This is a genomic window from Alphaproteobacteria bacterium SS10, from assembly GCA_019192455.1.
In the GTDB taxonomy this organism is placed as follows: Bacteria; Pseudomonadota; Alphaproteobacteria; order TMED2; family TMED2; genus TMED2.
Window position 1 is genome coordinate 1 of the sequence record JAHCML010000004.1, and the last position, 56,457, is coordinate 56,457.

The window sequence follows — 56,457 nt, forward strand, 5'->3', positions numbered from 1 at the left end:
GATTTCGTGGTAATCGGGATGGATCTCAGCTTTCATGGCTCGTCATCACTCGGTTTTGCGCGGCTGTCGCTGGTTTAAACAGCGCCCACCGGCAGGTTTTTAAACATTCAAAAACTTAGCGAAGCAGCGTGATACCGAAGCGTTTGCCAGAAAGCAAGTTTTGTCCGCATCAGCGTTGGTCGAATTTTAGCTCAATCCGGCGGTTACGGAGGCGCGCTTCCGCTGTCTCACCGGTTTCAATCGGCTGGTACTCACCAAAACCCGTCGCGGCCAGGCGCCGCTCTGCGATCCCCTGATCGGCCAGGAACTTCAGGACAGAGATAGCGCGGGCCGACGATAACTCCCAGTTTGAGGGAAACTCAGGCGTGCTAATCGGCACATCATCGGTATGGCCATCAATTCGTAAAATCCAGTTCAGGTCCTCGGGAAATTCAGAGGCCAAATCCTGCAAGGTTACCGCCAACTGGGCCAGTTGCTCCTGACCCGCCGGCTCAAGCACATCACTGCCGGACGCAAAGAGAACTTCGGACTGGAAGACAAAGCGGTCACCGACAATCCGGACATCATCCCGCTCGCCCAGAATCTCTCTAAGGCGGCCAAAGAACTCTGATCGGTAACGGGCCAATTCCTGAACCCGATTGGCGAGCGCCTGGTTCAGCCGCTCACCGAGATTGACGATCTGTGCTTCCTTCTCGGCGATGTCCGCTTCCTGCACCTCTAGCAAGGCATTCAGCCTTGCCAGCTCATCACTAAGCGCGGCCAGCTGGGCATTCAGCGCCTGGATTTGCTGGCGGGAGGCTCTGGTCTCCGCTTCCTGATCACGCAGTGCCTGGAGGGTAAGGTCGACCGTTTCTTCGGTCTCGGCGGTGTTGGCCTGGCTGGTCGCCAAGGCGGCTTCGATTGAGATCAGGCGGTCTTCAAGATTGTCGCGTTCCTCCGTCCGCTCGGCGAGGGCGGCGCGGGTCGCATCACGCTGTTCCGTAGCGGTGGCTAGCTGCTCGGTTAGCTGGGTCAGGGTCAGCTCAAGCTCAGTGTTCTCTGATTGTTGGAGGGCGAGCTGTTCGGTCAGCTGGTTGATTTGGCTGTTCAGGCGATCAAGCTGCAGGTCCCGACCGGTTAGGGCGAATTGCAGGAAGAACTGCGCCATGGTGAACACCAACAGCACAAAGATCACCACCATCAAAAGCGATGACAGGGCATCGACCCAACCGGGCCAAACATTAATCGCGGTGGCGCCATTGCGGCGTGGGGGCAGGGGCATCGGGGCTCAGGCCTCAGCTCTTGCCCTGTTGCGGCGCCAGCCATTGGGGTAGGGGCCGCTGAGGCACCTTGGGCTCGTCCTTTGCCTCACCGCCCGTAACGTCAAGATTGGCCACGGTCTTAGCCAGGATACGGATCTCTGCACGCAGGGCCTCAAGCGTCTCAACCCGCCCTTGCGCGCCCTCATCAAGCAGGCGGTTGAGTTGATTATCCATATTGCGGAGGTGCTGCTGGCTCTCGGTATCGATGCCCATGCGGCCATCGGCGATGGCCTGGTTGATGGCAATCACCAGCGGCGCCACATCGGCCTGGGTCTCGACCAGCTTAGTCATCAGGCTTTGCTGGCCCGCCATATGCTGGTTCAGGGTGCCGAGCGTGCCGTTAATCTCAGTCATCAAATCGGCGGTGCGCTTCTTCTCGGCCTCATTGCTCTCAACCACGGCGCGTAGGCGGTCCAGGTTCTCTGAATTCTGTTCAACGAGCGCGGCAAGATAAGCGGTGGGCACACCGTCCGCATCAACAGCGGAGCCGGTTGAGCTGCTGACTTCTGTGTTCTCAGACAGCCAGTCCTCGAGCTCCATATAGAAACGATTCTGAGCTTGGCCCGCCTGAAGGTCGACAAAACCGAGGATTAGGGAGCCAGCTAGGCCGAAGAGGGAGGAGGAGAATGCGGTGCTCATCCCGGCCAGGGGCGCTTGCAGCCCAGCTTTAAGCTCGGCGAAGACAGTGCCGATATCGCCGCCATCAACCGATAGGCCGCCGACCACAACACCGATGGAGCCAATGGTGGTTAGCAGACCCCAAAAGGTGCCGAGCAGGCCGAGGAAGACGAGCAGGCCAATGCCGTAGCGGTTCAACTCTCGCGTCTCATAGAGCCGGGCCGCAATCCCATCGAGGAGTGAGCGCATGGCGGGCGGACTTAACCGCACCCGATTACTGTCCGTCAAAATGCGGGATAGGGAGGCGAGCAGGACCGGGTCCTTGCCATAGGAGCGATAATCGCCCCGTTGCGCCCGGTCGAGCCAATCAACCTCCGGCGTTAGGCGCCAGACCTCGCGAATGGCGAAGACGATGCCGAGCAAGAGGACGCCGAGGATCAAGCCATTGAGCGCTGGGTTCGCCATAAAGGCGTCAATCAGCGTGCGGAACAGCACCCCGCCAATCACAGCGATGGCCACTAGGAAAATGGCGATACGGATCAGGTACTGGCTTGGTCTTTGGATCATGCTGGCCCGGCAAATCGCGTTTTGATGGTTGGTTTTATAGGCAATTGAACAAGGCAAAGGGATGGCAGCATCAAAACCGCCTGGTTAATCAGAGGCTTCCTTTGCCTTCTTCTTTGCGGCTCGGCGGGCGGCGGTCGGGCTCATCGGCTTTTCCATGCCCACATGCTTCATCAGCTGGGTGTGAATTGGCGTGTTGGCGGCAATGATGTGGCCTGCGTGGTGGCATTTCCGCTCACCTTTCAGGTCGGAGACGATGCCACCGGCTTCACGCACCATGGCGACGCCAGCTGCCACGTCCCAGGCATTCACATCCTTCTCCCAGTAAGCATCGAGCTTACCAGCCGCGACATAGGCAAGGTCGAGGGCGGCAGAGCCGGTGCGGCGAACGCCGGCAACGCTGCGCATGACCTGGCCCAGCGTGCCAAGGATTTCGGAGTGGTCACCACGGCCGATGCCCGGCACATCGGTGGCAACAATCGCCTCATCGAGATGTAAGCGATTGGCAACCCGCATGCGGCGGTCATTCCAGAAGGCACCCTGGCCCTTTTCGGCCCAGAACAGGTCATCCTTAATCGGGTCATAGATGACACCGGCATGGATATCGCTGTCCCGCTCTAGCGCGATGGAGATGCACCAATGGGGGAAGCCGTGGAGGAAGTTAGTCGTGCCATCCAGCGGATCGATGATCCAGGTGTTGGAATGGTCCTTGCCCTCAACGCGGCCGCCCTCTTCAAGCAGGAAGCCAAAATCCGGGCGTGCCTTCTCAAGCGCTTCACGCAGCTTCTTCTCAGCAAACAAATCAGCGGAGGAGACGAAGTCGCTGGGCCCCTTCTTGGAGACCTGCAGGTTCTCAACCTCGCCGAAGTCGCGGGTTAGCCCCTTGGCGGCCTTCTGGGCTGCCTGCACCATCACATTGATAAGTGGGGAGGTATGGGCCATCGGGCCGATCTTTCACGTAACGGTTTAACGGTGCTTATGTCTTACTTCGCACGCTCAACATAGGAGCCGTCTTCCGGCTTCACCACAACCTTGGTGCCCGCCTCAATATGCGGTGGGACCATGATCTTGGCGCCATTCTCAAGCATTGCTGGCTTATAGGAGGAGGAGGCGGTTTGGCCCTTAACAACTGGGTCAGCCTCAGTGATCTCAAGCACAACAGTGGTCGGCAGTTGAACTGACAGCGCTTCGCTCTCAAACATCTGCAGGATGACCTTCATGCCTTCCTGAAGATAGATATTCTGTTCGCCGATGATGTCGCCAGAGACGGACATCTGCTCATAATTGTCGTTGTTCATGAAGGCGAAATTGCCGTCACCCTCATCGTAGAGATACTGATACTCCACCTCATCGAGGCGCGCGCGCTCGACGGTTTCTTGGGTGCGGAAGCGGACATTGGTCTTGGTACCGGTGCGCACATCGCGCATCTCTACCTGCACCACGGAGGCACCCTTACCAGGCTGATAAATCTGGCTTTTCAGAACCTGCCAAAGCTTGCCTTCATGGTCGAGAACGTTGCCGCCACGAATTTCGATCGCGTTGATTTTCATATGCTTGTCGCCGAAAGTCTGCCGGGCCGCTAAACAGGGCCCTTCGGAAAAGGTGGCGGGAAGCTAACAGTAAGCGTCGACAGGCGCAATCGCTGGCCCACCCCATAACTCAACTGGCAGCAATACCATGAGCGAACAGCCCGCAAGCCAACCGGTCTGGCATCCAGATGCAATGGCCGCAAAGCGAGGGAACCTGGAGACCCGCGCCACCATGATCCGGGCCATCCGTGACTACTTCCACGGTCAGGGTTTTGTCGAGTGTGAGACACCGGCTTTGCAGGTAAGTCCAGGGCTTGAGCCGCATTTGCAGGCGTTCCAGGCCGACTTCATCCATATGGATCGAAAGACCCGGCGGCCCTTCTACCTACACACCAGTCCTGAATTCGCGATGAAGAAGCTGTTGGTCGGTGGTTGGGAAAAGCTGTTCCAGATCTGCCGGGTGTTCCGAAACGGCGAACAGGCAGGCCTGCACCAACCAGAATTCACCATGATTGAGTGGTACCGCACCAATGCCGGGTATCGGGACATCATGGCGGATACGGAAGCGATGGTGAAAGCAGCGGCCAAGGCCTGTGGTGTAGATCAGCTTCGGTATGGCAATGCCACCGCCGATCCTCATGGTCCGTGGGATTATCTAAGCGTGGCCGAGGCGTTTGAGCGCCATGTCGGTATCGACATCATGGCGACGATTGGCCCGGATGACTGGAACCCGGATGTCGCCCTTCTGGCACCGGTTGCAAAACAGCTTGGTTATCACGTGGCCGAAGATGATCGCTGGGACGATCTGTTCTTCCGCATCTTCCTAGACCGGATTGAGCCAAAGCTTGGCGTTGGTAAGCCCGCCATACTCTACGACTACCCGATCTCCATGGCCGCCCTGTCGCGCCCCAGCGCCGACAACCCGCGCATGGCAGAGCGGTTCGAGCTCTATATCTGCGGTCTAGAACTCGCCAATGCTTTTGGTGAGCTGACCGACGCTGGCGAGCAACGCCGCCGGTTCGAGGCCGATATGGACCTCAAAGAACAGCTCTATAGTGAGCGTTACCCGATTGATGATGATTTCATCGCCGCACTACATCACGGGATGCCCGATGCGGGCGGCATTGCCCTCGGCATCGACCGGCTGGCGATGGTGCTGGCCGGTGCCAGCCATATTGATCAGGTGTGTTGGCTGCCAATTGATGCGGGCATCGACTAGGCGTCAGCCCATGCCCAATTTGGCGGCGAGTTCGTGATCCCAGAACGTTGCTTCGATCTTATTGCCGTCCAAATCGCGGAGGAAGCAACCGTAATAGGGCTCACCGTAAAGTGGGCGTGGGCCCGGTGGGCCGTCATCCGTCGCACCTGCTTTCAAACAGGCAGCGTGGAACGCATCGACGACCGCTTTTGAGTCCGCGATGAAGGCGAAGTGTTGGCCATTGCCAACCACGGCTGGCTGCTCATCAAATGGTGTTTGAACCCAGAACTCTGGAAACATCTTGCCATAGGCGGCGGCACCCGGATGGGTCATGAGCCGTTTGGCGCCCACGACGGGCATAACCGCATCATAGAATTCAACCGCGCGGTCGAAATCATTCGTGCCGACGGAGACGTGGCTGATGATGCTGGGGGACGTGAACTCGGTATCGGTTGGGGGCGCATCGCTCATTCGGAGAACTCCTGAGCTTTAAGGTGATGGTTAGGGCGTTTTACCGATAGGCGGGGTGGCCGGTGTGGTGGCAGCCTTCTCTCGGTGTTTCTTTTCTAACCATGCAGAGTAGCGCCCTTCAAGCAGCGCATCCGCGGCATCGCGTTCCAGTGTCCCGCGCGCGACTGACCCCTCAATGGCCCGTTCAACAATCCGATTAACCCGCGCCTTCTCACGATCAGCGGCGGATTGTGGCTTAGGCTCAAACTGAGCCTTTTGGGGTGGCAGCGGTGGCCGTTCGCCCATCATGCTAATCGGGGTGTCGTGCAGGGCATCAGCTAAAGGGGCGTATGAGCCACCACCTTCTCGCCCAATGCCGGATCCGCCAGCGCTTGAGGCCATCATGCTTGGGCTGTCTACCGCCGGTTCTTGGCCGCCACGCTGCCGATACCCGGCATAGCGGGCAAGGGAGCCAAAATCGATCCCACCGGCATCGCGCAGGGCGCGGCCGATAATCGACATCCAGTCATTGGCGGTCATCTCACTCATATGGGAAGCCTATGGTTGGTGGTTGAAACCACCAATGCCGAACTGAACCCGGATCAGCTTAGTTTGGATGTATCAAAACAAAGTCCGCGCCTGCCTCGTATAAGGCCTTGGCTTGTTCCGCATCACTGGCGCCATCGGCGACACAGGGCGGCTCCATCATCATCTGCCACCAGCCGACCGTCTCTTTATCGTCCTCACCCTCAAACGGGCCAAAGCAGACATAGTCGGCGCCCTGTTCCGCGGCAGTGATCGCCTCATGCCGGCTGCTGCCGCATTCAATGCCCAGGATCATGTCGGGGCCGATGGCTGCCCGCGCAGCCTTCGCCCCACCTGGCAAATGAACCCCATCACAGTCGAGCGCCTTCGCCACCACCGGATCACCAGCTAGAAGCAAGGCAATATCTCGCGATTGGATGGCTGGCTGTAGCACGGTGATAGCATCGCCGATGACTACTGGATCATCGCTATCGATGGTGACCAACACCGCCGCCGGTGACCAGGTGTCGAGCCAAGCCTCAAGCTGCGGCAGGCCAGCGCGCGCGGCCGCCTCATCGCCATAGGCGGGAAGGGCTAGGTAGTGGGCCAGTGGTGGGCGATCTGGGTCAAATTTATGGTCGGGCATAAGGGCAAGCTGGTTAGGGCATGAACGGCAAACAGGGCGGGATGGTGCCCGCCCTGTCGATCTGCCCGCTTCACCATCACAAATCAATCGCAACGGTGGCTCTGCGGCTATTTTATTGGGTCGTTACGCCGCCCGCATGTTTTGAAGGAAGCGCTGGACCTCATCATGCAAGGTGGTGGTTTGTTGCGACAGCTCGCTGGCAGCACCCAACACATCCGAGGATGCGCGGCCAGTTTCATCGGCGGCTTGGCTTACATCACCCACACTTGAGGCAACGCTGGCCGTGCCGTTTGCGGCCTGACCGGCATTTTGGGCAATCTCACGGGTCGCCACATCCTGCTGGTCCATCGCTTCATTGATCGCCTCTGTGATGTCGGCCATCTGCTGAATGGTCTCGCCAATGCTCGCAATGGCATCCACGGACTCACTGGCGACCTGTTGGACCGTACCAATCTGTTTGCCGATCTCTTCAGTCGCCTTCGCCGTTTGATTAGCGAGGCCCTTCACCTCAGAGGCCACCACGGCGAAGCCTTTACCAGCCTCGCCAGCACGAGCGGCTTCAATCGTTGCGTTGAGTGCCAGAAGGTTGGTTTGCTCTGCGATATCCTGGATCAGGATAATGACCTCGTTGATAGACTGCGCCGCATCCGAGAGGCCCTGAATGGTCTCATTGGTCTTGGTCGCTTCGCGGGATGCTTTCTGGGCAATCTCTGAGCCGTTCATGACCTGGCGATTTACTTCCGCGATCGAGCTGGAAAGCTCTTCGGAGGCTGCCGCCATGGTTTGAACGTTTGAGTTTGCCTGATCGGTTGCGGAGGCAGCAGCCACGGTCTGACGGCTTGTCTCCTCAGCAATCGCGGTCATGCTTTCTGCCGATGCCTTCATCTCGTCAGCGGCGGCACCAAGGCTTTGGATCACGCTGCCAACGCTTGCCTCGAAAGACGAAGCCATTTGATCCATGGCAGCTTGCTTCTCAGCTTCTGCTTGGGCTTTGCGGGCCTCTTCCTCGGCCTGCATCTCCTGAACGCGCAGCCCGTTCTCTTTGAACACCGCAACCGTCTTGGCCATGGCACCAATCTCATCGCCGCGATCTTGATCCGGGATGGCGACTGTTAGGTTGCCGCCAGCGATATCCTCCATCACCGACGTCATTTCATTGATTGGCTGGCTGGTGGCCCGGGCGATTAGAAGTGCAGCCCCTGCTGCTAGTAGGGCACCAACTGCCATCAGAAGGAGCGCTTGTGTTAGGGAGCTAACTACAATGTCATGGGTTGCATCACCTGTGGTTTTGGTTTCAGCCTGGACGCTCTCAAGCAGTTGAACGAGAAGTCCAGCAACCTCAGGGCCGATCTGGTCGAGCTGACCGGTGATTAGGCTGTTACGCTCAGTGATGGCCGTGACTGCACCTTCAAATGCAGTCCCATACTGTTCCATTAACGTGCGGGTTTCAGTTGCCAGGGCCCGTCGGGTCGGGTTCTGAAGCCGAATGAGCAGATCCCCAATGGCGGAGGCGGTATTGGCCAGCTCAGCTTGGGTGCGGGTGATTGCTTCTGGCTCATTCGTTTGCAAGAACCGCTCAGCGTAGAAGCGAGCCAGCATCAAGTTTTGTTGGGCCAAGCCAGCATAGTAAGCAGCCTCGGCATCGTTATCCCGGAATGCGCTGGCCATGATCTCGCTCAGCTTCTTTCGGGCCTCAGGACCAATGAGGTTCAGCTGCTCCAGAACAAAGCTATTTCGCTCAGCCTGCTTGGCGGCCACCTCATAAAAGGCTTCTGAATAGGTCTCCATACTCGACTGCACTTGGGTCAGCAGCTGAACGCGCTCAGGCGCCTGAATTGAGGCATTAGCCTGCTGGAGGTAGCCGTCGACTTTCTCTAGCCGAGATTTAACGGCATCAATCTCTGCTTGGCCGCCGGAGATAACAAAGTTCTTCACCGCTAACCGGGCAAACAGTAGCTCAGTCTCAAGCTTTGCCGTGATTGAGCTGTCATCTGACATTGCCTCGAATGTTTCGAGGCTGCCGAGCACCTTGTTGAAGCCGAGGCTGGCGGATACGCCAATGCTGATCAGAATGGCGACCACCAAACCGAACCCGATGCCGAGTTTGGTGGCGATCGAAAGGTCCTTGAACCGAAACGACACCTTCTTGGGTGTATCGGCTGCTTGCATGCTCATCATGATTTTACTCTCCAACCGGGATCAATGGCATAGGCGGCCAGTTGGTTGACCTGCCCGTATTCGACCCACAGGGTGCGCAAAATCAGTTAATCGAGGGTTTATTTGCCCCAAACATACAAAACGGCCGGGGCAGTTGCCTGCCGCCGGCCGCTCTGAATTCGTTTGTCTGAGGGGCTAAGGGTTACTCAGCGCCCTTGAAGATATCGATCATCTTAGCCAGCACCTCGAGCGACTCTTCGCGTGGGCGTTGGAAGACGTTGCGGCCAATAATGGAGCCATTGCCACCGCCTTGTTGAATGGCGCGGGCATCTTCGTAGAGACCCTCGGTGCCCTTCTTGCCGCCACCGGAGAAGATGACGAGACGGCGACCGTCATAGCAAGACTTCACGACATGCTCGACGCGCTTGGTCAGGGTGCTGACATCAATCTTCTCGTCCTCATAAACCTTCTTGGCTTCTTTGAGTTCGATGAAGTCGGTCGGCAGTTTCACCTTCACGATGTTAGCGCCGAGCATACAGGCCATGTGCGCACCATAGGCAATCACGTCGACAGCGGTTTCACCGTCTTTGGTCATCGAACCACCACGTGGGTAGGACCAAACAACGGTGGCAAGGCCAGCGGACTTAGCTTCCAAGGTTAGGTCGCGCAGCTCTTCGAACTGGTCGTAAGCGGCGTCGGAGCCTGGGTAGATGGTAAAGCCGATAGCGGAGCAGCCAAGGCGCAGCGCATCATCGATTGTGGCCGTAACGGCCTGGTCAGCATCTTCCTTCTGGCGGGACAGGCTATTAGCGCTGTTCATCTTCAGGATCAATGGCATCTGGCCAGCAAAGGTATCGGCCACGCATTCCAGCATGCCGAGTGGGGCAGCATAACCAGACAGGCCAGCATCGAGTGCTAGCTGTGGGTGATACATTGGGTCATAGCCAGCAGGATTGGCGGCGAATGACCGCGCGGGACCGTGCTCAAAGCCTTGGTCAACTGGCAGGATGATCAGCTTGCCGGTGCCTTTCAGCTTACCTTCCATGAGGAAGCGGGCGATGTTGGCTTTAACGCCTGGGCTTTCGGTTTCGTAGTAGCTGAGGATCTTGCGGACGCGCTGGGTCGTTTTCATGGTTTTGGTTGTCTCTCGGATAGGTGCTCATGATGAGCGGCAGGTGGGCGGTTGATCCGACCATTCGGGCGCGGTTTTGCCATGATGAGAGCGGCCGGACAAGTACTCTTGCCCGGCCGCTGCCCAGTATTCGTCGATTATCGGTGTTAAGCCGCGCGGCGGATTGCCTGACGCAGGGTCTCAACCAACTGCTCGATATGCTGTTCTTCCATGATCAGTGGCGGTGACATGGCGATGGTATCGCCGGTGAACCGCACCACCACATCATTGTGCCAGCAATCGAGGAATACATCGTAAGCACGCTTGGTTGGCGTGCCCGCAACGGGCTCAAGCTCAACGGCGCCGATCATCCCCATATTGCGGATGTCGATGACATTTGGCTCGTTCTTCAGGCTGTGCAGGGCTTCCTCAAACTTCGGTGCCATCTTAGCCGCATGGTCGAACAGCCCCTCATCCCGATAGATATCGAGGGTGGCAAGCCCGGCCGCTGCTGCCAGCGGGTGGCCCGAATAGGTGTAGCCATGGAAGAACTCAATCATGTGATCCGGCCCTTGCATGAAGGCGTTGTAGATATCGGCAGACACAGCGGTCGCGCCCATGGGTACGACACCATTAGTGATGCCCTTGGCCATGGTCATGATATCCGGCGTGATGCCGAAATACTCAGCCGCCGTGGCGGTACCCAATCGGCCAAAGCCGCAGATCACCTCATCAAAGATCAGCAGCAAGCCATGCTTGTCACAGATCTCCCGCAGACGTTCGAGATAGCCTTTCGGTGGCACCAACACACCGGTGGACCCGGCAATCGGCTCAACGATCACGGCTGCAATGGTTGATGCATCATGCAGGGCGACGATGTCTTCCAGCTGATCGGCCAGATGCGCACCCCATTCGGGCTGACCTTTTGAGAAGGCCTGATGCTCCTTATGGTGGGTGTGTGGCAGGTGATCGACATGGGGCAGTAGCGCACCGTTGAAGGTCTTCCGGTTATACGGCATGCCGCCAACCGAAATGCCGCCAAAGCCGACACCGTGATAACCACGCTCACGCCCGATAAGACGCGTGCGCTGACCCTCACCGCGGGCGCGGTGATAGCCAATGGCAATCTTCAGTGCCGTATCCACAGCCTCTGAGCCAGAGTTCGAGAAGAACACATGGTCCAGGCCTTGCGGCAGGATGGTGGTTAGGCGGCTCGCCATCTCAAAGGCTTTGGGGTGGCCCATTTGGAAGGCTGGGACATAGTCCAGCTCAGCTAGCTGTGCGTTCACTGCATCGGCAATGGGTTTGCGGTTGTGGCCCGCATTCACGCACCACAGACCGGCCGCGCCATCTAGCAATTGTCGACCATCTTGCCCAGTATAGTACATGCCGTCGGCACCGACGATCATGCGTGGGTCAGCCTTGAACTGCCGGTTCGGGGTGAACGGCATCCAATACGCTTCCAAATCATTTGGGGCGGTAGGCAGGGTTTTTGGATCGACTTGCTTATTCATGGCGATACGTGTCCCGAAAAATGCCCCAACAAAGCGTCAGCCAGTGGGGCGGTGGATTATGGTTTTGGTTTAACTGCAAGCGGTGAAGCGGCCTGACCATTCAGCAGCCAGGTTGGGGGCAGCACTGCATTGCAATATCCTGCCAGAGTAGGGCCGGTTGATGACGGCTCCAAGCAAGTTTTTCAGCTTTATTCAGTCGGCTTGCTTGGCCGCTTCGATGCCTTGCCTTTAGGTGCCGTTTTGGCACTCGTTGGTCGGAGCTTTTTTGCAGGTTGATCTGACTTGGATGTGGGCTTCTTCGCAGTCGCTTTATTCCTTGCGGTGCTGGTACTGGCCGCCTTTGCTTTCGCGGTCATTACCTCTTCGCGCGCAGCCTCTGTACGGCGTGTCCGCTCAGCCTGAAACTCGGCATCAAAAGTGCGCACCTCGCTGGCTGATAACCAGTCATGGAGGGCTAGGCGGCGCTTATTAAAGTTGGCCGCAAAGAAGCCCAGGCCAAGTGTGAAGAAGGTGATGAAATGCGCCAATGTCCGCCAGGCGGCTTGGCCGAATGACAGGGCATTTCCATGGCGATCAGTTATCATGATCTTGCACCAGCGCATGCCTGGGGTTGCCTGCCACCGGCTCGCCGTGAACATCGAAAAATAGATCATTGGCAACAGGAATGAGAGCCAGAATAGCGGCTGAAAATTGCCAAGCTGAGCAACCCAATGCTCGAGGATCATGGCCATGGCCTCCTCTTGCGTTGGTATCCGATCAATAGTGCTCGTCGGCATGCCTGAGGCGTCCAAGGTGATCTGCAAGGCTGGCGGGATCATCTCGAATGCTGGTGCCGGAAAGAAGATGTTCAGAAGGAAGGCGAACAGAAACGACAGCATGGTGAGCAGAAGGTGATCGACCGTATAGGCGATGGCCCGCTTACCGGTTGATGGATAGACATCGCGTCGGCCACGCTTCTTGGAAGCCATACGTGCCTGAAGGCCAGCGGAGTCTGGGGTATCGAACTGTGTAGACATTGATGACCTAAAAGATGCTGCCGTCGAAACGGCTTCCCACATATTGCTATTTTGCGCTTTTCCAGGCCCAGGCGCCACGTTCACCGTGATAGAGGATCAGGTGATTAAGCGATTTGAGTACCATGGGCCACACTCGCTTGCCATATAGCGCAAGGTCCAAAACTTCAGAAGCATTCAGGGGTGCCAAAATCATGCAACGCGACGAAAGAAACGCGATTTGGCGACGGGGCTTAAAAGCCCTTTGTCTTTGTTTAGGTCTGCTGGTTGGTAGCGGCATGGGCAGCGGTGATGTCGTGGCCCAGACCAACGGTCTTGCCCGCAGCGGTACTGGCGACCGGGCAATGGTTGTGACCGCCCATCCGATTGCCAGTCAGGTGGGGATGGCAATGCTGGCCGCCGGTGGTAGTGCTGCCGATGCGGCGGTGGCGATCCAGACTGTTCTGACCCTCGTTGAGCCGCAGTCATCTGGCCTTGGTGGTGGTGCCTTTGCCCTTCATTGGCGTGCCGATCAGCTTCTGTTGGATAGCTATGACGGGCGCGAAACCGCCCCTATGAGTGCCGCGGGCGATTTGTTTCTCAAGGATGATGGCGACCCAATGCCGTTCTGGGATGCGGTCATCGGTGGCCGCTCCGTTGGTACGCCTGGCACGGTCCGGCTGCTTGAGCGTCTTCACCAGGATCATGGTCGGATTGATTGGGAAATCTTGCTTCAACCTGCAATCGGCCTCGCCGAGACCGGTTTTCCGATCTCACCACGGCTCCATGCCAGCATCGATGCGGCCCAGGGGCTGTTTGATGACAGTGTTACCGCAGCATACTTCTTTGGCTTAGATGGCCGTCCAAGGCCGGTTGGTCATATCCTCAAAAATCAGCCCTATGCCGATCTTCTCACACGGATCGCACGGGAAGGTGGCGATGCCTTCTATAAAGGGCCTATTGCGGAGGACATCGTTGAGAAGGTTCAGGGCCACCCCGTGAACCCAGGTTTGCTGTCGATTGAAGATATGGCGGCATATCGAGCGGTTCGGCGGGCGCCTGTTTGTGGCTTGTTTCGGGTCTACCGTGTTTGTGGCATGGGTCCCCCCAGCTCTGGTGGTCTAACCGTCGGTCAGATATTGGGCATCTATGATGCTGCCACCATGGCCAAAGGACCGGCCGGGGCCAATTTGGTGCCCGGCGGCAGTGTGTCTGACCATATCTATGCCGAGGCATCCCGTTTGGCTTATGCGGATCGCGGTCAGTATATGGCGGATGCTGACTATGTATCGGTGCCTGAGAAGGCGCTGTTAGATCCGGATTATCTTGCTCAACGCGCTGCCCTCATTGATTTGGTTGGTGCCATGGATGGCCGGGCGGAGGCTGGTGAATATCCGGCCACGCAGATGGCCGCTATGGCCGGGGCAGATGGCACCCAGAAGGATCACGGGACCACCCATTTCACCGTTGTTGATGCTGATGGGAATATCGTTTCCTACACCGGCAGTATCGAGAGCGCCTTCGGTTCACGCCAGATGGTTCATGGCATTCTTTTGAATAACCAGCTCACTGACTTCTCGTTCCGGCCAATGGATGAGGCGGGCAAACCGATTGCCAACCGGGTAGAGCCTGGCAAGCGGCCACGCAGCTCAATGGCGCCAACCATTGTGTTTGACCACTTGTATCATCCAACCCTGGCGATTGGATCGCCGGGCGGCAGCCGGATCATTGGTTATGTTGCGAGGGCTATTTTGCACATTCTCGATGGCGGCTTGAGCCCAGCTGAAGCAGTCGCCCAGCCCCATATCGGCAACCGTAATAGCAAGACCGAAATTGAGCAGGGCGCGGCCGGTGATCCGTTTGCCCAAGGCCTCGCCCTAAAGGGGCATGAGGTGGTCCGGCCAAGTATGGTCAGTGGCCTCCATGCCATTCAGTTTCAGCGTGATGCTGAGGGCAATATGCGGCTGGTCGGCGGCGCGGATCCACGCCGAGAAGGACATGTGGTTGGCAATTAACTGGTTCGATTTCTAGCCAATCCACAGCCTGCTTTAAGCTTTCGGAAAGCGGCTGCGGCCTAGTCTGGTGCCACACTAACTGTTCTATCAGGAGCAGCCAGTATGGCCTATGAACCCCCACGCCCCTATCGCATTGAACGACAACGCGATGGCAAACCGGTTGCCGCGCAGAAACCAGCGCAACCAAAGACACCAGCCCCATCGACCCATGATCACCTTGATCAGTTAATGGCGGCTATCAGCCGGGTGGAAAGCCGTATCACGGTCATTGCCGATCGCCTTGATGATGACCCTGACACACACGCTAATTTTACGGCCCCAAGCGCCGATCAATCAGAGGGGGGTGGCCCAGATTTCGGCCGCGACCTGGTTCGCGATTTCCGTTCCATCTCTGCTGGTAACCGTCGCATTGATGGGGCTGCTGACGAGCTCACCTCAGTAATCAAAAGCACAGAGCAGGCGACGGAGGAGATCCTGACGGCCTGTGAGGCGATTGATGAGGTTGCCACCGATCTGGGCCAGCAGCTGGCAAACATCGACGCCGCGGAGCATCTGGCACCAGAGATGAATACCATCCGCGATCAGGTTGTGCGGATATTCCAGGCCTCAAGCTTCCAAGACCTGACGGGGCAGCGGCTATCCAACGTCACCCAAATTCTGAACTCGGTAGAGTCTCGTCTGCAGGATGTGGAGCGTGCGATGGGCGTTGATCACAGCGCGGATGATAGCGGCGATGAAGAGGTCGCTTGCGGTGATCCCAATGATAAGCACTTTGATGAGAGTGGCTTGCTCAATGGCCCAGCCGATGACGGCATCAGCCAAGACGACATAGATAAGCTGTTCGGCTGACTTAACAGCGGAACAGCTCTCCTAAACTCTGATTGTACTGAGATTACTCAGCGGCGATGTCTGGTCGCTCAGCTGGTGGGCGGCGATCATTGGCCGCTTCACGATCATAAACATCGGCAAACCGCTCAAGATAGCCGAGCAGGTCTGGCACATACTGGTCATCCAACCGGTAATAGATGTTCTGTGCATCCCGACGGGTCGCCACCAACTCATCACGGCGTAGGCGTGCCAGATGCTGTGATAGGGCCGATTGGCTGATACCGATCAGGTTCTGAAGGTCGGTCACGGTTTTCTCACCCTCGGCAAGTTCGCAAAGGATGGACAGACGACGTGCATTCGCGACGGCCTTCAAAAGCCGGGCAACGCCGCCGGCTTGTTCGCGCAGAATACGAAATGGCATTGGTCAACCTTAGGTGGCAATCAACGATGAACTTCAACTAGGTTAAGTATGCAGGAGATCAACCGTATGCATTAGAAAAAATGCAATTAAGGGTTGAGTAATATGCGCTGGCTACTCGGCAGCCGCGACATTCCCGCCTTGATTTGCGGATGTCCCACCCGCATCGGCCGTTGTATCTCGCCCTTCGATAAGCGGCGCAACCAGGCCCAAAAGTGGCGGAATCACCGCCAAGGTCAGTACCGCTGAGAGCGACAGACCGCCCAGAACCACTGACCCTAAACCACGATATAGTTCGGAACCGGCACCGGGAAAGAGCACGAGTGGCAGGATTCCGAAAATACTGGTCATCGATGACATAAAGATGGGGCGGATACGGTTGGTGGTGGCATCAATGATCGCGGCCTCAACCCCCATGCCGTCATGGCGCAGGTGGTGCAGCGTCTGGTGGACCAACAGGATAGCGTTGTTCACCACAATCCCGACCAGGATGACGAAGCCCAGCATTGTCAGCATGTCCAACTGCTGCAGCGTAAAGAGATTGAGGACAGCCAGGCCACCAATGCCGCCAGCGGTCGCCAGTGGCACTGACACCATGATGATCAGCGGGTACCAGAAGCTTTCAAACAGTACCGCCATCACCAGATAGACGATGATCAGCGCGATTAAGAGGTCGAGCACAATCTCGTTCCAGGTCTCGGTCAACTGATCCGCCGTACCTGATAGCCGCATATTGATCCCGGCGGGCACGCCCTCATTACTCAACCTGTCGATCACATCGCGCTGCAGGATCTCCATCGCGGCCTCAAGGGCGAGGGCATTTGATGGCCGGACCTCCAGCGTCACCGTTCTTAGGCGCTCACGATGCCGTATCTCTGTAGGGCCTGCCGTAACCTGCACATCGGCGAGGCTGGCAGCGGGCACGATGCGCCCTTCGCGGGTCACGACCGGCAGGTTGCCAATGTCCTGTGTGGCCCCAGTTTCGGTGTTTTCACCGCGCAGGGTCAGATCGATCCGCTCGCCGCCAACCGTGATCTCAGCAACCCGCAGCCCATCATTAAAGGCATCGATGGTGGCGCCAAAATCCCTGGTGTTGAGGCCGTTATCGGCGAGGCGCAGCGGGTCGGGGATCAACCGAACCTCAGGCGCGCCAAGCTCTAGGCCAGGCTGTGGGCGGAATTGATGGCCCTCGGCTGGTGGGAAGGTTTCGCGCAGGATGTTGGCGGCACGTTGGGCCACATCCAGGATGGTCGGTAGATCCGGGCCAGAGATGTCGAGGTCGATTGACCGGCCACCGCCAATGCCGCGACCAAACAGCGATGGTTGGGTGATGAAGCCAAAGGTGCCCGGCTCTTCAAAGATCGGGGCGCCGACAACCGGGATAAGCTCCGACACGCGAGAGGCCTGATCATCCGTGGCGGCACTGCCAAAGAATAGCTGTGTGCGCAGAGCGACGAAAAAGAAGTGCTGCATCTTCGGCGGTTCACCAGGCTCAGCCTCTGGGCCAGTCTCTCTGGCCCAAAGATGCCGGGTCGCGCTCTCCACCTTCTCTGCGATCTCGGTTGAGGTGTCGAGATTGTAACCGGGTGGTGGTAGGGCGACGCCAAAGATCAGATTGCGGTTCCCCTCCGGAAGGTACTCAAGCTTAGGCAGGAAGGCCCAGGTCGCGACCGCCGCCAAACCGGAGATGCCAACCACCACGCCAATCGCTAGGGGGCGGTTGCTAATCACCTGCTTGGTCAGGCCAACAACGCTGTCCTTAAACTTGGCCGCCATGGGGTCAATGACGGGGAGGCGCACAACCTCCTTACCCTCGGGCATGCGTCGTAATAGGCGAGAGCCGAGCGCTGGGATCACCGTCACGGCAACAATAAGGGACAGGACCACAGAGACTGAGATCGCAACCGCGATGTCGCGGAACAGCTGACCAACCTCAAGCTCCATCACCAGGATGGGAATGAACACCATCACGGTGGTGAGTGAGGAGACGAGTACCGCCCCCCATACCTGTGAGGTGCCCTGATAGGCGGCTTCACGCGCACTTAACCCGCGTTGTCGCAGTCGGAAGATATTCTCCAGCACCACAATGGCGGCGTCGACCACCATACCAACAGCGAAGGCAAGACCGGCAAGGGAGATGACATTGATTGATCGCCCAAGTGCCGCCATGGCGACGAATGAGCCAATGATTGAGACGGGGATCGCCAAGCTGACAATCAGTGTTGGTCGCCAGGAACGGAGGAACAGCAGCAGTATCGACCCCGCCAGCAGGCCACCGAACAGGATGTTCTGCTGCACCAGATCGATCGCTGAGTTGATGTAGATCGTCTCGTCATAGACTTGGGTCAGCACCAGCCCGGCATTGGGGAGGGCATTGGCGTTTAGCTCATCCACCGCCTCGGCAATGCCGGCCATGGTCTCAATCACATTGGCGCCGGTTTCACGCACCGCATTAAAGGCGATGGAGGGTTCGCCCAGCTGGCGAATACGCGCCGTACTCTCTTTGAAGCCAAACTCGACCTGGGCGATGTCGCCGACGGTGACCCGGGCAACCCGGCCGGTCTCCTCATCGACCTCTGAGCGGATGATGACCTCACGCACCTGGTCTAGGGTTTCAAAGTCGCCCTCTGTACGGACCACGTAGCGGCGCTTACCCTCGTTAATGTCACCGGCGGATACTGAGGCGTTTGCTGCCCGAAGTGATGCAACCATATCCGGGACGGTGATGCCGTATTGGGCCATGGCGTTGGGGTTAACGCTGATCTGCATCTCCCGCTCAACACCACCAAAGACATTGACCCGGCTGACGCCTGGCACACGCTCGATGCGGTCCTGAATGATATCTTCAACAAACTCACGATAGGTCCAGATGGCCCGGTTGTTGCCGGGTGCCGCCCGCAGGTGGAACCAGGCGATGGGGCTATCCTCTGCCGCTGAGGTGTCGAGCACCGGCTGGTCAGCCTCGGCCGGGTAACCATCAACCCGGTCTAGGCGATTGGCGACCAAGAGCAGTGAGCGGCTCATATCCGCGCCGACATTGAACTCGAGCGTAATCTCCCCCTCATCATTGCGGGAGCGGCTGGTCATTTTGACCAAGCCATCGAGGCCCTTCAGCTCTTCTTCCTGAAGATTGACGATCTCGCGCTCAACCTCCGCTGGGGCAGCACCGGGCCAACGGGTTTCCACCGTGATGATTGGGCGGTTCACATCCGGTGCCAGCTGGATTGGGATGCTCTGCAGCGCCACGGCGCCAAACATGATGACCATGGCCACACCGGCCAGGATGGCGATGGGGCGCTCAATGGCGATGCGGATCAAGTTCATGCTGTATCAGCCCTGCTCAGCGGTGCTGACCGGTGGCAGTTGTAAGGCCTGGCCGGGGCGTAGGCGCTCATTGCCACGGGTTACAGCCAACTCGCCGGCGACGAGGCCATCCAAAACCTCAAACCGCTCACCAACCGCACGACCCAGGCGAACCTTGCGTTGGCTTGCCGTGGCGGCATCGCCGCCATCGGCTGTTGGCTCGGCCACAAAAACGATGGAGCCATCCAGGCGCTTAATCACCGCGTCTTTATGAACCGTAAGGGCCTGGGCCTCAGCATCTAACGGCACCATCACTGTGGTCGCGGCGTTGATCGCGAGGCCAGCGGCCAGTTCAGCATCCTTTACAGAGAGACGCACGGCGCGGGTTCGGGTGCGTGGGTTCTCCTCCGGCACGACGGTTCGGACGGGTAAAGCCTGCTGGTGACCATTATCGAATTCAACGGTGACTAGCGTGCCGGGTCGAAGACCGGCTAGGCGGTCGAAGGGCACATCGGCCTCAATCTCAAGTTCGCTCAAATCCATCAGTGTGATGACAGACTCGCCAACCGCGAGATAGGCGCCAGGCTCTGCATGGCGCATGGTGACAACGCCATCATAGGGTGCGCGCACCTCGGCGCGGGTCAGGTCGAGTTGTGCCAAATCCAGGGCGGCTTTGGCGCGCTGTTGCCTTGCCTCGGCGGCGACAATCTCACTCCGGGTCCGGATAACCTCGGTCTCAGCATCTTCATATCGGGCTTGTGAGAAGGCGGCGGATCCTTGAAGTCGGTCAAGGCGGTCAAACTCTAACCCAGCCTGGGTACGGCGCGCCCTGGCGGTCGCCAGATCGGCATCGGCGGTCGCCAGTTCAGCGGCGGCCAGGTCAACCTCAAGCTGTAGGCGGTCACGATCCAGAACGGCCAACAGGTCATTCGCCGCCACTTGATCACCGACATTCGCCGTCACCGATTGCACTGGTCCTGCAACCCGTGCTGCGATTACCCCACCCTGACGGGTAACCACCCGCCCTAAAACTGGGGTAGTGGCATCAAGGGCGGTCATGGCAACCGCATCCACCCGAACAGCGGCCGCTTGTGGTGGCCCACCTTGAGCGATCGCGATGCCCCCCTGGGCCCAAAGGCCAATCATAAGTAGCCCGCCCAGAACCATAGAAATGGCTGGGGCAGCTCGTGGGGCGGTGGGCCGTTTGTTCATCATGGCCATGACTTGAGAAGCCTGTCTTGGGTAATCGCTGTGGTTTGACATAGGTTGCCTGCCAACAGAAAGTAAGCACTGCCAGCCACGAAGAAAGGTCAATCTCAGCGAATTGACCGGTCAGCCGGGTGAAACAATCGGCTATGGCATTGGCACCCACCTTTGGCTTGAGGGCCGAGCACCCATGTCTTTACCCCCAAACGCGCTGGCGATTATTCAGCATGATAGCGGTATGGCCCATGATACCGGGCCCGGCCATCCAGAGCGAATTGACCGTCTAAATGCGGTTGCAGATGCCCTTGCTGCCCCTCAATTTGCTGAAGCGGTAAGGATAGAGGCGCCGGCCGCCGACATATCAGTGATCGATCGGGTGCACCTGCCTGGCTATGCCGAGGCGGTACTTGAGGCCGTGCCAGAGGAAGGCATGGTGCGGGTTGATGGCGATACCGTATTGAGCCAGGGCAGCGGTACGGCCGCCCTGCATGCCGCTGGTGGTGCCGTGCTGGCCGTGGATCAGGTTCTATCTGGTGCGGTCAGTCGCGCCTTTTTGGCGATGAGGCCACCTGGTCACCATGCGGAACCGGCCGAGTGCATGGGCTTCTGTATCTTTAACAACGTAGCTGTGGGTGCCGCCCATGCGTTGGAGGCTGGTGGGCTAAACCGGGTCGCCATCGTCGATTTTGATGTCCATCACGGCAATGGCACACAGACCATGGCCGAGGCCGATCCCCGGATGCTTTACATCTCACTCCATGAGTTTCCGCTGTTTCCCGGCACTGGCCTGCCGCAAGAGCAGGGTGCCCATGGGAACATCATGAACATTCCCATTCGTGCCGGATCAGATGGTGAGACCTACCGCCGGGCGTTTGAGCAAGATGTGATCCCCCGACTCACCAAGTTTGAACCCGAACTCCTTTTCATCTCCGCCGGATTTGATGCGGATGCGCGTGACCCATTGGCGGGGGTTGAGTTGGGCCCCGCCGATTTCCACTGGATGACTGAAGCGTTGAGCCAGGTGGCTGACAGCTATGCATCTGGTCGTATCGTCTCTGTCCTCGAGGGGGGGTATGATTTGGATGCGTTGCGGGAAGGGGTTTCCGCCCATTTGGGGGCGCTTTTGGGACAGGATTTCAGCTAGGCGAAAGACCGTCTGCGAAATGTGTCCGGGGTTTGGCACTTTCTTCCAAATAACCAAGGATGGTGTTTAAGCAATAGTGCGCGCGATCATGGGGGTTACGCCTACTAGATGCTTGGACAACAAATTTAGTTTTTTGTGCCTTTTGGGGATTGGTTTGCAAAAAATTTTAGCTAAAATCTTCCCAAAAGTTTCACAATTCATGATTGTGCGTTGCATTAGTCATGATGCCATGGTGCTATCGAAAGCAAACGATCATCCGATCGTGGTAGGGGATTAAAATGAGCAACTTGGGACCCGAAGACGGGGAACAGCCAGAAGCCACCGGTGCAGCACCGAATGATCCGGATGCACGTGTGGCCCAGGAACTCGAGCAGGCGCGCATCGCTGCCGCTGAGGAAGATGCAATCGTTCCTGACGCTGATGCTGCTGAACAAGCGTCACCTGAAACGCCGATTGCAAGCATTGCAGCCGACGACACCGACCCTGACGCTAGCAGCGCCAATCAGGTCGAGGCTGAGTTTACCGAAGGCCCTGCACCTAAGAAGAACGCAGCCCAAGACGGTCAGCCACAAGAACCAGTTTTCGACGATCCGTCCCTAGAAGATAAGGTGACGCGGGTTCGCCAGTCCGAACCAGATAATGACGATGCCTCGGTTAAGGCTCAGTACTACCGGGAATCGAAAAAGTTTCTCGACATCAAGCGTAAAGAGCCTGGCCAGGGCATCCAGCTCGCTGACGAAGACGCAGAGCTGGTCGACAGCGTTCGCCCGGTTGATCCGGACTCCCCACGCCTATCCATGAATTTGAAGCGTGGTGGCAGCGTTGAGATCGGTAACAAAACTGCCCGCGCAAACGGTCTTCACACCCATGAGGAGCGTGACCTGGCCGCAGCTCAGATCGTTGCAAATGCCCAAGAGCAGGGCATGGCGCGCATCCGGATTAAGGGTAGCGACCCAGAAGCCAAAGCACGCCTTTACTACCATGCCCGCGCCGCTGGCCTTGGCACCGTTGGTTTCGTACCACCTGTGCCTGCGAAAGAACGCCGCGCAGAGATCGACGGTATCCGCGCCAAAATGGCCCGTGACCGTGACTTCTACTATGACCGGAAGGAAGAGGTTCAGCTTGGCGCCGAGATGGAGCCGGGTGTTGATCCAAAACCAGGTCCAGATGATGAACCCCCAGGTATTGCGCCTGGTGGCGACGATGGTGGTCCGAAGCCTGGTGATGGCGGCGGTACCGGCCTTGCCAAGCGTTTGGATGTTGCGGCCCTGACCGCCGGTGCCGCAAGTGCACCAGGTGGCTTGCTTGAGGCCATGCAAGAGACCATGCGCGGCGACTCAACTGAGAAAGCTGGCCCTGCAGAGGTTGATCTAGGCATCAATCAGATGCAGCAGACCCAAATTGATGCGGCCGCAATCAGCATGGCGAATGCCAAGCTCGATATTGAAGCGATGCCGCTGGGTACCCCTAAGGCATTTGAAGATGCCGGACGTGCCCGTTTTGAGCAGGCGATGCCAGGCATCGGTGCCAATGTTCATGATCATCTGTTCGGCACCCCGAACGCCGACACTGGCGCTGCATTTAAAGACATGCTTGGCCAGGCTGGTGTTGATGTGGAAACCGCGAATATCGACGGCATTGCCGAGCGAATGCGCGGCACCGCGCAGCGCCACATGGAAGATGAGCGCAGCTTTGCCAATGGCGCGGCCCCAGATGCCGCTGAGCCCAAGCCAGCTGAGCCAGCCCCAATTGTCGCTGGTCTTATCGGTGAGACCGCCCAACCGAAGCCGACAACGGCCGCCTTGGTTGATGCCCTGAACCCAAGCACGGGTAACGGCGTTGATGCCAAACGCGCGATTGAGGTTGTAGCGACCGATCCGAAGGTCCGTGGCGCTGTTAATCGCGCTGTTGCCGCCTTGCCATTGATCGTCGATGGTGCCGCTGAAGCTGCCAAGACAAACGGTGTTAAGGGGGCCATTGTCGCAGCAGGTAAGGGTGTCGTTGAAGCCGCCGCTGGTGGTGAAGACGGCCTACATGCTGGTGCTTTGGCTAAGGTTCATGAGAACCGTGCCCAGGCCGTGATTGGCGCACCAACGCCTGGTGATGTTATTGCGCTGCCAGGCCCAACGGACAGCAAACCAGGCCGGGATCGCCCCGCTCTGACATAAGTTTCGCTGTTTTTCGGTCGATATACCTACAGCTGTGAATTGACACCTTTATGGTGCCGCTTTAGGGGTTTGGGTTGGATTTCTTAAGATCAGACCCGAACACCCTTTCGCATGTCGAATACCAGCCCAGAAATATCGCCAGAAATTGCCGCCATGTCGTTCGAGGCTGCCCTGGCCGAACTCGAGACCATCGTACGTGGGCTTGAGAGTGGCTCTGCCAAGCTGGATGAGGCTGTCACCTCGTATGAGCGTGGCGCTGAGTTGAAGCGGCATTGCGAAGAAAAGCTCAAACAGGCGCAGGCGAAGATCGAACGCCTGAACATTGCGGCCGATGGCTCTGTTGCCGGGGCTGCCCCGCTGGATAACGACTGACCAGCCCGAATCAAACACCCAACTTAAATCCGTGAGCCGACCTGCAGTGAACTGGCTTCCTTAACGCTAGGACAGATGATGACCACTCAATCAGCTTCTAAAACGCCACTGCTCGACCGGGTCGAGGATCTTGAAACGCTGCGCACGCTCTCCGATGAAGAGCTGAAGCAATATGCTGACGAGCTGCGGACCGAAACCGTCGATGCCGTCTCTGTCACCGGTGGCCACCTCGGTGCGGGCCTTGGCGTGGTTGAGCTGACCACCGCGATCCATGCTGTGTTCAATACCCCGGCGGATCGTCTGATCTTTGATGTCGGGCACCAATGTTACCCGCACAAAATCATGACCGGTCGTCGTGATCGTATCCGAACCCTGCGCCAGGGCGGTGGCCTTAGTGGTTTCACCAAGCGGAGCGAGAGCGAGTTTGACCCATTTGGCGCTGCCCACAGCTCAACCTCCATCTCCGCTGGTTTGGGCATGGCCGTGGGCCGCGACCTTGGTGACGGCGACAACAACGTGATCTGTGTGATTGGCGACGGTGCGATGAGTGCCGGCATGGCCTATGAGGCGATGAACAACGCCGGTGCGATGCAGAGCAAGCTGATCGTCATCCTGAACGACAACGACATGTCTATTGCCCCGCCGGTTGGGGCGATGAGCGCGTATCTCTCACGCCTGCTGTCTTCCAAGCCATATCGGAACTTCCGCCAAAACGTTCTCAACTTCATGGAGAACCTGCCGCGTCCGCTGAAAAATGCGACCAAGAAGGCTGAGGAATACGCCCGTGGCATGGTCACCGGCGGCACCCTGTTTGAAGAGCTTGGCTTCTTCTATGTCGGCCCAATTGATGGCCACAATCTGGAGCATCTGCTGCCGGTCTTGCGCAATGTGCGTGATGATCAGGGCGAGGGGCCAATCCTGGTTCATGTGGTCACCCAGAAGGGCAAGGGCTACACCCCGGCTGAGGAATCCGCCGATAAGATGCACGGCGTGTCCAAGTTTGATGTGGTTACCGGCGCCCAATCTAAGGGCAAGCCAAACGCACCTGCCTATACCAAGGTCTTTGCCAACAGCTTGGTCAAAGAAGCTGAGAAGGACGACAAGATCGTCGCCATTTCCGCGGCCATGCCATCCGGCACCGGCCTTGATGTGTTCGGTAAGGCATTCCCAGACCGCACCTTCGATGTAGGCATTGCCGAGCAGCACGGCGTGACCTTCGCTGCTGGCCTTGCCACCGAGGGCTACAAGCCGTTTGCCGCGATCTATTCTACCTTCCTTCAGCGTGGTTATGACCAAGTGGTCCACGATGTGGCGATCCAGGGCCTGCCGGTCCGTTTTGCCATCGACCGGGCTGGTTTGGTTGGTGCCGATGGCTCCACCCATGCTGGTGCCTTCGACATTGCTTATCTCGGTTGCTTGCCGGGCTTTGTCCTGATGGCGGCCTCAGATGAGGTTGAGTTGCAGGATATGGTGGCAACGGCGGTGGCGATTGATGATCGCCCCTCCGCCTTCCGCTACCCACGTGGTGAAGCGGTTGGCATCGACATGCCTGAAGCTGGCCGGGTCCTAGAGATCGGTAAGGGCAAGATTGTTAAGGAAGGCACCAAGGTGGCGCTGCTGTCCTATGGTGGTCGCTTGCAAGAATGCCTGAAGGCCGCAGAAGAGCTGGATAGCCGTGGCCTGTCCACGACGGTTGCCGATGCCCGCTTTGCCAAGCCGTTGGATGAGGACCTGATCCGCCGCCTAGCGAAGGAGCACGAGGTTCTGATCACCATTGAGGAAGGCTCCGTCGGTGGTTTTGGTGCCTTTGTCCTGCACTTCATGGCTGGTGATGGCCTGCTCGATAAGGGCATGACCATCCGCACCATGACCCTGCCGGATATCTTCCAAGATCAGGATAAACCAGAGCTGCAATACGAGCAGGCCGGCCTTAGCGCCCGCCACATCGTTGCCAAGGCGCTGGAAGCCCTAGGGGCGGATGAGAGCGTGATTGCGGCGGCCGTGACGGCACCGCAGAGCGCTTAAAGCCTGATCCATACGGTGCCCAGCTGGGGACGCTGATCCATGGCTGGGAAAAGCCCGAAAATTCGTGCCGACCAACGGTTGGTTGACCTCGGCCTGGTCGAGAGCAAAAGCCGTGCCCAGGCCGTCATCATGGCTGGGCTGGTCTTTTCTAAAGAACAACGGATCGCCAAGCCGGGGCAGATGCTGGCCCTCGACACACCGCTTGAACTGCGCGGCAAGGATCACCCCTGGGTGTCCCGTGGTGGGCTAAAGCTGGCCCATGCGATTGAGGCGTTTGACCTCGACCCCGCCGGTGTGACGGCGATTGATGTTGGCGCCTCCACCGGTGGCTTCACGGATGTTCTGCTACACCATGGCGCTGATCGGGTTTTTGCCGTCGATGTGGGGCGTGGGCAGCTTGCTTGGAAGCTTAGGGAAGATGAGCGGGTTGTCGTGCTAGAGCAGACCAATGCCCGCCACCTGACCGAAGAGGTCATCACAACCCCGGCGGATTGGGTGGTTTGCGATGCGAGTTTCATTGGCCTGGAAACCGTGCTGCCCGCCGCCATGGCCTTAACCAACCCAAAGTCAACGTTGGTGGCATTGATTAAGCCGCAATTTGAGGTTGGCCGTGACCAGGTCGGCAAGAAGGGCGTGGTTCGCGATCCCGAGCTGCATCAGGCCGTTTGCGATCGGATCAGTGATTGGCTCGCCGCACAGCCTGGTTGGACCGTGCGCGGCGTTAGTCCCAGCCCGATTACCGGGCCAGAGGGTAATGTTGAGTTCCTAATCGTCGGCGAACGTGGTGCCGCCTAAGACGGGTTAGCTTAACGCGGCAATGGCATCGGCAGCGGTGTCCGTACTGGCTGTTCCGCCGCCTCTAGCGCCTCAAGCGTTTCATCAACGCCGGCATGCTCTGCAATGCGGCTCAGCTTATTCAGAATATCCAGGCCTTCGCTGATCCCACCGAGGCTCTCGAAGATCTCAATCGCGGTGTCAAAGCGGCTTTGGCGGCGCGGGTAGTTGGTCAGCACGGCCTCGTCCACTTCAAGCCCAGCCGCCGAGGCAGCCAGCCGGAATGCGGTTTCGATCCCACCCAACTCATCAACCAGCCCAACCTGGAAGGCCTGCCGACCACTCCAGACACGACCCTTGGCAATCTCGCGGGCCTCTTCCGTGCTGAAACCACGGGCCTCTGCCACACGCTCAAGGAACGCATCATAGATGTGATCTAGATCCTCGTTCATCTTGGCGAGGCCACGGGCATCGAATGGGCGGTTGGTTGAGACGATATCGGCATTCTCACCCCGATAAATCGGCGCCCAATTCACGTCCCACTCCTCCCAAACACCAGCGAGGTTTGGTTTGCCCGCCAGCACACCGATGGAACCGGTAAAGGTGCCGGGCTGGGCCACAATGGCGTCGGCGCCGCTAGCGATCCAATAGCCGCCGGAGGCTGCGACCTGGGCCATTGAGATCACCACTGGTTTGCCCGCTTCACTGACCCGGGTTACCGCGCGCCGAACAAACTCAGATGCAGCGGGGGAGCCGCCAGGGCTATCCAGGCGCAGGACAACCGCCTCAATGGCGTCATCCTCGATGATCTCATCCAGGGTGGTGTCAATGCGCATGATTGGCATGGCGCCACTGAAGACGGAACTGCCGCCCGCCCCCTGAACAATCGGGCCAGAGGCTTGAACCAAGGCAATGCCATTGCTGGTTGGCTCACTCTCGGTCAGTTGGCTGCTATAGCCGGTGAGGGAGATGATTTCGCCATCTTCCTCAATCGCGTCCAGAAACTCGTCGCGGTAGCCGATGCGGTCGATCAGACCACCCTCAAGCGCCGTCTGGGCGGTGAGGGGCGCATTGTCGATTAAGCTCTCCAGCTGCTCTGGCGTCAGGTTGCGGTCAGCGGCGATGTCTTCAACGATCTGCTCAAACAGATCATTGATCAGGCTTTCCATATTCTCCCGTACCGCTGGCGGGATATCGCTTTCGGTAAACTGCGCCAGGGCGGATTTGTATTCCTCCCGGGTGACTGCTTCGAACTCGACATTGAAACGTTCAAGCAAGTCAGCAGCGAAGGGAAGCTCCATCCCCAGGCCATTGATTGCAATGCCGCCCACAGGCTGCAGCCACACCTCATCAAACGCGCTGGCGAGGTAGTAGGGGCCCGTACCCCCGGCGAAATCACCCATGGAGAAGCTGAAGGCATGGGCAAACTTACCGGCCTCGCGGAACCGTTTAACGGCGTCGCGCACTTCCTGGATATGGCCAAAGGACATCGGCACGGGTTCCATGCGCACGATGAGGCCCTTAACCCGGTCATCTCGAGCAGCGGCATTCAGCGTTCGCACCAGCTGAGGCACCGTTAGGTCGCGTTCAACGAGGCTCGCAAGCCCGCCACCTGCGCGGGTTTCCACCAGCGGCTTACCAAATGCGTGTGATAGGACAATGTCTTGTGGCAGGGCCGGTGCTACTGGGCCCTCAACCTCGCCCAGCAGGGAGATAAGGCTCATCACGCTGGCGAAGACAAACAGCCCAAGGCCAGCAAAGGTGAAGACAAAGATTGCCGCAACACCTTTGGCAAAGCTCCACCAGCCACTACCTTTGCCGTCACCGGTGCCGCCGCCATTACCGCCTGATCCGCCTGCTGTAGGCCGATAGCGGGGTGGTGCCGTCGCGCCGCTCATTGGATCAGCGGTCGATTGCCGGCTTTGCATCCGTTGCTGGGCACTGGCCGCCGTGCCTGGCATTTGACCAAGCTCTTCAGCGCTGGGTGCTGCTGGCTCTACTGGCTTACTGCGGAAAGGGTTATTCGGCGTCTGATCTGAAGGCACTGTGATATTCCCGGTTCGGTATCATCTCAACCGCGCTGGCAACGCGGTTCGACATGTTGAAAAAGCCTGTCACGTCGGCGATGTCAAAAATCTCTTCTTCGCTGAAGCCTGCCTGGCGGAGTGCTTCTCGGTCAGCCTCGCCCATTTGATGGGGTTCGGTGGTCAGCTTCCAGGCAAAATCCAGCATGGCACGTTGTCGGTCATCCAGGGCAGCGGTGCGATAGTTCATCACTAACATTTCACCAAGCTCTGGATCGCCTGAGAGCTGCCGCACGGCTGCCCCATGGGCCACGAGGCAGTAATAGCAGTGATTGGCCGAGGAAACGACGACCGCGATCATCTCGCGCTCTAATTTGGAGAGCTTGCTATCGCCCAGCATCAGCTCGTTGTAATGCCTTGAAAAGGTGCGGAGTTTTGCCTCACGCGCGCTATAGGCTTGAAGTACATTTGGCACGAAGCCAAGCTTGTCACGGCATAGCTGGAAGAATTTTTGATGCTCGTCATCCAGGCTGGTCTCATCCGGCACAATGTCCAAGGCCATCACGTGTTCCGGCTGCGGCATGGGAGCCTCCCTCACTTGCTATCTTGTCGTTTTGTGCTGCCCGTGGTTCGCTAGTCGAGTTCGGGCGTCGTGAACAGGTGCGGCAGGGTAGTCCAGCCGTGGCCTAAGACGCAAAGCGCTAAATCAATTGTCGCGAATTATGGTTGAACAACGTTGGGACGCTGAGGCCTATGCCAGGCACGCCCGTTTTGTCACAGATCTAGGCGAGCCTGTCTTCGATCTGCTTTCCCCGGTGGAGGGTGAAACCATTATCGATCTCGGCTGCGGTGATGGGGTGCTAACCCAACGTATCGCCGAGAAGGGCGCCAAGGTTATCGGGGTTGATGCAGACCCCGACATGGTTGCCGCCGCTGATGAGCTTGGCCTCGATGCGCGCGTTGCTGACGCGACAGATTTTGACCTTGGCATCACCGCCGATGCCGTCTTCTCTAACGCTGCCCTTCACTGGATCAAGGACGCGGACAAGGTTATCGAGCGGGTTAAGGAACACCTGAAGCCCGGTGGCCGGTTTGTCGCTGAGTTTGGCGGCTTCGGCAATATCGCGGCAATCTCAACCGCGCTTCGATCCACCGCTATCCGCTGGGGGCTTGGCCCTGACTGTCTGCCCGATTGGTACTTCCCAACTGAGGATGAGTATCGGGAGCTGCTCGAGGATGCGGGTTTCGCCGTCCTGCATATGCAGCTGCATCCCCGCCAGACCCGCGTCACTGCAGGCATGGAAGCCTGGCTCGAGATTATGACGGCTAAAACCATCGGCAAGTTGCCGGTGAATGAGCGTGAGGCTTTCGTTAAAGAGGTGCGTGTGCTGCTTGAACCGACGCTGAAGGCATCGGACGGCACATGGTACGCCGATTATGTGCGCCTACGCTTCCATGCGGTCTTGCCGGAAGAGCTTGAGGATTAATCCCGCTTATCCCAAGGGCGGTCGAAGGCGACTGCATCACCACTCGCAAGATGGCGCAGCAGATGGTCGGCCAGGACGCAGGCCATCATCGCCTCGGCAACCGGGGCGCCGCGAATACCAACGCATGGGTCATGCCGACCCTTAGTCACGACCTCAACCTCTTCACCGAAGCGGTTGATCGTGTTGCGTGGTGTGAGGATTGAGCTGGTTGGCTTAATCGCCAGGCGGACGACGATATCTTGACCACTTGAGATGCCGCCCAGCACACCGCCAGCTTTGTTTGACTGAAACACTGGCTTGCCATCGGCGTCGAGGCGGATTTCATCGGCATTCTCCGCACCATCAAGGGCGGCGGTTGCGAACCCGGCGCCAATCTCAACACCCTTGGCGGCATTGATCGACATCATGGCACCGGCGAGCTCGGCATCCAGTTTGCCATAGACCGGGGTTCCTAGACCTGGCGGGACATTCATGGCCACGCACTCGATAACCGCACCGGCGGATAGGCCCCCTTTACGGATTTGGTCCAGGTAATCGGCCCAGTGTTCGGCTGCCTTGGCGTCGGGGCTGAAGAATGGGTTGCGATCAACCTCATCCCAATCCCAATTCTCTCGGTCGAGGCCATGGGGGCCGATCTGGGTAACCGCCGCCTTGATCTCAATTGGTGGCCGGTCAGCCAGGGCAGGGTGGTGCGCTAAGATTTGTCTTGCGACACCGCCTGCGGCCACTCGCATCGCGGTTTCCCGGGCGGAGGCACGACCACCGCCTCGATAATCCCGCATGCCGTATTTGGCCCAATAGGTGTAATCCGCGTGACCGGGGCGAAACTTATCGGCGATATCGCCATAGTCTTTGGAGCGCTGATCGGTGTTCTGGATGGTCAGGCCGATGGGCGTGCCCGTGGTCTGGCCCTCAAATACGCCAGACTGAATGGCCACCTCATCCGCTTCACGTCGCTGGGTGGTGAAACGGGATTGGCCGGGTTTCCGGCGATCCAGATGGGTTTGAAGATCGGCTTCACTCAGCGGAATGCCGGCCGGGCAGCCATCAACGACACAGCCCAGAGAGGGGCCATGGCTCTCGCCATAGGTTGTGAAGCGAAAGGTCTGACCGAAGCTGTTTTCCGCCATGGGTTGGGTCTAGCCTTGATCACCGAGGCTTTGCAGCAGGGCGCCGCTTTCGCCAGCACCATCAACTGAGGCCATGCCGACCACGTGATAGCCCGCATCCACATGCAGGCATTCACCCGTAACGCCGGTGCCGAGATCACTGAGCAGGTACAGCGCGCTCTTGCCCACCTCGTCCTGGGTGACATTACGCTTGAGCGGGGCGTTGTACTCATTCCAACGCAGGATATAGCGGAAGTCGCCAATACCGCTTGCCGCCAAGGTTTTGATTGGGCCAGCAGAGATCGAGTTCACCCGCACATTCTGCTTACCCATATCGACGGCCAGATACTGGACGGAAGCTTCCAAAGCCGCCTTGGCAACACCCATCACATTGTAATGGGGCATCACCTTCTCAGCGCCGTAATAGGTGAGGGTGACGATAGAGCCACCTTCAGTCATCAGCGGGGCTGCCCGTTGGCAGACAGCGGTGAAGGAGTAGCAGGAGATATCCATCGTCATGCGGAAGTTATCTGGCGTCGTGTCCAGATAACGACCGTCGAGCTCGCGCTTGTCTGAGTAAGCAATGGCGTGGACGAGGAAATCGATCTTCCCCCACTTCTTGCCGATCTCATCGAACGCGGCGTCGAGTGAGGCGGCATCGGTGACATCGCAGTCGATCAGCGTGTCACAGCCAATACGCTCAGCCAGTGGTTTCACCCGCTTGGCAAAGGCATCGCCCTGATAGGTGAGGGCCAGTTCGGCGCCAGCGTTGTGCAAAGCCTCAGCGATGCCCCAGGCGATGGAGCGGTCATTGGCAACGCCCATGATCAGGCCGCGCTTCCCGGCCATTAATCCTGTGCTGTCAGTCATAGTCTGTGGGTTTCCCGGCAGCGCTTGACGGTTGGCTGCACCAGTTTGGCCTGGTTCTCACCACCGTTCTTAGACATGTGATTAATCGGCGCTCAAATGCGGGACCCCGCGCTGCGCGCCTGTTATGCCGAGGTGTTAGCAGGCTGGTTAGTTAACCACAACCCAATCGCCGTTTGGCTGACGGCATGCGGTACCGAAAGCTTCCTCAACGCTACCAGCAATATTGATGATCTGCTGGTACTGGCGGCAGACGCTGCCGATGGTTGAGAGGCCCTGGCGGATCGGCGTAATGGTGCCGGAGTTGCCAGATTGTGGGTTGGCCCACTGGACGGTCTGACCAAGCGCGGCGGAATGGGCCCGGAAACCGGCCTCTTCAGCAAAGATTTGGTCGGTGCGCGTTAGGCGACGACCCGGTTGGCCAGGAATGGCAGCGCCCAGGATGGTTGCCTGGGGCGCCGCCGCTATCGGTCCCTTGCCCGGGTCCAATTGGGTTGAGATCAGCCCACCACGGATCGGCGTTACGCGCACGGCTGGGCTATCAATGGTGTCGTAGAAAAGCGGAATATGCTCTGGCGTGCAGGCGGTGACGCCCAGCACCATAAGGCTGGCAGCCGCCATGCGAGCGGTCAGGGAAGATTTCTTCAATCCGTTCAGGAAGCCAATCATTGGTCCGATTCCTTCAAGCGAAACGCCGTTCTGGCGGGCGCAAACTGTTGGATGAAATGTCTTAGATTCTGTCGATTCTGTCAGGTTGAATGCGCGTTTTCGGCAAAATCACGATGGGGGTGTGGATAAACGGGCACGTCGGGCCTTTTGGGCGGTACAAGGCCTGACAGCCGCAGATCGTCGCTATCGAAGCCGTGGTCGTTGCCAGGGCGGGCCAGACCAACTATTTCCCTGGACCACAACTCTTCCGTTTCTCAGGGGCCTAGCATGTCTGTTTTCACCACCGGCGACGACACCAGGGATGAGGGCGTTTCCGCCATCGACATCATCAACCCGTTCAAGCTGTTCGGGCAGTGGTTTGAGGATGCGAAAGAGAATGAAATCAACGATCCCAACGCAATGACCATCGCCACGGTGGACGAGGATGGCATGCCATCCGCCCGCATGGTGCTGCTGAAAGACTTCGATGAGCGTGGGTTCGTCTTCTACACCAATCACACCTCGCGCAAGGGGCGTGAGCTTTACGACAATCCAGCGACCGCGCTGATGTTCTACTGGAAGTCTCTACGCCGTCAGGTGCGGATTGAGGGCGACGCAGCGCCGGTTCCGGACGCAGAGGCCGATGCTTATTTCGCAAGCCGCAGCCGTGGCAGCCGGATTGGCGCCTGGGCGTCCCTGCAGTCACAGCCGCTGGAAAGCCGGGAGGCTTTGAAGGCGCGGGTTGAGGCGATTGAGGCTGCCTATCCGGGTGAGGATGTGCCGCGACCACCCCATTGGTCTGGTTTCCGGGTTAGCCCGCGCCGGATTGAGTTCTGGGAAGATATGCCGTTCCGCCTCCACAACCGGATCGTGTTCCACGCCGTGCCCACCGCCACGGATGACCCTGCAGCGGGTACCGTTGCGGGCTGGCGCACCGAACGGCTTTACCCGTAACGCCTGACCCGGTTGATTGAAGGCGGTTTTCCATGGCCAAGGCAGCGACCCTAGATGCCGTGCGTGATGCGCGGCTTAGGCGTTGGGCGGCCTATGCCAGCGTGACCGTCGCTGTGACCCTGATTGGGGCGAAGATTTTTGCCTTTGTTAGTTCCAACAGCATTGGCGTCTTGGTCAGCTTGATCGATAGTTTCCTCGATCTACTGGCCTCCTCGATCATCTTGCTGAGCGTTATGTACGCGCAGCGTCCAGCGGATCGCTCGCACCGGTTTGGCCATGGCAAGGCGGAGCCGGTAGCCGCCCTAGCCCAGTCCGGCTTTATCGCGGGCTCTGCCATTTTTGTGGCCATCGAAACCCTGAACCGGGTAATTGAACCGCAAGCCGTTGGCCCCACCACGCCGGCCATCGCCACCTTGGTGTTCTCGATTGTCCTGACCAGCTGCCTTGTCGCCTGGCAAAGTTGGGTGGGGGCACGCACCGGGTCAGTCGCGATCCAAGCCGATCGCGCCCATTATGTGGGCGATGTCTTGATGAACTTGGCGATCATCTCCGCCCTGTTTCTCACTGATTTCACGGGTAAATCCGGTTTCGACACCGGCTTGGCCGCCTTTGCCATTCTGTACTGGCTTTGGAATGCCTGGAAGATCGGCTACCGCGCCTTCCACCTGCTTTTGGATCATGAACAACCGGCCGAGGTTCGGGATCGGATTATCGAGATCGTTACCGCCCATAACCATGCGGATGACATCCATGACCTCAGAACCAGAAGCGATGGCACCACCTTGTTCATTGAGTTCCATTTGGAGATGGATGGGGAGATGACAATCGCCGAGGCACACCATGTGACGGATGCGCTGGAGGCCGATTTGATCGGTGCATTTCCCAATGCTGAGATCATCATCCATCAGGAGCCAGCGGGCATTGATGATGAGCGGCTGGATACGCGGCTGGGTGTCGATGCCCGTCAGGGACGCCTGTTCAACTAAGCCAAACCGGCCAAGCCGCTGCTATCGCTTGCCCTTCTTAGATACTTCACGCTGGAAGGCGGCGATGGTCTCTTCGCTGACATGGTGTTCAATGCCCTCGGCATCGATCTCCGCAATCTCCCGGCTGATGCCCAGGGTCATCAGGAAATCCACGACCAGCTTGTGCCGCTTGCGCGAGGCGATGGCCATTTCGCGGCCAGCCTTGGTCAGGAAGATTGAGCGATAGGGGCGCTTATCGACCAAGCCATCACGGACCAGTCGTTGTAGGGCACTGTTCACCGTGGCGGGTGTCACGCTCAACCGCTCTGCTAAGTCAGTGACCCGTGCCTCGCCCATATTATCGATTAGGTCGGCGATCAGTTCGACATAGTCTTCCGCCATCTCCCGTTGATGGGCATCGCGCAACGCTTCAAACCGGCGGGCCTGGCGCCGGGCATCCTGCATTTCATTTAGTGGTAAGCCATCCTGATTGGGGTCTGCCACGGTTGTTATTCCAGCCTGCTTGCAAATTGTTGCGCTTGGTTTTTCAGCGGCTTAGGGGTGTTTCTTTTACTTTTCAACGACCTAAGGCCTAGCCATAAAAATTTAGGCAAGGCTAAAACTTTTAGATTATTGACGCAACACCCTGCTCACCTAAATTACGAATCATCAGTTTGATTGATGCAAGAGCTTAAAATGCAGGTCTCACGCCGCCTTTTTATCGTTAGTGCCTTAGCACTTAGCCTTGTCTTCTCGCCCGTCAGTGCAGAAGCAACGGGTAAGCCATATCGAATCGTTGCGACGACCGGCATGCTGGCTGACCTGATTCAGGTCATCGGCGGCGAAGTGGTTCAGGTCCAGGCGCTAATGGGCCCGGGTATTGATCCCCATGCCTATCGCCAGACCCGTTCCGACATTGTGGCCATGGCCAATGCCGATCTGGTGATCTGGCACGGCCTCTATCTTGAGGCGCAGCTTGAGGATTTCATGGCCGAGCTGGGCGAGCGTCAGGCCGTCGTGGCCTTAGGCGATCAGGTGTCGACGGATCAGCTGCTGGCCCATGACGATTATGATGGGCGCTACGATCCCCACGTCTGGATGAACCCCGTGCTTTGGGGGCAGGTGGTGGATGCCGCCGTTGCCGCGTTGTCTCAGAATTTCCCACGGGATGCCGAACTGTTCGCTACCAATGCTGATAGCTATCGAGGTGAGCTTGCCGCCCTAGCAACCTATGCCGATACGGTGTTGGCGACGGTACCTGAGGCTGCCCGCGTGCTAATCAGCGCCCATGACGCCTTCAACTACTTTGGCGATGCCTATGGCTTCGACGTGGTCGGTATTCAGGGCATCTCAACGGAGAGCGAAGCAGGGCTACGCCGGATCGAGGCGCTCGTTGATCGACTGGTCGAGGATGACGTCCGCGCTGTCTTTGTTGAGAGTTCGGTTGCTGATCGGAATGTGCGGGCATTGATTGAAGGGGCCGCCGCGCGAGGCCATGAGGTCAGCATTGGCGGTGAATTATTCTCCGATGCTATGGGCCCTGCCGGTACCTATGAGGGCAGCTATCTCGGCATGATTGACCATAACGCGACCACCATCACCCGTGCACTGGGTGGCGAGGCCCCTGCCCAGGGGCGTCTCGGTAAGCTTGGTATCGAGGGCTAATCGGATGTTGATGGCCCGGCAGCTTAAACCAGCGCTTGATCCGGATATCCGTGATGCAGCCCTCGCCGTGCGTGGGTTGACGGTTAGCTATGGTGCGCGGCCGGTCATCTTCTCTGTCGACCTGACGGTGCCCAAAGGCGCCATGATGGCCATTGTTGGTCCTAACGGTGCGGGCAAGTCGACCCTGATTAAGGGGGCGCTTGGCATTCAGCCTGCGATGGCTGGCACCGCCTCAATGTTTGGTAAAGCGGTGTCAGATGCCCGCGATCAGTTTGCTTATGTGCCCCAGCGCGCTGCCGTTGACTGGGATTTCCCGGTTCGGGTGCTGGATGTGGTGTTGATGGGTGCGTATCGACGCCTGGGGCCGTTTAGATGGACCGGAAAGGCTGAACGCGACTTGGCCATGACTTGCCTTGAACAGGTTGGCATGACTGATTTTGCCACGCGTCAGATCGGTGCCCTATCCGGCGGGCAGCAGCAACGCGTCTTCCTCGCCCGTGCCCTGGCACAGCAGGCTGACCTACTAATCTTGGATGAGCCCTTTGCCGGCGTTGATGCCGCGACTGAGCAGGCGATTATCGGTGTCCTCCGCAACCTTCGTGACCAGGGTAAGACGGTGCTGGCCGTCCATCATGACCTCAACACGCTTGGTGACTATTTCGACAGGGTTTTGATGATCAACACCCAGTGCATCGCTGAGGGGCCCATGGCCACCACGCTCACCGATGACAATCTGAAGGTCACCTATGGTGGCCAGCTGGAGCAGCTCGCAGCTTCCGCGTGATGGATCTCTCGCTTCTTTTAAATGCCCTGATCCTGTGGGCCGGATACAACACGGCGATTGTGTCTATTGGTGCGGCTTTGCTTGGTGCCGCCGGCGGCGCCATTGGCAGTTTCATCCTGCTGCGGCGCCAGGCGATGGTCTCCGACGCCATAAGCCATGCAACCCTGCCTGGTGTGGCGCTTGCCTTTATCATCATGGCGGCAGCGGGTGGTGATGGTCGCTTCTTGCCCGGCCTCCTATTGGGCGCGGCGGTCACGGCGGGGTTGGGCCTGCTTGCCGTTGAATGGATGGGACGCCGCACCCGGCTGCCAGAGGATGCGGCCATTGGGGCTGTCCTCTCTGTCACCTTCGGCATTGGTATCGTTGCCCTTACCGTGATTCAGACCATGGGTATTGGCAAGCCGGCGGGGCTGGAGGGATTTCTGCTGGGTAATGCGGCGGCGATGCTCGCCTCTGAGGCGGTGATGGTGCTGGTCGGTGCGGCGTTGGCGTCGCTCGGTATCTTTCTGTTTCAGCGGCGCATGCTGATCACCGCCTTTGATCCAGCTTATGCCCGTTCGGTTGGCATCGATTTGAAGGTGACCGACCGGGTGATGATGGCACTCGCCCTTGGCATCACCGTGATCGGCTTGAAGCTGGTCGGCCTGGTTCTAATCGTGGCGCTGATGATCATCCCGCCCGTCGCCGCCCGTTTCTGGACGGAGCGCGCGGATCACATGGTTCTAACCGGTGGTGGGTTGGGAGCTTTAGGCGGATATCTTGGTACGGCCATCTCTGCCAGCGGTGAGGGGTTGCCGACAGGATCAATCATCGTTTTGGTCCTGGCTGGCCTGTTTGTGTTGTCGCTGCTATTCGCCCCCGCCCGTGGCCTGGTGGCCGCCAAATCGGCCCAATGGCGCTACCGGCAGGCAGTACGTCAGCGCCAGGGTTTGCTCGCCATCGCCGGGGGCAAACCGGTGCACGATCGCAGCATACGCCGTGCCCTGCAGCAGGTGGCGTTTCTGGATGATAAGGGCAGTCCGACCGAGGCTGGTCACCTGGCCGCCGGTGATGCGGCGCTGGATGAGGCGCGCTGGACCTTGTTCCGGCATCATAATCCCGCCGCCGCATTGGCCAGGGGCTATGATGGTATTACCTCAATCAACCAACTGCTAACGGCGGATGAGATCGCCTGGCTCGACCGTCAGATGGCCCCGAAAGCGAATGGGGTGCCAGGATGAACGAGTTTGTTGCTCTCAGCCTGATCCCCATCCTTATTGGTGTGCTGGCCGCCCTGACCTGCGCTTTACCAGGCAACTTTCTGCTGCTGCGGCGGCAGGCGCTCATCGGTGATGCGATCAGCCATGTGGTGCTGCCCGGTATCGTGGTTGGATTTCTAATCAGTGGCGCTGTGACTACCTGGCCTATGCTGCTCGGTGCCGCCGTCGCTGCGGTTATCGCCGTGACCCTGATCGAGTTGATCCGCCAGATTGGCAAGGTTGAGGCGGGTGCTGCCATGGGCGTCGTCTTCACCAGCATGTTTGCCGCTGGCGTATTGCTGTTAGAGATCACGGATACAAGCCAGGTGCACCTGGATGTTGAACACGCACTCTATGGCAATCTGGAGAGCCTGATCTGGTTAAGTGGGACGAGCTGGGGCTCAATCTTTGATCCGGCGGCTCTGGCAGACTTACCGGCGGCCTTTTGGCGAGTTATGGCCGCGCTGGCCCTTGTCGCTTCATTCATTGCTGTCTTCTGGCGGGTCCTGAAGATCTCAACCTTCGATCCCGCCTATGCTGCGACGCTGGGTATTCCGGTCCGATTGCTCAGCTTTGCCCTGGTAGTGTTGGTTTCGATTGCCGCTGTCGCCGCGTTTGATGCGGTGGGATCGATCATCGTGATTGCGATGATGATTTGCCCACCCGCTGCGGCCAGGTTGATGACCGACCAGCTGGGCCGTCAGATTGCCTGGTCATGCTTGTTTGCTGTTCTCTCAGCCGTGGCGGGCTACGCCCTGGCTGGCTACGGACCGATCTGGCTTGGCTTCGACAATGCCGTCAGCGCAGCGGGCATGATCGCGGCCGTCAGCGGCGCCGTTCTCTTATTGGCTTGTTGCTACGGGCCGCACCGCCAGCGCCTGGCCGCATAAACCAGTTTAGTTTGGGTGGTCTATTGCCCAGGCAATACTCTGGGATCGGGTCCTAAGAACGACTACCGGGGCACACGATAAACCGTTCATCCATCGCGCAGGGGGGATGGATGCATGGCTCTTCTGCAGAAAATTGGTTTGCCAATCTACCCAACTTCCGTTGTTTTGCGCGCCCATTGGCGCCAATCGCGCCGGAGATGGACAAGCTATTATGCAAGATGATCGTACGGTAAGAGTTCTGCGCTCTGGCCCCAATCGATGCCAACGAGATGCGAGGCTTGAGATTCCAGGCGGGCTGCTGCCAAAAATTGGCGGCTGGTTAAACCGCAATGTCGCTGGGCCAGTCGCGCGCCATATCGCAACAGACAAGTTCGTGCTTAGGACTGGTAAAGTCCTGACTGCAGCGATGTTTGGTACGATGTACGCGGCAGACGCTGGGATTGTGGACTACAGCATTGCCAAGCCGGTTGTGCGCACTTTAATCCCGCTATCGATTGGTTCCTTAACTATCACCATGGTGCCTTGGATGGCGGGTCGCCAGCGGACCGCTGCTTTCTTTGAGATGCTTCCGAACAGCCCCGTCCACGCCCGCTCACGGTACTATGAAAGACTGGCAAACCGCTTGAACCAACGCGGCAATTTCTATGGTGCGGACAACGCGGAGCGGACGGCCCAGAAGTTGCGGGCGCATGTGGACGAGCACATAAACTATCGCCCCAGAATCTGAAGCCTTTGATCGATAGTCGTTCTGCAAGACATATGAACAAGCACAAAAGGCAGTGTGGCTTTTTACACAGAAAAGCCAGAATGTTCTTGTTTTGATCTTTTTGTCGGGTTGGTCCTTGGCCGACCGTTGCTATATTCCTCAACATCATGAGTGAGCCTGCCCAAAATCCCGATGCCGGGGTTCCGCCTTCGGCTGCTGAACCGCCCTATCTTGACGGCCTAAACCCGCCGCAACGTGAGGCTGTGCTGACCACTGAGGGGCCGGTCCTTGTGCTGGCCGGTGCCGGAACCGGTAAGACCCGCGCCCTGACCACCCGTTTGGCCCATTTGCTGGCGACGCGTAAGGCAGCGCCGCATCAAATCCTGGCCGTAACCTTCACCAATAAAGCGGCCCGTGAGATGCGGGAGCGGGTTGGCGGTTTGTTAGGTGTGCCGGTTGAGGGTTGGTGGCTGGGAACGTTCCACGCCCTTTGTGCCCGCATGCTCCGCCGGAATGCGGAGTTGGTGGGCTTACGCTCTGACTTCACCATCATCGATGCCGATGACCAGATCCGCCTGCTGAAGCAGATCATGGAGGCGGAGAATGTCGACCTAAAGGCCTGGCCACCCCGGGTGTTGATGGGTGTGATCCAGCGCTGGAAGGATCGTGGGCTGACCCCGGACAAGTTAAGCCGGGCCGATGCCGGCGACCTGGCTGGCGGGCGCCTCAATGACATCTATGCCCAGTATCAGGCGCGGCTTCAGACGCTGAATGCTTGTGACTTCGGCGACCTGCTGCTGCACATGCTGACGATCTTTCAGGACCCAGCCAATGCTGAGGCACTGCAGGGTTATCATCGGCAGTTCAAATACATCCTGGTTGATGAGTATCAGGACACCAATGTCGCCCAATACATGTGGCTGCGTCTGCTGGCCCAGGCCTCAAAGAACATCTGCTGTGTTGGTGATGATGATCAATCGATCTATGGCTGGCGCGGGGCTGAGGTTGGCAACATCCTCCGCTTTGAAGAAGACTTCCCAGGTGCTGCCGTCATCCGGTTGGAAGAGAATTACCGTTCCACCAGCCACATCCTTGCCTGCGCTGCCGGGGTAATTGCCCATAACCAAGGGCGCCTCGGAAAGACGCTGTGGACCAATGCCGATGGCGGTGAGAAGGTTCGGGTGCGCAGCGTTTGGGACGGTGAGGAAGAGGCCCGTTGGGTCGGTGATGAGGTTGAAGCCCTGCAAACCAAGGGTGAGAGCCTTGCTGATATGGCCGTGCTAGTGCGTGCTGGCTTCCAAACCCGGGAGTTTGAAGAGCGGTTTATGACCCTCGGCATCCCCTACATCGTTGTGGGTGGTGCGCGGTTCTATGAACGGCAGGAAATTCGGGACGCGCTTGCCTATCTACGCGTTGTCGCCCAACCCGCCGATGATCTGGCCTTTGAACGGATCATCAATAAGCCTAAGCGAGGCATTGGGGCCAAGACCCTACAGAACCTGCAAATCGCTGCCCGGGATATGGGCGTGCCGCTGGCCGAGGCCACTTGGCGCCTAACCGAAACCGATGCCTTAAAGGGCAAGACACGAACCACCCTGCGCGGGCTAATGGAAGACTTTGCCCGTTGGCGTGGGTTGGTTGAGACCGAGGATCACACCGATCTCGCCAAGATCGTGCTGGAGGAGAGTGGCTATACCGCTATGTGGATGGCGGATAAGTCGCCCGAGGCACCGGGACGCCTTGAGAACCTGAAGGAACTCGTCAGCGCGATGGAAGAGTTTGAGAGCCTGCAAGGCTTCCTCGAACACGTCTCTCTGGTGATGGAAAATCAGGAGAATGCGGCCGATGCCTCGATCACCCTGATGACCCTGCACGGTGCGAAGGGTTTGGAGTTCGATACCGTCTTCCTCCCCGGTTGGGAGGAGGGGGTGTTCCCCAACCAACGCGCGATGGATGAGAATGGGATCGCCGGGCTAGAGGAAGAGCGGCGTCTCGCCTATGTCGGCATTACCCGGGCGCGGCAGCGGGCGATCATCACCCATGCTGGCAATCGTCGCATTCATGGCTCTTGGACCGCATCCATCCCGTCACGTTTTGTCGATGAGCTGCCGGATGAGCATGCGGATGTTGAGGCCGAAAGCCCGGTCACGAGCGAGAAGATCGGCTGGGGCAGAGGCTTTGGCGGTGCGGATTGGTCAAAGATTGGCCAACAGCCAAGCGCATCGGCGGCCCGCCTGCGTGATGCCATTACCGATGCCCGTAAGCTGCAGCCGCGCGAACGGGTGCCGGATTACGAGGTGCCCAAGCGGGATCGCCCTAACATCGCCTTCCGGCCCGGCGACCGTGTGTTCCATGACAAGTTCGGCTATGGCACCGTGACCGGCGTCGATAACGACAAGCTCAAGGTCAATTTTGACCATACGGGCGAGAAGAAGCTGATGGATAGCTTCCTCAAATTGGCCAGCGACGTATGATTGCGCAAGCAGGCGAGAGTTGGGTCGCCACTATCCACCTTGAGACCGACCATCCGACGGCGGAGGCTTTTGCCGTCTCGCTCACCGACTTCACCGATGCCCAGATGGAGTTTGAGGTGCGGGAGGATGTTTGGGCGGCCAAGGGTTATGCCGCTGAAAAGCCTGACCAGGCTGGGATTGAGGCAATGGCCTCGGTCATTGCCGCTGGGCTTAACCTGCCATCCCCTTCTGTCTCGGTTGAGCGGTTGCCGCCAACCGATTGGGTCGCCCATGTTTATGAGGGCTTTAAGCCGATCCAGCTTGGTCGATTTTTTATCCATGGCAGCCACCATGACGCCCCACCGCTGAACAGCTGGTCCTTAAAAATCGATGCCGCGACGGCATTTGGCACTGGCGATCATGGCTCGACAAGCGGCTGTCTGCTTGCCTTTGACCAGCTGGTGAAGATGCGGTCATTCCCCAATGTGCTGGATGTGGGCACGGGCACGGGCGTGCTGGCCATGGCCGCAATTCGGGCCGGGTCAACACGCGCGGTGGCCGTTGATATCGACCCACAAGCGGTCGCTGTAGCGACCCAGAATGTTCGGGATAATGGCCTGCAGGCGAAGGTGCGTACAGGCCAGGCTGATGGCACGAACAGCAATCTGGTTCGCGCTGGCCTGCCCTATGATCTGGTCTTTGCCAACATCTTGGCAGGCCCGCTTGAGGCGCTGTCTTATGACCTGACCGCCACCATGGCGCCGGGTGCGCCCTTGATCCTGGCGGGGCTTTTAAACCGCCAGGCGCCGCGCATTATCGCCGCCTATCGCCGACAGGGTCTGGTGCTCATCGGTCGGATCCAGCGCGGTATCTGGACCACGCTGGTATTCCAACGTTGAGGCTTTAAGCCTTCTGCGTGCGGGCACCGTGGATGAAGCGCCGGTCGGTTGCACCGTCCAGGGTGTTGCGTGGGGCATTGAACAGGCGGTTTAGGCCGCCGATAAATGCCTCTGAGCGCATGCGACGGCCACGTGCCATCATGGCATCAAGGTCGACGGCCATTGAAACAGGGGCGTCGTCGTCATCAAAGTAGTCATCGATCGGTGAGATCGCATCTAGGGTCGGTTTGGTCATGGTCTGCGCCTTCAGCTTATGGCCCTCAACAAGGGCAATTGCGGATTGCGCCACCGGTCATTTCCATTCCCACGATCCAGCTCTTAAGTCCTGGCTCTTAGCCTTTGGCGGCCAGATCGTTTGTATGCTTATAGGTCAGTATTACTGTCTTTTTGTGCGTTGCAACAAAAATCGTCGCTTCAGTGGTTTTTTCAAGGGGGATAAGTGGTCGCATGAGCCCTGGTCGATTTACCGAGTATCCCCGCTTGCCAGCCAGCCGACAGCACCCTAGCGTGCCAGGGTCATACTGACCTGACTGATAAGCCGTAATCATGACCGCCACAGATCTTAAGCCGCTTCTTAGTGCCGTGAAGGCTTCTGGTGCTGACACGTTGACGGAGGTGGGGTTGGAGAGCTGGCTAAATGGTCTAGCCGCCGTGCCGAAGCGTTCGGGTGAGGATCAGCCAGGCGAGCGCTACGCCGCCCTGTTGGAGCGGCTGGATGATGGTCAGGCTGATGCTGTGATGGCGGCCGTTGAGGCGCGACGCCTACCACCACCCACCGAGCAGCCGCCAAGCTTTGACCAGCAGGCCGCCCGCCTTAAGGCCCTGCGCCTGGCAATGAAGACTGCCCGGGTGAATGCCTTCATCATCCCGCGCGCGGATCGATTCCAGGGCGAGCAGGTGCCGCCGGGGGATGAGCGTCTGGCCTGGTTGACCGGCTTTAGTGGGTCGGCGGGCCTAGCTGTGGTCACCGCCGATGCGGGCGCGGTGATTGTCGATGGTCGGTATACCCTGCAGGTGCGCCAACAGGTGAATGGCGACCTCTATGATTTCCCAAACTATGGGCAGGACGCCCTGGGTGATTGGCTGGGTGAAGCTTTGTCCAAGGGCGATACCGTTGGGTTTGATCCTTGGCTTCACACCGATGCCGGTTATCGACGGCTTGAGAAGAGCCTGGGGGCCAAGGGCATTAAGCTTAAGGCGCTTGATCAGAACCCCATCGATGGCGTTTGGCAGGCAGAGCCGAGTGGGCAACCCCAGGCACCGCTGGGCACAGTTTTACCCCATGCCCAAAGCTTTGCGGGCGAGGGGGCCGCGGATAAGCGTGAGCGGCTCGCCGACCGGCTTCAGGAACAGGGACTGGCGGGACAGTTACTGTGCCAGCCCGATGGCATCGCCTGGCTGCTAAATATTCGTGGGCGGGATGTACCGAACGCGCCTTTGCCACTCAGCTTTGCAATGTTAAGCGCCGATGGTGCGGTTGACTTGTTCTGCGACCGCCGGAAGCTGCCCGGCCAAACGCGCAGCCATCTGGGCAATGCCGTGACCGTCCATGACCCGGATCATCTGCCTGATTGGTTAGCTGGGTTTGTGAAGCGCGCAAAGGGGCGGGGCATCGGCCTCGCCGCCGGTTCAACGCCACAGCGGCTGATCGAGGTTCTGTCGGCGGCTGATGCCAAGCTGGTGCGTGGCTATGACCATGTGGAGCTGGCCAAGGCACATAAGAACTCAACCGAGCAGCAGGGCATGCGCAACGCCCATCTACGTGATGGTGTGGCCGTCACCCGTTTCCTAGCCTGGTTGGACAGGACGGCACCGAAGGGCGACGTCACCGAATTGCAGGTGGTTGAAAAGCTGCGTGAATGCCGGCGTTCGGTTGATGGCTATCTGGATGACAGTTTCGACGCGATTGCCGGCGCTGGCCCCAATGGCGCTATCGTGCATTACCGGGTCACACCAGAGACGGATGCCAAACTGACCGATGGCAGCTTGTTCCTGCTCGATAGTGGTGGCCAATACGCCGATGGTACGACCGACATCACCCGTACCGTGGCGATTGGACGGCCAAGCCCACAAATGTGCCTCCACTACACCCTGGTGCTTCAGGCCCATTTGGCCGTTGCGATGGCGCGCTTTCCGAAGGGGACGAATGGGGCGGCATTAGATGCCTTAGCACGGCAACCGCTCTGGGTTCGTGGTCTCGATTTTGATCATGGCACCGGCCATGGCGTCGGCAGCTATCTCTGCGTTCATGAAGGGCCGCATCGTATCTCTAAGGCTAGCCACGACTTCTCTCTCGAGCCAGGCGTGATCCTGTCGAATGAGCCGGGTTACTACCGTGAGGGTGAGTACGGCATCAGGATCGAGAATTTGGTGATTGTTCAGCCGCGCCCACTGCCGGGGGATGAGCGGGAGATGTTGGGCTTTGAAACCCTGACCCTGGCGCCCTTTGACCGGCGCTTGATCATCGGTGCGATGTTGAGCGGGGAAGAGCAGGCCTGGATCGAGGCCTATCACAACCGGGTCTATGACATGCTGTCGCCGCTGCTGGAGGAAGAAACCCGCCAGTGGTTGGAGCAGGCAACCCAACCGGTATAAGGCCGAAACCCAATCCAAACGGCACAAATAGCAAAAGCGCGAACCGGGCTGGCTCGCGCTCTAACTTTTAGTGTGAGGTGGGCAGGCGAGTGCCCAGGCCGTGGTTAAGGCTTAATAGCCTTCACGGTCCATGCGCTTGCGCATCAGCTTGCGATGGCGGCGCTGTGCTTCGGCCTTCTCACGAGCCTTCTTCTCAGATGGCTTCTCGTAATTCCGGCGAAGTTTCATCTCACGGAAAACACCCTCGCGCTGCAGCTTCTTCTTCAGCGCGCGCAGGGCCTGATCGACGTTATTGTCGCGAACCTGAACGTTAACGATGGTCCTATCCTCCAATTGACGCTGCGGGGCTCGCCCTCGCGGCGTGTCACTTCCTAATAGCCTATCATGTGTCTGACCGGCCAAATTCCGACGCGATGACCCATGCGATTGACGCCATAAAGCGGCACGGTAAGGAAACCATCAAGGGGGCAAATGGTCCGATCTGACCAACCAGCGCGCCAAAAACAGGCATCTACACAGGTTGTCCGGTAATCGAGAAGCTGGGTGATACACGAGCGATACGTTGCCGTAAAGCCCCAATAAGCGTGTTAGGCACTTGCTGCAAACCAGTATTTCGCGCTTTTAATGCGTGGTGTTTGCGCGGTGGCTGTCTTGTGGACGTCGCTGCTTCCTGATGGGTGCCAGAAAAGCCATGGCCATCTTGCCAATTCTGCGAATGGGGCATCCCACCCTCCGCCGCCTTGCTGAGCCGTTAGAACTACCCGCAAAGCCAGAGATACGGCGCCTTGCCGCCGATATGATTGAAACCATGGTGGCCGCCCCGGGGGTTGGGCTCGCCGCCCCTCAGATCGGCCAATCGGTGCGGATGATCGTCTATCAACTGCCCGCCGCCCGGCTTGAGGCGCAGCCCGATGGTGATGAACCGACCCCACCCATGCCGCCAACGGTTTTGATTAATCCAGTGCTGCGCCCACTATCAGAGGCACAGCATTATCGGGCTGAGGGGTGCCTCTCCATCCCCGGTATTAGGGGCGAGGTGCCGCGTTACCGCCATCTCAGCTATCACGGCTATGACTTGGACGGTCAGCCGATCAGCGGTGAGGCCCATGATTTCCATGCACGGGTTTTGCAGCATGAGGTGGACCACCTGGATGGTGTGCTCTATCTCGATCGTATGGTCGATATGATGAGCATCGGTTTCCTTGATGCCATGATAGAGCCAGCCGCCGATGCCGACCCTATTGAGACAGTAGAGAAAGACTGACCGCCATGACCGCCCAGATTGATGAGATGGAAGAGCTTCGTGACCGTCTATTGCTCGCGGTGATGGATAGTGTCCCGTTTGATGGCTGGACGGAGCGGGCCCTGCGCCAGGCCGCCGATATGTGCGGCGAAGACTACGCAACGGTTGAACGGGCGTTTCCCCGCGGTATCCCGCAGGTTCTTGACCGCATGGCCGATTGGGCCGACCGGCAGGCGGTTGATTTCCTCTTAAGCCACAAGGTGGAAGAGATGCGGGTGCGGGACCGGATCACAGTCGCGGTCCGTGCCCGGCTTGAGGCGCTTGCCCCTTATAAGGACGCGGTTCGCCGCTCCATGGCGCTGATCGCCAGCCCACCCAGCGGACGGCAAGTGCCCGGCGTGATTTGGCGAACGGCGGATCGGTTCTGGGATGCTGCCGGTGACACCGCCACAGACTACAATCGCTATACCAAGCGTGGCCTGCTCTCAGGTGTTTTGGTCTCCACCACCCTGTTTTGGCTGACCGACGATAGCGATGGCCATGAGGCAACCTGGACCTTCCTTGACCGCCGCATCGACAATGTCCTGACGCTTGGCAAGAATTTGGGCCGCATTAAGCCGGTGCTGGATCGGGCGGATAAAGCCTCTGAACTACCGCGCAGCCTGTTGAAGCGGCTCGCTGGTCGTTTCGGCGCGGATCAGGCGCGGGGCGGTGATCAGCCCAATGCCCCAGGCTCTGACGCCCTCCATTAGGCCGATCTAGCTGGCCCGTCTTGCCAGATAAATACCGGTCAGAACCACCAGCCCGCCGATAATATGCAGCGGGCCCAACGCTTCACCAAAGATGACCCAGGCCAGCAGGGCCGCCACCACTGGCTGCAACAGCAGGCTGGTCGAGGCGAAGGTTGAGTTCAGGTGCGCGAACCCATAGGCGATGCAAGTCTGGCCACCAGCATGGCTAATCACCGCAAGCGCGATGACCGCACCCCAGCCAAAGCCGCTGCTTGGCCAAATCTGCTCACCCAAGATAACGGCCAGAAGCACCAGGATCGGCGTGGTGATCAGGGATGACCATGCCATGATGGTGAGCGGGTCAAAGCGACGGCTGAGTTTGGCGACGCTTAACTGATAGGCGGCATAGGCCATGGCGGTGGCGATACCTAGCACATCGCCGATCAAGTTCCGGTTGCCCAGCTCCAGGCTGGTGAACATCAGGATGACACAGCCAATCATCGCCAGCGCCAACCCCATCACCAGGCCGCGATTGGGTGGATCCTTGAACAGTAGCCAGGCGGCTAGGGCGACAAAGATCGGGGCAAGATTGGCGAGTAGGGTTGAGTTGGCGACGGTGGTGAACTCGATTGAGTAGTGCCAAAAACCCAAATCCGCGGCGAAGCTCAAGCCGCAGAAACCCAGGCCCAAAGCGCTGCCCTGGATGAAAAAGGCCTGGAATGGGGGTGGCCCCGGGTCGGTGTGCCGGGCGCGCCGCTTATGGGAAATGGCCGCCAGCAGAAACAATAGCGGCGTCGCCAGGCCAACCCGCCAAACCGCACTGGCCACTGGCCCCACATCACTCAACCGCACAAAGATGGGCGCAAACGCAATGCCGATCGCGCCGGCAATAATGGCAAGAAGGGCCAGCCTTTGCGGCCTGGCGGCCTGGTTTGCCGCCTCATCATCGCTGAGGGTGAGCGGGCTGCTCATGCTGGGCTAACAGGGGCAGGTTGCGGTTGTGAAGACCCGCGCAGCCTAACCCAGGTGTCGCGTTAATCCGATACCGGAAATCGGCATTGGCGCCATGCCCTTAGGGTTGGTCCTGGCGCTTCTCCGTGCCGGTCAGGTCAAGGCGTGCGCTGCGAAGCTCTTGTGCTAGGTCGCGAAGCCGCTTTGCCGCCCGCCGTAACTCATCCGCCGGGTCCTGGAGCGAGGTATTGCTTGGGGCCTTGGTTACGTTGGCATTGGCCGACGCTTGTCGTTGTTGTTCCGCCTGCTGTCGTCGATAGCGGCCACGGGCGATCCAGCGGGCATAATCATCCAGCTGCTGGCGTTCTTCCGCATCGGGCTGTTTGCCCAGATTGCCGTCATAAGCCTCTGCACCACGTGGAACATAGTTGCTCAACTCTTCCTGTCTGGGGCGGTCTGGGATCCAGGCGGCTTGGCCTGAAATGCCGGTTTCGCCTTCTGGCTCGTCGCGGTCATCAATGATTTCAGGATCGTAGTCGCTGGAGAGCCAAGGCTCCGGCAGGACGATCTGCGGTTGGTAGGCCGCGCGCTGGGCGATCTCTTTCGGTCCGAGGAGGCGTTTGGTGTAAAAATCGATAACCAGCATGGCGACGGCTTTCCCTATCGTTGGTTTCCATCAGTGGATGGTCGTCAGTTAGCCGCAGCTGCCCTTATCATTCACGATTTATTGTCTGTTAAACTGTGTTAAGATCAGCTTACCGTGGTGGGCAGTAATCGGGGGATAGCCATGCCATTTGCATTTCAGCCGGTATCGCGCGGCTCTACGCGTCAGAACCAGCGTCGCCGGGCGTTTGAGCGCCAGGCCGCCGAAGAGGCGCAGCGCCGTGAACGTATAACCGGCGCCGGATGGCTTGCTCTCGCAGCCGGTGCGGGTTTCGCCATGCTGGCCTGGCAGGCGACAGCAAATGCCCAGGCTTATGGCGGTGGACATGGCGGCTTTGGCCAGCCTGAGACCTATGCCTGCAGCCCACACTCTCATGCTCTACTCTCACAAGTTGAGATGATGAAGGTTGCCGGTCGTGGCATCCAACAACGCTGGGCGAACGAGGGTTTTGGCGCCGCTGTTGGTCAGCCTAATGACGGTAACAGGATTATGCAGGTGGCCACCGGTATCGCCGGCGGCACGAACATGATTAACGATATCACCAGCGGTAACGCGCCGGCTGGTCCACAGCCTGGGGTGATCCCCGGCACCAATGGCGCCTTCGGCAGTCACGCCTCAATGGGCGGTGGAATGGGCGGTATGGGGGGCCATGGTGATATGGGCGGCGGTTATGGCGGCCCACCAACCGGTCCAGGTGCCGGTGGTTTTGCCATGCCAGCGATGGCTGGTGTGCCCGGTATGGGCGGTGGCATGGGTGGCGCTGGTTATGGTGGCGGACACGCTCAAATGGCCATGGCCTCACCAATGTCAGCCGCTGGTCAGGCTGCTGGCACCCCAGATTTGGCGCAGCAGATGGGCCTCGGCCCGAACAGCCTGTTGGGCGCAAACCCACAGCAGTTGAACGCTGGCCTCAACGACATGATGAACAGTGTGAACCCGATCGCGCCAAGCTATGAGCGGTTCTTCCAGGCCCATCCGAGCATGAAAACCCATCTCGAGATGGCGCAATCCATGGGTTATGTGACGCCAGCGGTCAATGTTGACCCGGCCGCCGTCGCCCGTCAGTTCGGTATTGAATATGACGGCAACTCGATGGACCCATATGCGTATATCCCGCCAAACACGGGCTCTGCGCTGAGCCGGATTGCCATGCGGTTCCGCAGCTTGTTCTACTAGGGCAGGCGTTTAAGGCACCAAAACAGCGCGCTTGCCTATCGTCGGTTTCGGTGGGCACTAAAATCTCTGTCGTAAGTCGGCGTTTGTGTTACCACACGCCGACTTTTTCATTTTTCATGAACCGCTTAGGCCCATCCTGGCCGTTTGCGGTCATGTGACCGATCAATCCCAACCAGCCTGACCGATGAAGCTGTACCGAAATCCAAGCGATCTTGGCACCGATGCCCAGGGCGGCGCGGTGGTGATCGGTAATTTCGATGGTGTCCATCGCGGTCACCAAGCGCTGATCGATGCCGCCAAGGGGCTGGTTGAGGACGCCCCGGTTGGGGTGCTGAGTTTTGAGCCGCACCCGCGTCAGTTCTTTAAGCCTGATACCCCGCCATTCCGCCTGACCCTGTTCCGCCAGAAGGCGCGGTTGTTGCAGCGGGCGGGTGTCGGTCATTTTCTGGTCCGTGGCTTCAATCAGGATCTAGCCAATCAAAGTGCCGAACAGTTTGTAGAGGAGCACCTGCTTCAGGGGTTCCGGGCGCGTCACGTGGTTGTTGGCGCAGACTTCAAATTCGGTAAGGGCCGAACCGGCAATCCAAACCTCCTGGCCAAGATGATGGCAGAGGCGGGCGGTGAGGTAACCGTCCTTGGAGCCGTAGGCGATGAGGTTGGGACCTTATCCTCATCCCGTGTCCGGGATGCGCTGATCGAGGGCGATGTGGCCGAGGCCGCCAGTATCTTGGGACGACCATTTGATCTGGGTGGCATGGTGCAGAAGGGCGCGCAGCGTGGCCGCACTATGGAGTTCCCCACCGCCAATATCTCGCTTGATGAGGCGCTACAGCGCCCAGCTTACGGGGTCTATGCGGTAACCGCCGCCGTCAGTTCAGACAGTATTGAGGCGGATGAGCCGGAGCATTGGTGGCAAGGTGTCGCCAATTTCGGCAAGCGACCAACCGTCGACGGTGTTCAAGAGCTGCTGGAGGTGCACCTTTTTGATGTGCAGCCCGACCTCTATGACAGCTACCTAAGGGTTCAGCTGCATCACTTCATTCGACCCGAACAGAAGTTCGATGGGGTCGAGGCACTAAAGCGGCAGATCGAGTTGGATGCTGCTGCGGCCAAAACTGAACTGTCCAAAGTATAAGGCCTCTGCGCCGCTTAGCCCTTTGGATTGAAGCCCTACTGTAGGGCCTCAAATATTGAGCTCAGCATGTCGTAGGCTTCACCCGCACCGTCTGCGGTTTCGTAGGCAGTGAAGGCATGGCTCGCCAGGCTACTTCCCTTCTTTAGTCTACCCCGTCGCAGGCTTTGCATCTCCTGCTCCTGCTGTTTTAGCTGCCGCCTGACACTAAACGGTGTCGACGTCGCCAAGTTCAGCTCGTAAACGCCCTTTTCTCTATGACGGGATCGTTGGGTTAGTGCCTCAACGAAGTTTCGATCTGCAATGGCCTGTTGTTGTGGAGAGAGGCGGTTCTTGCCTGACCGGGGTGATGCCCCCATAGGGATCGGCTTAGTTCGAATAGCCTCGGCCTCTGCTGCCGCTTCATGGACGAGATAGCAGGCGGCCAGGCTGATGATCATCTGCAGTTCGCCGGCATCTAGCCAGACCCCCTCACACAAAGGACAGATGTCGACCGCAACGCCAAACCGGTCAAAATGCTCCATCCCCGCGCCATCGATAGGGCAGGGGCGATGGTCAGTATTCTGTTTGGTCATGGCCATGTTGGTGATGACCGTGCGGGTGAGCTTCTTATGCTTACTGCGCATTATGGCGAGTGGCCGTGCTGCCCGCTCCACAATCGTCTCAAGCTCACCCTTATCGCAGAAGATGCCCCGGCATTTCGGGCATTGGTCAACAACGACACCTTGGTACTCAACTTCGACGAGAGTAGCGCCATCAACGGGGCATTTTCGATCAATCATGTAAGCTCACGTGGTTGTTCTAGCCAGCCTGTTCAAGTTGGACGTTTTGCTTGGGCAAGTGCTTGGCCAGGCTCGGCTAAGTTACGGCCGCTACACAATGCTTCCGCTTGTAGAGAATATATGATAGGAAAATAATCCTTATTTACTTGCTTGGAGCGTAAGACATGTTGGCAAATATGGGGCTCGGTATGCGGGCCATGATGACGCCACTCATATCTGGCCCCAGCTTTGACCCAGAGGCAGGCTTGGCACTGACCGTCGCCTTGCCCCAGGGTGCCTTAGATGCGCAGTTAGATCCCTACAACCCCGTCGATGTTGTGTTCGCCACCAGTGCGGTGTTCCCAAGCAACCCGGTGAATGGTGTTCTGTTTGAACATGGCGGCGGCGGTATCGGTCATACCGTCCTGCTGCGAAATGGCGGCAGCGTATTGCGGGTCCGTGCCGGTGATGGCGCCAGTTCTTACAAGGTTAATGAGACGGCGATCCTGGATCTCACCGACTTCCCGAAGGATGACCAATGGCATGCTGTGGTTTGGGATGTTCGGATTAGTGCCCCCGGTCGTGTGCGGCTCTGGATTGATGGGGTGTTTCAAGGTGAAGCGGTCACCGGTGGCAACGCATTAGAGAGCAATAAATGGTCGGGTGGTGGCTCTGGCGGCTTTGCGACGGGGGCTAATGCCAATGTCAGTGGCGAGGTTGGGCAGCTGCCGTGGCCCGCGACCGTCGCTTCGGAATTGCGTCTCTATGCCAATCAACTGGTGCTGAGTGAGGGTTAGGGCTTGGCCTCCAGCCAGCACTCGCCTATAGCTGGGGCACATGCGATGCGGGTGTAGCTCAATGGTAGAGCCCCAGTCTTCCAAACTGGTGGTGTGGGTTCGATTCCCATCACCCGCTCCATCTTCCCCAGCCATTTGTGATCAGCTCAATCATGCCTAGGCCGGCATTGTCGGTTGCTTGTTGGCGGGCTATTGGTTATCACCACCACTCAGCTTACATCTTGGAACTAAGGTAACGCCCGGCGGGCGAACCCTGGCTCCATGATTTGAGCCGTGTAGGAGCGTAGCTCAATTGGTAGAGCACCGGTCTCCAAAACCGGGGGTTGTGGGTTCGAGTCCCTCCGCTCCTGCCATCTTCCAAAGGCCTTGGTCGGCGGTGGATGGCAACAGCTAATCTGGTTGATGAAGTAGGCAGACACATGTCGAGTTGGCGCCCCCTGACATTCGCTCGCGAAGTGCGAACCGAAGGCGAAAAGGTCACCTGGCCGAGCCGTAAAGAGACCATGACCACGTCCATGTTCGTGTTCCTGATGGTCGCGTTCTGTGGCGTGTTCTTCGTGATTGCCGACCAGATCATCCTCTGGGTGGTCAGCGCCATCCTTGGAATTGGCTGATTTAGTTTAATCAAGCGTAATGCTTCGTGAAGGAGTGAGCGGCGATGGCTGAGCCCCGCTGGTATGTGGTCCATGTCTATTCCGGCTTTGAGACGAAGGTGGCTGAAGCCATCCGTGAGAAAGCCGAGAAGGTGGGCCTCGCTGATAGTTTTGATGAGATCCTGGTCCCCACCGAAGAGGTGGTTGAGATGCGCCGGGGTCAAAAGGTCAACGCCGAGCGTAAGTTCTTCCCCGGCTATGTGCTGGTACGGATGAAGCTGAGCGATGAGAGCTGGCACCTGGTCAAGAACACCCCGAAGGTTACGACCTTCCTTGGTGGTGGCGGCAAGCCAATGCCGATCCCAGACCGGGAAGCCGAGCAGATCATGAACCAGGTGCAGGAAGGTGTGGAACGTCCACGTCCATCCATCACCTTCGAGATTGGCGAGCAGGTGCGGGTGGCCGATGGTCCGTTCGCCTCGTTCAACGGCTCGGTTGAGGAAGTCGATGAAGAGCGCGCGCGCCTTAAGGTGGCTGTGTCGATCTTCGGTCGCTCCACCCCGGTGGAACTGGAATTCAATCAGGTTGAGAAGACCTGATCTAAAGATTGGTCGGGCCCGGCTTTCACGGCTGGGCTTGCCAAATGGTGTGGAAGTCTATTTATTCCGCGCCGCTGAGCGGCCAAAAGGTTAGTAACCAGGCGGCCTGACTTAGCTTGTATGTGTGGGAGATCGGGTCTCCGGGTTGTACTCCACCCGGCACCAAATAACGGTCGAACCACGCGCCCTTAAAAATCAGATTGCCCACACCGGGTAATTGGAAATCGGGTAAACGGAGAAAACCGATGGCTAAAAAAGTCACCGGCACCATCAAACTTCAGGTGCCAGCCGGTAAAGCTAACCCATCGCCGCCAATTGGGCCGGCACTGGGTCAGGCCGGTGTTAACATCATGGAATTCTGTAAGGCTTTCAATGCCGCCACTGGCGAGCAAGAGCCTGGTGTTCCGCTACCGACCATTATCACTGTCTATCAGGATCGGTCTTTCACCTTTGAGACCAAAACCCCACCTGCCTCCTTCTATCTGAAGAAGGCCGCCAAGGTCCAAAAGGGCTCCGGCGAAGTGGGCCGTGGCGCCACGGTTGGCAAAGTCAGCCGCGCCCAGGTCAAAGAGATCGCGGAAGCGAAAATGAAGGATCTGAACGCAGCTGATATCGAAGCTGCAATGCGCATGATCGAAGGGTCAGCGCGATCCATGGGCATCGAGGTGACGGGGTAAGCGACATGGCAAAACTAGGTAAGCGCACCAAAGCCCTTCGCGAGGGCTATGACCGTGAGGCCCCACTGGGTCTCAGCGAAGCGGTCGATCTGGTTCTTAAGAATGCAAACGCCAAGTTCGACGAGACGATTGAAGTCTCGATGAACCTCGGTGTTGATCCACGCCACGCTGATCAGATGGTCCGCGGCATGGTTAACCTGCCAAATGGCACTGGTAAAACCGTTCGTGTTGCCGTGTTTGCGAAAGGCGATAAGGCTGACGAAGCTAAGGCAGCTGGTGCTGACATCGTCGGTGCTGAAGATCTGATGGAAACCGTCCAGGGCGGCACCATCGATTTCGATCGTTGCATCGCAACCCCAGACATGATGCCTGTCGTCGGTCGACTGGGTAAGGTGCTCGGCCCACGTGGCATGATGCCGAACCCTAAGCTTGGCACCGTGACCCCGAATGTTGCTGACGCTGTTAAATCAGCCAAAGGCGGTTCGGTTGAGTTCCGGGTTGAGAAGGCCGGGATCATCCATGCCGGTGTTGGTAAAGCCAGCTTCGGTAAGGATAAGGTTCTTGAGAATGTGCAGTCTTTCATTGGCGCCATTCAAAAGGCTAAGCCATCAGGTGCCAAAGGTACTTACGTCACAAAAGTCACGCTGACCTCGACCATGGGTCCAGCCATTAGCGTGGAATTAGGTGACATTTCGGATTTGGCAGCGTAAGTTGCCGCCGATTTTCGGATCGGGGCAGCCTTCATAGGCAATCCCGATCCGATATTCCCGGGCCAATCCGGCGGGGGTTTCCCCACACGCGATGCCCGGTTCTGTCCAAGACCGTAGGTGCTGTTCCAACCCTTTAAGGCGCGGGGCGGCTTAATCCGGCGAAGTGATGAGCTTCAGATGCGGGCCTGCCTAGACGGAAGATCAAGCAGATGATTTCGCCGGCGTTGATCGCCGTGCCGATCCTCTTGCGCCTAGCCTTTCATCAGGCTGGATGAGCTTCT

53 protein-coding genes, 2 tRNA genes and 1 pseudogene are annotated in these 56,457 nt (G+C 58.5%); 30 read left to right on the plus strand and 26 right to left on the minus strand.

The window, feature by feature from the left end:
- Positions 1–169: 169 nt before the first annotated feature.
- The 4 genes from KI792_07550 to efp all read right to left on the minus strand — a co-directional run bounded on the left by KI792_07550 (position 170) and on the right by efp (position 4,033).
- Complete coding sequence (locus tag KI792_07550; GenBank protein MBV6632871.1) at positions 170–1,261, minus strand: peptidoglycan -binding protein; 1,092 nt, start codon at positions 1,259–1,261, stop codon at positions 170–172.
- A 13-nt stretch (positions 1,262–1,274) separates the two neighbouring features.
- Positions 1,275–2,486 (minus strand): flagellar motor protein MotA, encoded by a 1,212-nt coding sequence (locus tag KI792_07555; GenBank protein ID MBV6632872.1) that lies wholly within the window; start codon positions 2,484–2,486, stop codon positions 1,275–1,277.
- Positions 2,487–2,570: 84 nt separating this feature from the next.
- Positions 2,571–3,425, minus strand: a complete 855-nt coding sequence (locus KI792_07560; GenBank protein MBV6632873.1) for an inositol monophosphatase — start codon at positions 3,423–3,425, stop codon at positions 2,571–2,573.
- Between the two features lie 41 nt (positions 3,426–3,466).
- Positions 3,467–4,033 carry an elongation factor P gene (gene efp / locus KI792_07565; protein ID MBV6632874.1) on the minus strand — a complete coding sequence of 189 codons (567 nt, stop codon included), beginning with the start codon at positions 4,031–4,033 and terminating at the stop codon, positions 3,467–3,469.
- A 127-nt stretch (positions 4,034–4,160) separates the two neighbouring features.
- Here efp and genX point away from each other — a divergent pair, with 127 nt between their 5' ends.
- A complete protein-coding gene (gene genX / locus KI792_07570; GenBank protein ID MBV6632875.1) occupies positions 4,161–5,231 on the plus strand; it encodes an EF-P lysine aminoacylase GenX in 1,071 nt (356 codons plus the stop codon).
- Between the two features lie 3 nt (positions 5,232–5,234).
- On the opposite strand, the gene KI792_07575 is transcribed toward genX, so the two are convergent.
- From KI792_07575 to KI792_07605, 7 genes are all read right to left on the minus strand, one after another.
- Positions 5,235–5,681 (minus strand): VOC family protein, encoded by a 447-nt coding sequence (locus tag KI792_07575; protein MBV6632876.1) that lies wholly within the window; start codon positions 5,679–5,681, stop codon positions 5,235–5,237.
- 30 nt (positions 5,682–5,711) lie between these two features.
- Positions 5,712–6,209 carry a hypothetical protein gene (locus KI792_07580; protein ID MBV6632877.1) on the minus strand — a complete coding sequence of 166 codons (498 nt, stop codon included), beginning with the start codon at positions 6,207–6,209 and terminating at the stop codon, positions 5,712–5,714.
- 58 nt (positions 6,210–6,267) lie between these two features.
- Complete coding sequence (locus KI792_07585) at positions 6,268–6,831, minus strand: thiamine phosphate synthase (GenBank protein ID MBV6632878.1); 564 nt, start codon at positions 6,829–6,831, stop codon at positions 6,268–6,270.
- A 123-nt stretch (positions 6,832–6,954) separates the two neighbouring features.
- Positions 6,955–9,006, minus strand: coding sequence for a HAMP domain-containing protein (locus KI792_07590; protein MBV6632879.1), 2,052 nt, complete (start codon positions 9,004–9,006; stop codon positions 6,955–6,957).
- Between the two features lie 184 nt (positions 9,007–9,190).
- Positions 9,191–10,120 carry a class I fructose-bisphosphate aldolase gene (locus KI792_07595; GenBank protein MBV6632880.1) on the minus strand — a complete coding sequence of 310 codons (930 nt, stop codon included), beginning with the start codon at positions 10,118–10,120 and terminating at the stop codon, positions 9,191–9,193.
- A gap of 146 nt (positions 10,121–10,266) precedes the next feature.
- Positions 10,267–11,613: an aspartate aminotransferase family protein gene (locus KI792_07600; GenBank protein MBV6632881.1), complete on the minus strand. Its 1,347-nt coding sequence runs from the start codon at positions 11,611–11,613 to the stop codon at positions 10,267–10,269.
- A 188-nt stretch (positions 11,614–11,801) separates the two neighbouring features.
- A complete protein-coding gene (locus tag KI792_07605; protein ID MBV6632882.1) occupies positions 11,802–12,629 on the minus strand; it encodes an RDD family protein in 828 nt (275 codons plus the stop codon).
- A gap of 275 nt (positions 12,630–12,904) precedes the next feature.
- Between KI792_07605 and ggt the strand changes: the two genes are divergently transcribed.
- Both ggt and KI792_07615 read left to right on the plus strand, forming a co-directional pair.
- Positions 12,905–14,620 (plus strand): gamma-glutamyltransferase, encoded by a 1,716-nt coding sequence (gene ggt, locus KI792_07610; protein MBV6632883.1) that lies wholly within the window; start codon positions 12,905–12,907, stop codon positions 14,618–14,620.
- Positions 14,621–14,722: 102 nt separating this feature from the next.
- Complete coding sequence (locus tag KI792_07615; protein ID MBV6632884.1) at positions 14,723–15,469, plus strand: protein phosphatase CheZ; 747 nt, start codon at positions 14,723–14,725, stop codon at positions 15,467–15,469.
- Positions 15,470–15,512: 43 nt separating this feature from the next.
- Here KI792_07615 and KI792_07620 read toward each other — a convergent pair whose 3' ends face one another.
- The 3 genes from KI792_07620 to KI792_07630 form a co-directional block, all read right to left on the minus strand.
- Positions 15,513–15,869, minus strand: coding sequence for a helix-turn-helix transcriptional regulator (locus tag KI792_07620; GenBank protein ID MBV6632885.1), 357 nt, complete (start codon positions 15,867–15,869; stop codon positions 15,513–15,515).
- A gap of 111 nt (positions 15,870–15,980) precedes the next feature.
- Entirely contained in the window at positions 15,981–19,190 is a 3,210-nt protein-coding gene (locus KI792_07625; protein ID MBV6632886.1) for an efflux RND transporter permease subunit, read from the minus strand.
- Between the two features lie 6 nt (positions 19,191–19,196).
- Complete coding sequence (locus tag KI792_07630) at positions 19,197–20,315, minus strand: efflux RND transporter periplasmic adaptor subunit (GenBank protein MBV6632887.1); 1,119 nt, start codon at positions 20,313–20,315, stop codon at positions 19,197–19,199.
- A 250-nt stretch (positions 20,316–20,565) separates the two neighbouring features.
- On the opposite strand from KI792_07630, the gene KI792_07635 reads away from it, so the two are divergent.
- The 5 genes from KI792_07635 (at position 20,566) to KI792_07655 (ending at position 26,879) form a co-directional block, all read left to right on the plus strand.
- Positions 20,566–21,519, plus strand: a complete 954-nt coding sequence (locus KI792_07635; GenBank protein ID MBV6632888.1) for a histone deacetylase family protein — start codon at positions 20,566–20,568, stop codon at positions 21,517–21,519.
- A 278-nt stretch (positions 21,520–21,797) separates the two neighbouring features.
- On the plus strand, positions 21,798–23,687 hold the full coding sequence (locus KI792_07640) for a hypothetical protein (protein MBV6632889.1): 1,890 nt from the start codon (positions 21,798–21,800) through the stop codon (positions 23,685–23,687).
- Between the two features lie 111 nt (positions 23,688–23,798).
- Positions 23,799–24,059, plus strand: a complete 261-nt coding sequence (locus KI792_07645; GenBank protein MBV6632890.1) for an exodeoxyribonuclease VII small subunit — start codon at positions 23,799–23,801, stop codon at positions 24,057–24,059.
- Between the two features lie 78 nt (positions 24,060–24,137).
- Positions 24,138–26,084, plus strand: a complete 1,947-nt coding sequence (dxs, locus tag KI792_07650; GenBank protein ID MBV6632891.1) for a 1-deoxy-D-xylulose-5-phosphate synthase — start codon at positions 24,138–24,140, stop codon at positions 26,082–26,084.
- A 39-nt stretch (positions 26,085–26,123) separates the two neighbouring features.
- The gene (locus KI792_07655) at positions 26,124–26,879 is read left to right on the plus strand and encodes a TlyA family RNA methyltransferase (GenBank protein MBV6632892.1); all 756 of its coding nucleotides are present in this window, start codon (positions 26,124–26,126) and stop codon (positions 26,877–26,879) included.
- Between the two features lie 11 nt (positions 26,880–26,890).
- Here KI792_07655 and sppA read toward each other — a convergent pair whose 3' ends face one another.
- Together sppA and KI792_07665 are read right to left on the minus strand one after the other, a co-directional pair.
- On the minus strand, positions 26,891–28,903 hold the full coding sequence (gene sppA, locus KI792_07660) for a signal peptide peptidase SppA (protein MBV6632893.1): 2,013 nt from the start codon (positions 28,901–28,903) through the stop codon (positions 26,891–26,893).
- Entirely contained in the window at positions 28,878–29,465 is a 588-nt protein-coding gene (locus KI792_07665) for a peroxidase-related enzyme (GenBank protein ID MBV6632894.1), read from the minus strand. Before KI792_07665 ends, sppA begins: the two co-directional genes overlap by 26 nt.
- 139 nt (positions 29,466–29,604) lie before the next feature.
- Here KI792_07665 and KI792_07670 point away from each other — a divergent pair, with 139 nt between their 5' ends.
- Positions 29,605–30,369, plus strand: a complete 765-nt coding sequence (locus KI792_07670) for a methyltransferase domain-containing protein (protein ID MBV6632895.1) — start codon at positions 29,605–29,607, stop codon at positions 30,367–30,369.
- Here the strand turns inward: KI792_07670 and aroC are convergent.
- The 3 genes from aroC to KI792_07685 all read right to left on the minus strand — a co-directional run bounded on the left by aroC (position 30,366) and on the right by KI792_07685 (position 33,014).
- Positions 30,366–31,499 (minus strand): chorismate synthase, encoded by a 1,134-nt coding sequence (aroC, locus tag KI792_07675; protein MBV6632896.1) that lies wholly within the window; start codon positions 31,497–31,499, stop codon positions 30,366–30,368. The genes KI792_07670 and aroC overlap by 4 nt on opposite strands.
- 9 nt (positions 31,500–31,508) lie before the next feature.
- The gene (gene fabI, locus KI792_07680; protein MBV6632897.1) at positions 31,509–32,348 is read right to left on the minus strand and encodes an enoyl-ACP reductase FabI; all 840 of its coding nucleotides are present in this window, start codon (positions 32,346–32,348) and stop codon (positions 31,509–31,511) included.
- 147 nt (positions 32,349–32,495) lie between these two features.
- Complete coding sequence (locus KI792_07685; protein MBV6632898.1) at positions 32,496–33,014, minus strand: hypothetical protein; 519 nt, start codon at positions 33,012–33,014, stop codon at positions 32,496–32,498.
- A gap of 267 nt (positions 33,015–33,281) precedes the next feature.
- On the opposite strand from KI792_07685, the gene pdxH reads away from it, so the two are divergent.
- Together pdxH and KI792_07695 are read left to right on the plus strand one after the other, a co-directional pair.
- Complete coding sequence (gene pdxH / locus KI792_07690) at positions 33,282–33,947, plus strand: pyridoxamine 5'-phosphate oxidase (GenBank protein MBV6632899.1); 666 nt, start codon at positions 33,282–33,284, stop codon at positions 33,945–33,947.
- 32 nt (positions 33,948–33,979) lie between these two features.
- On the plus strand, positions 33,980–34,933 hold the full coding sequence (locus KI792_07695) for a cation diffusion facilitator family transporter (protein MBV6632900.1): 954 nt from the start codon (positions 33,980–33,982) through the stop codon (positions 34,931–34,933).
- A 21-nt stretch (positions 34,934–34,954) separates the two neighbouring features.
- Here KI792_07695 and mntR read toward each other — a convergent pair whose 3' ends face one another.
- The gene (gene mntR, locus KI792_07700; protein MBV6632901.1) at positions 34,955–35,377 is read right to left on the minus strand and encodes a manganese-binding transcriptional regulator MntR; all 423 of its coding nucleotides are present in this window, start codon (positions 35,375–35,377) and stop codon (positions 34,955–34,957) included.
- Positions 35,378–35,608: 231 nt separating this feature from the next.
- Here mntR and KI792_07705 point away from each other — a divergent pair, with 231 nt between their 5' ends.
- The 7 genes from KI792_07705 (at position 35,609) to KI792_07735 (ending at position 43,547) form a co-directional block, all read left to right on the plus strand.
- Positions 35,609–36,577 (plus strand): zinc ABC transporter substrate-binding protein, encoded by a 969-nt coding sequence (locus KI792_07705; GenBank protein ID MBV6632902.1) that lies wholly within the window; start codon positions 35,609–35,611, stop codon positions 36,575–36,577.
- 10 nt (positions 36,578–36,587) lie between these two features.
- On the plus strand, positions 36,588–37,361 hold the full coding sequence (locus KI792_07710) for a metal ABC transporter ATP-binding protein (protein MBV6632903.1): 774 nt from the start codon (positions 36,588–36,590) through the stop codon (positions 37,359–37,361).
- On the plus strand, positions 37,361–38,581 hold the full coding sequence (locus tag KI792_07715; protein MBV6632904.1) for a metal ABC transporter permease: 1,221 nt from the start codon (positions 37,361–37,363) through the stop codon (positions 38,579–38,581). Before KI792_07710 ends, KI792_07715 begins: the two co-directional genes overlap by 1 nt.
- Positions 38,578–39,489, plus strand: a complete 912-nt coding sequence (locus tag KI792_07720) for a metal ABC transporter permease (GenBank protein MBV6632905.1) — start codon at positions 38,578–38,580, stop codon at positions 39,487–39,489. The genes KI792_07715 and KI792_07720 overlap by 4 nt, the downstream gene beginning before the upstream one ends.
- Before the next feature lie 211 nt (positions 39,490–39,700).
- Complete coding sequence (locus KI792_07725; protein ID MBV6632906.1) at positions 39,701–40,216, plus strand: hypothetical protein; 516 nt, start codon at positions 39,701–39,703, stop codon at positions 40,214–40,216.
- Positions 40,217–40,362: 146 nt separating this feature from the next.
- Positions 40,363–42,669 carry a UvrD-helicase domain-containing protein gene (locus tag KI792_07730; GenBank protein ID MBV6632907.1) on the plus strand — a complete coding sequence of 769 codons (2,307 nt, stop codon included), beginning with the start codon at positions 40,363–40,365 and terminating at the stop codon, positions 42,667–42,669.
- Positions 42,666–43,547, plus strand: coding sequence for a 50S ribosomal protein L11 methyltransferase (locus KI792_07735; GenBank protein MBV6632908.1), 882 nt, complete (start codon positions 42,666–42,668; stop codon positions 43,545–43,547). The genes KI792_07730 and KI792_07735 overlap by 4 nt, the downstream gene beginning before the upstream one ends.
- A 4-nt stretch (positions 43,548–43,551) precedes the next feature.
- Here KI792_07735 and KI792_07740 read toward each other — a convergent pair whose 3' ends face one another.
- Positions 43,552–43,836, minus strand: coding sequence for a hypothetical protein (locus KI792_07740; protein MBV6632909.1), 285 nt, complete (start codon positions 43,834–43,836; stop codon positions 43,552–43,554).
- A gap of 257 nt (positions 43,837–44,093) precedes the next feature.
- Between KI792_07740 and KI792_07745 the strand changes: the two genes are divergently transcribed.
- Positions 44,094–46,142, plus strand: a complete 2,049-nt coding sequence (locus KI792_07745) for an aminopeptidase P family protein (protein ID MBV6632910.1) — start codon at positions 44,094–44,096, stop codon at positions 46,140–46,142.
- Between the two features lie 111 nt (positions 46,143–46,253).
- Here the strand turns inward: KI792_07745 and rpsU are convergent, their stop codons facing one another.
- Positions 46,254–46,460: a 30S ribosomal protein S21 gene (gene rpsU / locus KI792_07750; protein ID MBV6632911.1), complete on the minus strand. Its 207-nt coding sequence runs from the start codon at positions 46,458–46,460 to the stop codon at positions 46,254–46,256.
- Between the two features lie 373 nt (positions 46,461–46,833).
- On the opposite strand from rpsU, the gene def reads away from it, so the two are divergent.
- On the plus strand, positions 46,834–47,406 hold the full coding sequence (gene def, locus KI792_07755) for a peptide deformylase (GenBank protein ID MBV6632912.1): 573 nt from the start codon (positions 46,834–46,836) through the stop codon (positions 47,404–47,406).
- A gap of 5 nt (positions 47,407–47,411) precedes the next feature.
- Entirely contained in the window at positions 47,412–48,137 is a 726-nt protein-coding gene (locus KI792_07760) for a COQ9 family protein (GenBank protein ID MBV6632913.1), read from the plus strand.
- A gap of 6 nt (positions 48,138–48,143) precedes the next feature.
- Here the strand turns inward: KI792_07760 and KI792_07765 are convergent, their stop codons facing one another.
- The gene (locus KI792_07765) at positions 48,144–49,088 is read right to left on the minus strand and encodes a DMT family transporter (protein ID MBV6632914.1); all 945 of its coding nucleotides are present in this window, start codon (positions 49,086–49,088) and stop codon (positions 48,144–48,146) included.
- Between the two features lie 100 nt (positions 49,089–49,188).
- Positions 49,189–49,713, minus strand: a complete 525-nt coding sequence (locus KI792_07770; GenBank protein ID MBV6632915.1) for a hypothetical protein — start codon at positions 49,711–49,713, stop codon at positions 49,189–49,191.
- A gap of 141 nt (positions 49,714–49,854) precedes the next feature.
- Here KI792_07770 and KI792_07775 point away from each other — a divergent pair, with 141 nt between their 5' ends.
- Together KI792_07775 and KI792_07780 are read left to right on the plus strand one after the other, a co-directional pair.
- A complete protein-coding gene (locus tag KI792_07775; protein MBV6632916.1) occupies positions 49,855–50,907 on the plus strand; it encodes a hypothetical protein in 1,053 nt (350 codons plus the stop codon).
- Between the two features lie 184 nt (positions 50,908–51,091).
- The gene (locus KI792_07780) at positions 51,092–52,042 is read left to right on the plus strand and encodes a bifunctional riboflavin kinase/FAD synthetase (protein MBV6632917.1); all 951 of its coding nucleotides are present in this window, start codon (positions 51,092–51,094) and stop codon (positions 52,040–52,042) included.
- Between the two features lie 35 nt (positions 52,043–52,077).
- Here KI792_07780 and KI792_07785 read toward each other — a convergent pair whose 3' ends face one another.
- Positions 52,078–52,614 (minus strand): zf-TFIIB domain-containing protein, encoded by a 537-nt coding sequence (locus KI792_07785; protein ID MBV6632918.1) that lies wholly within the window; start codon positions 52,612–52,614, stop codon positions 52,078–52,080.
- Positions 52,615–52,680: 66 nt separating this feature from the next.
- Positions 52,681–52,821: pseudogene (locus KI792_07790) on the minus strand (zf-TFIIB domain-containing protein).
- A 164-nt stretch (positions 52,822–52,985) separates the two neighbouring features.
- Here KI792_07790 and KI792_07795 point away from each other — a divergent pair.
- From KI792_07795 to rplA, 7 genes are all read left to right on the plus strand, one after another.
- The gene (locus tag KI792_07795) at positions 52,986–53,597 is read left to right on the plus strand and encodes a hypothetical protein (protein MBV6632919.1); all 612 of its coding nucleotides are present in this window, start codon (positions 52,986–52,988) and stop codon (positions 53,595–53,597) included.
- Between the two features lie 47 nt (positions 53,598–53,644).
- Positions 53,645–53,718 (plus strand) — tRNA-Gly (locus tag KI792_07800).
- Positions 53,719–53,874: 156 nt separating this feature from the next.
- Positions 53,875–53,950 (plus strand) — tRNA-Trp (locus KI792_07805).
- A gap of 66 nt (positions 53,951–54,016) precedes the next feature.
- Positions 54,017–54,211, plus strand: coding sequence for a preprotein translocase subunit SecE (gene secE / locus KI792_07810; protein MBV6632920.1), 195 nt, complete (start codon positions 54,017–54,019; stop codon positions 54,209–54,211).
- 44 nt (positions 54,212–54,255) lie between these two features.
- Complete coding sequence (gene nusG / locus KI792_07815) at positions 54,256–54,789, plus strand: transcription termination/antitermination protein NusG (protein MBV6632921.1); 534 nt, start codon at positions 54,256–54,258, stop codon at positions 54,787–54,789.
- A 245-nt stretch (positions 54,790–55,034) separates the two neighbouring features.
- Positions 55,035–55,466: a 50S ribosomal protein L11 gene (rplK, locus tag KI792_07820; protein ID MBV6632922.1), complete on the plus strand. Its 432-nt coding sequence runs from the start codon at positions 55,035–55,037 to the stop codon at positions 55,464–55,466.
- Positions 55,467–55,471: 5 nt separating this feature from the next.
- On the plus strand, positions 55,472–56,176 hold the full coding sequence (gene rplA, locus KI792_07825) for a 50S ribosomal protein L1 (GenBank protein MBV6632923.1): 705 nt from the start codon (positions 55,472–55,474) through the stop codon (positions 56,174–56,176).
- The last annotated feature ends 281 nt before the right edge of the window (positions 56,177–56,457 follow it).

Excerpts from the sequence above, each read along its gene's own strand:
- KI792_07550 (MBV6632871.1), bottom strand. The coding sequence starts at position 1,261 with ATGCCCCTGCCCCCACGCCGCAATGGCGCCACCGCGATTAATGTTTGG.
- KI792_07555 (MBV6632872.1), bottom strand. The coding sequence starts at position 2,486 with ATGATCCAAAGACCAAGCCAGTACCTGATCCGTATCGCCATTTTCCTA.
- KI792_07560 (MBV6632873.1), bottom strand. The coding sequence starts at position 3,425 with ATGGCCCATACCTCCCCACTTATCAATGTGATGGTGCAGGCAGCCCAG.
- efp (MBV6632874.1), bottom strand. The coding sequence starts at position 4,033 with ATGAAAATCAACGCGATCGAAATTCGTGGCGGCAACGTTCTCGACCAT.
- genX (MBV6632875.1), top strand. The coding sequence starts at position 4,161 with ATGAGCGAACAGCCCGCAAGCCAACCGGTCTGGCATCCAGATGCAATG.
- KI792_07575 (MBV6632876.1), bottom strand. The coding sequence starts at position 5,681 with ATGAGCGATGCGCCCCCAACCGATACCGAGTTCACGTCCCCCAGCATC.
- KI792_07580 (MBV6632877.1), bottom strand. The coding sequence starts at position 6,209 with ATGAGTGAGATGACCGCCAATGACTGGATGTCGATTATCGGCCGCGCC.
- KI792_07585 (MBV6632878.1), bottom strand. The coding sequence starts at position 6,831 with ATGCCCGACCATAAATTTGACCCAGATCGCCCACCACTGGCCCACTAC.
- KI792_07590 (MBV6632879.1), bottom strand. The coding sequence starts at position 9,006 with ATGAGCATGCAAGCAGCCGATACACCCAAGAAGGTGTCGTTTCGGTTC.
- KI792_07595 (MBV6632880.1), bottom strand. The coding sequence starts at position 10,120 with ATGAAAACGACCCAGCGCGTCCGCAAGATCCTCAGCTACTACGAAACC.
- KI792_07600 (MBV6632881.1), bottom strand. The coding sequence starts at position 11,613 with ATGAATAAGCAAGTCGATCCAAAAACCCTGCCTACCGCCCCAAATGAT.
- KI792_07605 (MBV6632882.1), bottom strand. The coding sequence starts at position 12,629 with ATGTCTACACAGTTCGATACCCCAGACTCCGCTGGCCTTCAGGCACGT.
- ggt (MBV6632883.1), top strand. The coding sequence starts at position 12,905 with ATGGGCAGCGGTGATGTCGTGGCCCAGACCAACGGTCTTGCCCGCAGC.
- KI792_07615 (MBV6632884.1), top strand. The coding sequence starts at position 14,723 with ATGGCCTATGAACCCCCACGCCCCTATCGCATTGAACGACAACGCGAT.
- KI792_07620 (MBV6632885.1), bottom strand. The coding sequence starts at position 15,869 with ATGCCATTTCGTATTCTGCGCGAACAAGCCGGCGGCGTTGCCCGGCTT.
- KI792_07625 (MBV6632886.1), bottom strand. The coding sequence starts at position 19,190 with ATGAACTTGATCCGCATCGCCATTGAGCGCCCCATCGCCATCCTGGCC.
- KI792_07630 (MBV6632887.1), bottom strand. The coding sequence starts at position 20,315 with ATGATTGGCCTTTGGGCCCAGGGGGGCATCGCGATCGCTCAAGGTGGG.
- KI792_07635 (MBV6632888.1), top strand. The coding sequence starts at position 20,566 with ATGTCTTTACCCCCAAACGCGCTGGCGATTATTCAGCATGATAGCGGT.
- KI792_07640 (MBV6632889.1), top strand. The coding sequence starts at position 21,798 with ATGAGCAACTTGGGACCCGAAGACGGGGAACAGCCAGAAGCCACCGGT.
- KI792_07645 (MBV6632890.1), top strand. The coding sequence starts at position 23,799 with ATGTCGAATACCAGCCCAGAAATATCGCCAGAAATTGCCGCCATGTCG.
- dxs (MBV6632891.1), top strand. The coding sequence starts at position 24,138 with ATGACCACTCAATCAGCTTCTAAAACGCCACTGCTCGACCGGGTCGAG.
- KI792_07655 (MBV6632892.1), top strand. The coding sequence starts at position 26,124 with ATGGCTGGGAAAAGCCCGAAAATTCGTGCCGACCAACGGTTGGTTGAC.
- KI792_07665 (MBV6632894.1), bottom strand. The coding sequence starts at position 29,465 with ATGCCGCAGCCGGAACACGTGATGGCCTTGGACATTGTGCCGGATGAG.
- KI792_07670 (MBV6632895.1), top strand. The coding sequence starts at position 29,605 with ATGGTTGAACAACGTTGGGACGCTGAGGCCTATGCCAGGCACGCCCGT.
- aroC (MBV6632896.1), bottom strand. The coding sequence starts at position 31,499 with ATGGCGGAAAACAGCTTCGGTCAGACCTTTCGCTTCACAACCTATGGC.
- fabI (MBV6632897.1), bottom strand. The coding sequence starts at position 32,348 with ATGACTGACAGCACAGGATTAATGGCCGGGAAGCGCGGCCTGATCATG.
- KI792_07685 (MBV6632898.1), bottom strand. The coding sequence starts at position 33,014 with ATGATTGGCTTCCTGAACGGATTGAAGAAATCTTCCCTGACCGCTCGC.
- pdxH (MBV6632899.1), top strand. The coding sequence starts at position 33,282 with ATGTCTGTTTTCACCACCGGCGACGACACCAGGGATGAGGGCGTTTCC.
- KI792_07695 (MBV6632900.1), top strand. The coding sequence starts at position 33,980 with ATGGCCAAGGCAGCGACCCTAGATGCCGTGCGTGATGCGCGGCTTAGG.
- mntR (MBV6632901.1), bottom strand. The coding sequence starts at position 35,377 with ATGCAGGATGCCCGGCGCCAGGCCCGCCGGTTTGAAGCGTTGCGCGAT.
- KI792_07705 (MBV6632902.1), top strand. The coding sequence starts at position 35,609 with ATGCAGGTCTCACGCCGCCTTTTTATCGTTAGTGCCTTAGCACTTAGC.
- KI792_07710 (MBV6632903.1), top strand. The coding sequence starts at position 36,588 with ATGGCCCGGCAGCTTAAACCAGCGCTTGATCCGGATATCCGTGATGCA.
- KI792_07715 (MBV6632904.1), top strand. The coding sequence starts at position 37,361 with ATGGATCTCTCGCTTCTTTTAAATGCCCTGATCCTGTGGGCCGGATAC.
- KI792_07720 (MBV6632905.1), top strand. The coding sequence starts at position 38,578 with ATGAACGAGTTTGTTGCTCTCAGCCTGATCCCCATCCTTATTGGTGTG.
- KI792_07725 (MBV6632906.1), top strand. The coding sequence starts at position 39,701 with ATGCAAGATGATCGTACGGTAAGAGTTCTGCGCTCTGGCCCCAATCGA.
- KI792_07730 (MBV6632907.1), top strand. The coding sequence starts at position 40,363 with ATGAGTGAGCCTGCCCAAAATCCCGATGCCGGGGTTCCGCCTTCGGCT.
- KI792_07735 (MBV6632908.1), top strand. The coding sequence starts at position 42,666 with ATGATTGCGCAAGCAGGCGAGAGTTGGGTCGCCACTATCCACCTTGAG.
- KI792_07745 (MBV6632910.1), top strand. The coding sequence starts at position 44,094 with ATGACCGCCACAGATCTTAAGCCGCTTCTTAGTGCCGTGAAGGCTTCT.
- def (MBV6632912.1), top strand. The coding sequence starts at position 46,834 with ATGGCCATCTTGCCAATTCTGCGAATGGGGCATCCCACCCTCCGCCGC.
- KI792_07760 (MBV6632913.1), top strand. The coding sequence starts at position 47,412 with ATGACCGCCCAGATTGATGAGATGGAAGAGCTTCGTGACCGTCTATTG.
- KI792_07765 (MBV6632914.1), bottom strand. The coding sequence starts at position 49,088 with ATGAGCAGCCCGCTCACCCTCAGCGATGATGAGGCGGCAAACCAGGCC.
- KI792_07770 (MBV6632915.1), bottom strand. The coding sequence starts at position 49,713 with ATGCTGGTTATCGATTTTTACACCAAACGCCTCCTCGGACCGAAAGAG.
- KI792_07775 (MBV6632916.1), top strand. The coding sequence starts at position 49,855 with ATGCCATTTGCATTTCAGCCGGTATCGCGCGGCTCTACGCGTCAGAAC.
- KI792_07780 (MBV6632917.1), top strand. The coding sequence starts at position 51,092 with ATGAAGCTGTACCGAAATCCAAGCGATCTTGGCACCGATGCCCAGGGC.
- KI792_07785 (MBV6632918.1), bottom strand. The coding sequence starts at position 52,614 with ATGACCAAACAGAATACTGACCATCGCCCCTGCCCTATCGATGGCGCG.
- KI792_07795 (MBV6632919.1), top strand. The coding sequence starts at position 52,986 with ATGTTGGCAAATATGGGGCTCGGTATGCGGGCCATGATGACGCCACTC.
- secE (MBV6632920.1), top strand. The coding sequence starts at position 54,017 with ATGTCGAGTTGGCGCCCCCTGACATTCGCTCGCGAAGTGCGAACCGAA.
- nusG (MBV6632921.1), top strand. The coding sequence starts at position 54,256 with ATGGCTGAGCCCCGCTGGTATGTGGTCCATGTCTATTCCGGCTTTGAG.
- rplK (MBV6632922.1), top strand. The coding sequence starts at position 55,035 with ATGGCTAAAAAAGTCACCGGCACCATCAAACTTCAGGTGCCAGCCGGT.
- rplA (MBV6632923.1), top strand. The coding sequence starts at position 55,472 with ATGGCAAAACTAGGTAAGCGCACCAAAGCCCTTCGCGAGGGCTATGAC.